This is a genomic window from Streptomyces sp. NPDC054932 (genome assembly GCF_053610205.1).
Window position 1 is genome coordinate 56,715 of the sequence record NZ_JBSGXU010000003.1, and the last position, 57,077, is coordinate 113,791.

A 57,077-nucleotide genomic window follows, 5' to 3' on the forward strand; every position below is an offset into this window, starting at 1 on the left:
GGCGCAGAGCAGGGCGACGCACGCGTTCTTGCTCGTCTTGACGTCGATGGCGCCGGACAGGCGGCGGCCGCCGACCACGCGCAGATGCATCGGGCCGGCGTAGCCCAGGGAGACGATCTCGCTGTCGAGCGCTTCACCGATTCGGGCGATCATCTCAAGGCTGATGTTCTGGTTGCCGCGTTCGATGCGGTTCACTGCGCTCTGGCTGGTGCCGAGCGCGTCGGCGAGCTGACTCTGTGTCCAGCCCCGGTGCTGCCGGGCGTCACGGATGAGCTTGCCGATGCGTACGAGGTAGTCGTCTGCCATGGGGGCACGCTATCTCAGATATGAGATGACCCTTGCGCCGGGTGTGGCAAATGGGTGAAATGGGCGGTACTTACCGGTCGTCAGGTCCCATGACGGGGTTCCCGTACGCGTGATGCTCGACGATCCGGCCCAGCAGGCGGGTGAGCTGCTCCCGTTCCCCGGTGGACAGTGGGGCGAGGAGTTCCTCCTGGGCGGCGTCGAGGATCTGCTCCAGCTTGCGCAGCCGCCGTCTGCCGGGTGCCGTGAGGGTGATGACGTTGCGCCTGCGGTCCTCGGGGTCGGGGGCCCGTTCGACCAGTTCGCGTGCGGCGAGTTCGTTGATGACGGAGACCAGGTCGCTGCGGTGGATGCCGGTGCGGGCGCTGAGGGTGGCCTGGCTCGCCGGGCCGGATTCCTCCAGGGCGACCAGGGCCGCGTAATGCCATTTGCGGGCATCTGCCCCACTCAGTCCCTCCGCCACGAGGCGCTGCGCGTGGGTGGAGGCCTGTCCGAGCAGTCGGCTGGGCAGCTCGCGCAGCCGTGCGGGGACGAGGGTCCCGTTCTCTTCCGTGGTCATGGGGCGATGCTACCCGTTGCGTTAGTGCCACTAACGATATAACTTCGTTCGTGTCACCAACGTTAGTCACCCGAACGATTTCCGAAAGGGGCCTCCCATGGCCACGATCGACGTACTCGACTCGACGATGTACTACGAGGACCGCGGCGAGGGCGCCCGCGGTGTCCCCTTCGTCTTCCTGCACGGCAACCCGACCTCCTCCCACCTCTGGCGGGGCGTCCTGCCCCTGATCGAGGGCGGGGTCCGCGTCCTGGCGCCGGACCTCATCGGCATGGGCCGCTCCGGAAAGCCGGGCGATGAGTACCGCTTCGAGGACCACGCCCGCTACCTGGACGCATGGTTCGACGCCCTCGGGCTCGACGAGGTGGTGCTGGTCGGTCAGGACTGGGGCGGGGCGCTCGCCTTCGACCGGGCCGCCCGGCATCCGGGGCGGGTCCGCGGTATCGCCTTCATGGAGACGATCGTGCGGCCGCTCGGACGGGCCCAGTACCCGCCGGCCGCACGTGTCCGGTTCGAAGCGATCCGCACCCCGGGCGTGGGGGAGGAGATGGTGCTGGACCGGAACATCTTCATCGAGGACAGCATCGGGCAGACCGTGCTGAAACCGATGAGCGAGACGGACCGCGCCGTCTACGCCGCCCCCTACCCGACCCGCGAGAGCCGGCTGCCCATGCTTCAGTGGGCCCGCTCGCTGCCGATCGACGGCGATCCGGCGGACGTGCTCGCCGTCGTGGAGAAGTACGACGCCTGGCTGGCCGACAGCCCGCAGGTGCCCAAGCTCCTGCTCACCTTCGACGGCTCGCCGGCCCTGATGGTCGGCCCCGACACCGTCGCCTGGTGCGAGGAGAACATCTCGGCGCTGGAGACCGAGTACTGCGGCCCGGCGGCGCACCTCTGCCCCGAGGACCGGCCCGCGGAGATCGCCGCCGCCGTCAACTCCTGGGCCGCCCGGCACGGCCTCGCGGGGTGAGTCCGGCAGCGGCCCCTGCGGTCACCGCTGCCGGACCCCCGGCCGTCCCTGCGGGCACCGCCGGCCCCCGCCGGCCCGCCCGCTCAGTGCTTGCAGGCGTGGTGCCGCCCCCCGGCGTGCACCGCCGCGTACGAGGCCGGGCGCGGACCCGACGCCGCGCCGGCCACCCGCGCCGAGGCCGCCCTCCCCGACGCCGAATCCGCGTCGTGCACCACGCGGCCGCCGACCAGGGTCATCCGTACGGCCGTTGCGCTGATGTCGGCCACCGGGCAGCGCGTCACGTCCCGGTCCAGCACCACCAGGTCCGCCGCCTTGCCCGGTTCCACGGTGCCCGTCAGCCCCTCCTGGCGCAGCTGCCACGCCGTCCCCGAGGTGTGCATCCGCAGCACCGTGTCCCGGCTCAGTCCCTCCAGCTCCCGGTACAGCTCGCCCGCCCCGGAGGCGCCCTGCCGGTCGATCGCCGTCCGCAGCTGGTTCCACACCTGCAGCGCGTCCACCGGCCAGTCGGAGCCGCCCGCCAGCCGCGCGCCCGCCCTCTCCAGGCTCCGCGCCGGATACATCCACCGGTGCCGCCCGGGTCCGATGTAGGGGAGCAGCGCCTCCATCGTCCAGGTGTCCTTCGCCGCCCACTGGAGCTGCATGCACGCCGTGACCCCGAGCTGGGCGAAGCGCCGCAGGTCCGCCGGGTCCACGAGCTGCAGGTGCGCCACGGCGTTGCGGGCGTCCTTGCGGCCCGTCGCCCGCCGGGCGTACGCGTACCCGTCCAGCGCGGTGCGTACCGCGCGGTCGCCGAGTCCGTGGGCGTGCATCTGCCAGCCCGCCCGGTTGAAGGCGGCGCTGAGCCGGCCGTAGTCCGCTGCCGAGGTGTAGAGCTCACCGCGGTTGCCGGTCGGCCTGCCGTTCCCGTCGAGGTACGGCTCCAGCAGGGCGGCGGTCTGCGCCGGGTATTCGATGACCCCGTCCAGGAACACCTTGATCATTCCGAACCGGAGCCCGCGCACCCCCTCGAACTCCCGCCGCAGCCCCCGTGCGTACGTCAGTGCGCCCGCCGGGTCCTTGGCCTGCCCGGCGTCAAGCCGGATCGCCGGCACGATCCGCTGCGGCAGCTTGCCCGCCGCCGACAGTGCCTGGTACAGCTCCAGTTCGTGCCGTCCCACCAGCGCGTCCATCATCGTCGTGATGCCGGACGCGGCCGCCAGCCCGAGCACCTTGGCGCAGGCCGCGACCAGGTCGGCCCGGGTGGGCTCCGGTATGTGCTGCCGTACCAGGCCCTGGGCGTCGTCCTTGAGGACGCCCGTCGGCCGGCCGTCCGCGCCCTTGACCACCTTGCCGCCGACCGGGTCGGGCGTGGCCGCCGTGATCCCGGCGATGTCCAGGGCCCGCCGGTTGGCCCACAGGTTGTGCCCGTCGCCGCCGACGAGGGCGATCGGCCGCCGGGTCGGGAGCGCGTCCAGCATCGAGTGGTGCGGATGGGTCCCCGCGGGCTGCAGGCCGACCGGGTTCCAGTCCTCGACCACCAGCCAGCGGTCGGGCTCCGCGCCCGCGCCGCCCGTCTCGGCGAGGAAGCCGGTCAGGATCTCCTGGAGCCCGGCCACGGTGGTCTCCGCGCCCTCCAGCGAGGGCGACAGCGAGCGCTCGCCCGCGCCGAGCGGGTGGACGTGGCCGTCGTGGATGCCGCTCATGACCGTGCCCCGGCGGGCGTCGACGACCTCGGTGTCCCGGCCCACGTGCCGGCGCACCGCCGCGTTCGTCCCGGTGGCCAGGATCCTGCCGTCCCGGCCGACGGCGACGGCCTCGACGGGCGCCCGGCCGCCGGTCCCGGTGAACACCGACGCGTTGTGGACCACCAGGGCCGCCGAACCGCGCCCGCCCGAGGGGGCGGCCGAGGGGGCCGGGGAGGCCGCGGCCGGAGCGGCTCCCAGCAGGCCCGCCGCCCCTGCGACCCCGGCGGCTCCGGCGACCGTGAGGAGTCCCCGGCGGGAAAGGTGAGAAGACGTCATGCTCACTCCAAACGTTGGTGTGGCCAGGACACTGTTTGATTAACCGCTTAACCAGAAGCCGCCCCCGCCGACGAAATCCGTACGATGACGGCGTGCCAGAGCCAGAGCCAGAGCCAGTGCCCCTGCCCGCGTCCGGCCCGACCCTCGCCGACATCGCGCGCGCCGCCGAAGTCTCCACCGCGACCGTCTCGCACGCGCTCAACGGCACCGGCCGCCTCGGCGGGTCCACCCGGCGGCGGGTCCGCGAGGTGGCGGGCGCGCTCGGCTACGGAGCGCGCCGGGGCCCGCGCACCCGCAGCCTCGGCCTCGCGGTGACCACGTACGCGGGGGACGCCTGGGACTTCGTGGGGATCGCCTACTTCTCCCGCTGGCTCACCGCCGCGACCTCGGCGGCGCACGCGCACGGGTACGCCCTGACCACCCTGCCGGCGGACCGGGGCGCCGAGCCGCTGTGGCACACCCTCGCCGTGGACGGGATGCTGCTGCTCGACAGCCCGGCCGGCGACCCGGTGCTGCGGGCCCTGCGGGCGCGGGGGATGCCGGTGGTCTTCGACGGGCGGCCGCCCGACCCCTGGCCGGGGGACATCTGGGTGGACAACGACCACACCGCCACCACGCGGGAGGTGCTCGACCACCTCGCGGCGTCCGGGGCCCGCCGGATCGCACTGCACTCGGGCTACGGCCGGGAGTTCTACACCGGGGCCGTCACGTCGGCCTACGAACACTGGTGCGCGGAGCACGGCACGGATCCCCTCCTGGTCCCCTTCGACCCCGACGACACGGCGGGGCGCGCCTTCGACTCCGCGTTCGCCGGGCCGGACCGGCCCGACGCCGTGTACTGCGTGTACGACCCGGGCGGCCGGCAGGTGCTGGCCGCCGCCGAGCGGCACGGCCTGCGGATACCCGGCGGACCGGGGCATGACGGGCTGCTGCTGGTCTGCGCCAGCGAGGATCCGGCGTACGACGGGACCGGACCCGCCGTGACCACCGTCACCCTGAATCCGGAGCGGATCGCCGTCTCGGCCGTGTCTGTCCTGGTCAACCTGATCGAATCCGGACATGCGGAATCGCCTGGCCAACGGACGGTCCCGGCGGCGCTACGGGTGCGCGCCTCGTCCCTCCCCCCGGACATGTACTAGAGTTATCTCGACATCGAGATATCTGCCGAAGGCGTACCGCAGCCGCCCCCGCTGGTAAGGGTTACCTAACTTAGCCCTACCTTAGCGGATTGGCCAAGGGGCGTGGCGGCAGGATTGCGGTTATACGCGCGAATTCATGCATGAAGGAGACTGTCGTGTCGGCGAACAGCTTCGACGCCCGCAGCACGCTGCAGGTGGGCGACGAGTCGTACGAGATCTTCAAGCTGGACAAGGTCGAGGGCTCCGCCCGCCTTCCCTACAGCCTGAAGGTCCTGCTGGAGAACCTGCTCCGTACCGAGGACGGCGCGAACATCACCGCCGACCACATCCGGTCGCTCGGCAACTGGGACTCGCAGGCCCAGCCCAGCGAGGAGATCCAGTTCACGCCGGCCCGCGTGATCATGCAGGACTTCACCGGCGTCCCCTGCGTGGTGGACCTCGCCACCATGCGTGAGGCCGTGAAGGCGCTCGGCGGCGACCCGGCGAAGATCAACCCGCTCTCGCCCGCCGAGATGGTCATCGACCACTCGGTCATCGCCGACAAGTTCGGCACGAAGGACGCCTTCGCGCAGAACGTCGAGCTCGAGTACGGCCGCAACAAGGAGCGCTACCAGTTCCTGCGCTGGGGCCAGACCGCCTTCGACGACTTCAAGGTCGTCCCGCCGGGCACCGGCATCGTCCACCAGGTCAACATCGAGCACCTGGCCCGCACGGTCATGGTCCGTAACGGCCAGGCGTACCCCGACACCCTCGTCGGCACCGACTCGCACACCACCATGGTCAACGGCCTCGGCGTGCTGGGCTGGGGCGTCGGCGGCATCGAGGCCGAGGCCGCGATGCTCGGCCAGCCGGTCTCCATGCTGATCCCGCGCGTCGTGGGCTTCAAGCTGACCGGCGAGCTGCCGACCGGCACCACCGCCACCGACCTCGTGCTGACCATCACCGAGATGCTGCGCAAGCACGGTGTCGTCGGCAAGTTCGTCGAGTTCTACGGTGAGGGCGTCGCCGCCACCTCCCTCGCGAACCGCGCCACCATCGGCAACATGTCGCCGGAGTTCGGCTCCACCGCCGCGATCTTCCCGATCGACGGCGAGACCCTGAAGTACCTGCGCCTGACCGGCCGCGACGCCCAGCAGGTCGCGCTCGTCGAGGCGTACGCCAAGGAGCAGGGCCTGTGGCTGGACCCGGCTGCCGAGCCGGACTTCTCCGAGAAGCTGGAGCTCGACCTCTCCACGGTCGTCCCCTCCATCGCCGGCCCGAAGCGCCCGCAGGACCGCATCGTCCTCGCCAACGCCGCCGAGCAGTTCGCCGCGGACGTGCGCAACTACGTCAGCGAGGACGAGGAGGCCGGCAAGGAGTCCTTCCCGGCGTCCGACGCCCCGGCCGCCGTCAACGGCGTGCCGACCCGCCCGACCCAGGTCACCCTGGCCGACGGCACCTCCTTCGAGATCGACCACGGTGCCGTCACCGTTGCCGCGATCACCTCCTGCACCAACACCTCGAACCCCTACGTCATGGTCGCCGCGGCGCTCGTGGCCAAGAAGGCGGTCGAGAAGGGCCTGTCCCGCAAGCCGTGGGTCAAGACCACCCTGGCCCCGGGCTCGAAGGTCGTCACCGACTACTTCGACAAGGCCGGCCTGACCCCGTACCTCGACAAGATGGGCTTCAACCTCGTCGGGTACGGCTGCACCACCTGCATCGGCAACTCCGGTCCGCTGGACGAGGAGATCTCGAAGGCGATCAACGAGCACGACCTCGCGGTCACCTCGGTCCTCTCGGGCAACCGCAACTTCGAGGGCCGCATCAACCCCGACGTCAAGATGAACTACCTGGCCTCCCCGCCGCTGGTCGTCGCGTACGCCATCGCGGGCTCCATGAAGGTGGACATCACCAAGGACGCCATCGGCATCGACACCGAGGGCAAGCCGGTCTTCCTCCAGGACATCTGGCCGTCCGAGGCCGAGGTCAACGACGTCGTGGCGAACGCCATCGGCGAGGACATGTTCAGCAAGTCCTACCAGGACGTCTTCGCGGGCGACGCCCAGTGGCAGGCGCTGTCGATCCCGACGGGCAACACCTTCGAGTGGGACCCGCAGTCCACCTACGTCCGTAAGCCCCCTTACTTCGAGGGCATGACGATGGAGACCACCCCGGTCTCCGACATCGCCGGCGCCCGCGTGCTGGCGAAGCTGGGCGACTCGGTCACCACCGACCACATCTCCCCGGCCGGTGCGATCAAGGCCGACACCCCGGCCGGCAAGTACCTCACCGAGCACGGTGTCGAGCGCCGCGACTTCAACTCGTACGGTTCCCGCCGCGGCAACCACGAGGTCATGATCCGCGGTACCTTCGCCAACATCCGCCTGCGCAACCAGATCGCGCCGGGCACCGAGGGCGGCTTCACCCGCGACTTCACGGTCGAGGGCGCGCCGGTCTCCTTCATCTACGACGCCTCGCAGAACTACCAGGCCGCCGGCATCCCGCTGGTCATCCTGGCGGGCAAGGAGTACGGCTCCGGCTCGTCCCGCGACTGGGCCGCCAAGGGCACCGCGCTGCTCGGCGTCAAGGCCGTCATCGCCGAGTCCTACGAGCGCATCCACCGCTCCAACCTGATCGGCATGGGCGTTCTGCCGCTGCAGTTCCCCGAGGGCGCCACCGCGGCCGCGCTCGGCCTCACCGGCGAGGAGACCTTCGCGTTCACCGGCGTGGAGGAGCTGAACAACGGCACCACCCCGCGCACGGTCAAGGTCACCACCGACACCGGTGTGGAGTTCGACGCGGTCGTCCGCATCGACACGCCGGGCGAGGCCGACTACTACCGCAACGGCGGCATCATGCAGTACGTGCTCCGTAACCTCATCCGGGGTTAAGGGCGCGCCAAGCGGAGCCTCGCTCCGCTCAATCGGCACCATAGGGCCGTATCCCCGTTGCGGGGGTACGGCCCTTCCGCATTTTCGTCACGGCGGTGCCAGATGACGGACAGGTCTCAACTCGGAAAAGCTGGCGGTCATCCTTGTGCACGATCTTGCTCAGGCGAGCGGAAGTGGACTATACCTGTGCGCGTCCAGGTCGCTTCACAGGAGCGGCCCCGGACCCGGGGGACAGCGGGGAACTGCGGCGTCGTCCGCATGCACGGCAACTGCCGTGATTTCCCGCGTCCTTCACACTTCTGACGAAGGCGAGGACATGAGCATGGCATCCACCGGTGAGGGCCTCGGCCGCCGTGATCTGATCAAGCGCTCTGCGGCACTCGGCCTGATCACCGTGCCGACGATGGGCTTCCTGTCCGCCTGTGCGTCCGGCGGCGGTGAGACCACCAACGGCCCGTCCAAGGCCGCGACGAGCGCGCAGAACCCCTTCGGCGTCTCGAAGGGCAGCAAGCTGGACGTCGTCGTCTTCAAGGGCGGCTTCGGCGACGACTACGCGAAGGCCTGGGAGGCCGCCTTCGACAAGAAGTGGGGCACCACCAGCTCCCACCTCGGTACCCAGGAGATCACCGGCAAGCTCCAGACGCGCTTCAACGGCGGAAACCCGCCGGACGTCGTCGACAACTCCGGCGCCCAGCGGATCAAGCTCGACGTGCTCTTCAAGAGCAACCAGCTCGCCGACCTCACCCCGGTGCTCGACGCGCCCTCGCTCGACGACCCGGGCAAGAAGGTCCGCGACCTGCTGATCGCGGGCACCGTCGAACAGGGCACGCAGGGCGGCAAGTTCGTCTCGCTCAACTACGTCTACACCGTCTTCGGCTTCTGGTACTCCGGCAAGCTCTTCAAGGAGAAGGGCTGGACCGCGCCCAAGACCTGGGACGAGTTCCTCGCGGTCTGCGCGAAGGCCAAGGAGGCCGGCATCGGGGGCCTCGCCCATCAGGGCAAGTTCCCGTACTACATCAACGTCGTCATCATGGACCTGATCGCCAAGAAGGGCGGCCTGGACGCCATGAAGGCGATCGACAACCTGGAGCCGAACGCCTTCGAGGGCAGCGCGGCGGCCCTCGCCGCCGTCGAGGCGGTCTACGAGGTGGTCGAGAAGGACCTGCTGCTCCCGGGCACCAACGGTCTGACCCACACGGAGTCCCAGACCGCCTGGAACCAGTACAAGGCGGCCTTCATCCCCTCCGGCTCCTGGCTGGAGAACGAGCAGCTCAAGCAGACGCCGGACGACTTCGACATGCAGTTCCTGCCGGTCCCGCTGCTGGCGGACAGCAAGCTGCCCTTCGAGGCCATCCGGGCCGGCGCGGGCGAGCCCTTCATCGTTCCGGAGAAGGCGGCCAACAAGGCCGGGGGTCTGGAGTTCATCCGTTCGATGCTGTCCCGCGAGTGGTCGACCATCTTCGCCCAGCAGGCCAATTCGCTCACCGTGGTCAAGGACGGCGTGGACCCGGGCGTGAAACTGCGGCCGGGCACCCAGTCGGCGGTGGCGGCCCTCAAGGCGGCGGGGGAGAACACCTTCAACTACCTTTACCCCGACTGGTACAGCGAGATGGACACGGCGATCCAGGACGCGTCCAATGAGCTGATGGCCAAGCGGATCCAGCCGAAGGAGTGGATCAAGCGGGCCCAGGCTGCGGTAAACAAGGCGGCGCAGGACCCGAACGCCAAGAACAACCGTCGCAGCTGACCACGCGCACCAACGGTCACCGGGCACTCCAGGGACGGACACCATGAGCCAAGTAGCCCAGGGCAGGGGACGGGGCGGCTTCATCGCCGGCTTCCTCCTCGCACCCCTCGCGCTGTACCTGACCTTCGTCATCTGGCCGTACGTACAGACGTTCGGCTACTCCTTCACCAACTGGACGGGCCAGTCGCCGACGTTCGATTTCGTCGGCGTGGACAACTACACGGCCCTGATGAAGGACGAGGTCTTCCGCGGCGCCCTGTGGAACAACCTGCTGCTCCTGGTGTTCGTCCCGGTGGTCACCATCCTGCTCGCCCTCTTCTTCGCCTTCATGGTGAACGCGGGCGGGCGGGGCGGCGCCGGAGGGGTGCAGGGCGTACGGGGATCGGGCTTCTACAAGATCGTCTACTTCTTCCCGCAGGTGCTGTCCCTGGCCATCCTCGCGGTGCTCTTCGGCGCCGTATACCGCACCGACGAGGGCGGCCTGCTCAACGGCGTCCTCATCCGCCTCGGCCTGGTCGACAGGCTGCACCCGATCGAATGGTTGAACGAGCCGCGACTCGTGCTTTGGTGCCTGCTCCTCGTCGTCGTCTGGCACGGCGTCGGCTTCTACCTCGTCCTGTTCTCGGCGGCCATGCAGTCCGTCCCCAAGGACATCTACGAGGCCGCCCTGCTCGACGGGGCCGGGCGCGCCCAGACCTTCTTCAAGGTCACCCTGCCCCTGCTGTGGGACTCTGTGCAGACCTCCGCGGTCTACCTGGGCATCGCCGCGATGGACATGTTCGTCCTCGTGTCGACCATGACCTCCGGCCAGTTCGGCGGCGGGCCCGACCACCACAGCGAGGTCATGGCGACGGTGCTGATGAGGAACTTCCTCTACTTCGGCAAGAGCGGCTACGCCTGCGCCATGGGCGTGGTCATGCTCGTCCTCACCATGATCCTTTCCGTCATCACGCTGCGCGCCACCCGCCGCGAGCGCATCGAGTTCTGAGCGGGAGACCATCATGACCACAGTGATCAAGGCTCCGGGCGAAGCCGCCGCGGAGCGGTCCGGAGGAGCAGGCCCGAGCGGGGAACGGGGCGGGACCCGCTCCGAGGGCATGGTCCTCAACGTCTTCTCCCACGGCTTCCTCGCCGTCTGGGCCATACTGATCGTCCTGCCCCTGATCTGGCTGGCCCTCGGCTCCTTCAAGACCGACGCGCAGATCGGCGGCTCGGCCCTCAGCTGGCCCTCCAACTGGAACGCCGACGCGTTCGGCCGGGCCTGGGACAAGGGCATCGGCGACTACTTCGCCAACACGCTGATCGTGATGGTGTTCTCGGTCCCGCTGACGATGCTGCTCGGCTCGATGGCGGCGTACGTACTGGCCCGCTACCCCTTCCCGGGGAACCGGTTCATCTACTACTTCTTCGTCAGCGGGGCGATGTTCCCCGTCTTCCTGGCGCTCGTCCCGCTCTTCTTCATGGTCAAGCGGTTCGACATGCTGAACACGTACCAGGGCCTGATCCTCGTGTACGTCGCCTACTCGATGCCCTTCACCGTCTTCTTCATGCACTCCTTCTTCCGGACGCTGCCGACGGCGGTGCACGAGGCGGCGGTGATCGACGGGGCCTCGGACACCCGGATCTTCTTCCAGGTGATGGTGCCGATGGCCAGGCCCGGCCTGATCAGCGTCGGGATATTCAACATCCTGGGCCAGTGGAACCAGTACATCCTGCCCTCCGTGCTGATGCAGCCCCAGACCGGATCGGACCCCGAGCGCTACCTGCTCACCCAGGGTCTGATCCAGCTCCAGCAGCAACAGGGGTACGAGACCGACCTGCCGGTCCTCTTCGCCGGCGTCACCATCGCGATGATCCCGATGCTGGTGGTCTACCTCTCCTTCCAGCGCCAGATCCAGGCGGGCCTGACCTCGGCGACGCTGAAGTAGCGGCTCAGGAGGCCTTGCGCAGCTTGTACAGCCGTCCGGAGCCCGGGTCGCCGATCTCCTGCTGGATCCGGGGCTGCCGGGCGGTGCCGCCGACGCTCCAGGCGGGCCAGGTGCACCCGGGGATGTCCACGCGGACCCTCTGCGTCCAGACGTCCCGGCCGCCCTCGTAGACCCAGGTCCCGGACCCCGAGCAGCTCGGCGCCGCGTTGCCGGGGTGGTCGATGGCGCTGCGCCCGCCGACGCCGGAGGCGGTGACCCGGCCGTCCGTGGTGAAGACGAGGGTGTTGCCCGTGTGGTCGATCCAGCTGCCGGTCATGGTCTGCGGCCCGATCCTCGGCGGCTCGTACGGGGGCAGCAGGCCGACGGCGAGCCCGACCGCGCCGAACAGGCCCGTCCCCGCCACCACCGCCGTGCCCCACAGGGCCACCCGCCGCAGGAGGCCCTCTCCCCGGGGCAGGGCGATCACCGCCCCGAGGGAGAGCGAGGCCGTGGCCGAGGCCCAGAAGACCAGGGTGGATCCCGTCTGCGCGTCGTTGTGCGTCGCGAAGATCAGGACGGGCGGCGCCAGCAGGGCCGCCACCGCCGGCGGGGCCGACCACCACGCCGTGCGTCCGCCGAGCCCCCGGGCGATCAGGTCGGCCAGCGCGACCGCCGGCAGTACGAAGACCAGCGACAGCAGGAACGAGATGAAGCCGACGAGCGGGACGAGAGAGACCAGGCTCCCCGCGATGGCGGCCCCGTCGGGGGCCGTGTCCGGTGGTGGCTGCGTCCGCACGTACAGCAGGACCACCACGACGGTGAGCGCGACCTCCAGGCATCCCACCAGCGTCGAGACCACCAGCACGCGGCCGTACGACCGTTTCTGACGCATGCTCAACCCCCCCTGGCGGCACGGCGGACCGACACGTCCGCCCGGCCGGCGACGTCCTGGATCCATAGTGCCAGCCGGGCTGAACGTGTTCAATTCATTCTTCGCGCCCGCCTCACGAAGGGACGACCGACCAGCTGACCGCCGACACCGACGGATCCAGGGAGAGGTTGCTGACCGCCTCCTCCAGCGCCCGGCCCTGCGTGCCCTCGGCGGTCAGCAGCGCGGACACGGTCACCCGGCCGGGTACCGGACCGTCCTGGCTGCGGATCGAGCGCAGCTGGTGGCCCGGCCGGCTCAGGGCGTCCACCAGCCGGTGGCGGACGTGGGCCTCCTCCGCCTCCAGGCACACCGCCTCGAAGTGGTACTCGGCGGCCACCTCGGCCCCGCCGCGAGGCTCGCGGTCGAGGCGTCGGCCCAGCGGGCGCAGCAGGAGATTGGCCCCCACCACGCCCGCCGTGCCGCAGACGGCCAGGACGAACAGGCCCGCGCCGGCCAGGCAGCCCACGGCCGCCGAGCACCACAGGGTGGCGGCCGTGTTCAGCCCGCGCACGCTCGGGCCGTCGCGCATGATCACGCCGGCGCCGAGGAAGCCGATCCCGGAGACGATCTGAGCGGCGACCCGGGAGCCGTCGTAATTCACCTCGGAGACCGCGCTGAGGAACCCGTACTGCGAGAGCAGCACGAAGAGCGCGGCCCCGCCCGCCACCAGGGCGTTCGTGCGCAGACCTGCGAGGCGGGCCCGCCACTGGCGCTCCAGGCCGATGACCGCTCCGAGTCCGAGCGCGGCGGCCAGGTGCAGGGCCATCTGCCATTCGGTGAGCAGCATCGGACTCTCCCCTCTCCTACAGCCAGGTGCCGAAGCGGCGGATGTACCAGGTCTTCACGAGCTGGGTGAGCGTGCAGTACGCGAGAAGTACGCCGATCAGCCAGGGGAAGTAGCTCGCCGGCAGGGCGACGAAGCCCAGCGAGGGAGCCAGCGGAGAGAAGGGCAGCCAGAGCCCGGCCAGCACCGCGAGGACCGTCATCACCATCACCGGCCAGGAGGCGCGGGACTGGAGGAAGGGGATCTTCCGGGTGCGGATCATGTGGACGATCAGGGTCTGCGAGAGCAGGCCCTCGATGAACCAGCCGGACTGGAAGAGCGACTGGCTCGCCCCGCTGTTCGCGGCGAACACGTTCCACATGATCAGGAACATCGCGATGTCGAAGATCGAGCTGATGGGGCCGATGGTGACCATGAAGCGGAAGATGCCCTTGGCGTCCCAGTTGCGGGGCTTGCGCAGGTACTCCTCGTCCATCCGGTCCCACGGGGTCGCCAGCTGCGCGATGTCGTAGACCAGGTTCTGGACCAGCAGCATGATCGCGAGCATCGGCTGGAAGGGGATGAAGGCGCTCGCCACCAGGACCGAGAAGACGTTGCCGAAGTTCGACGACGCCGTCATCTTGATGTACTTGATCGTGTTGCCGAAGGTGGTCCGGCCCTGGACGACACCCTGCTCCAGGACGGTCAGGTCCTTCTCCAGCAGGATGATGTCCGCCGACTCCCTGGCGATGTCCACGGCGGTGTCCACCGAGATGCCGACATCGGCGTCCCGGAGCGCGGCCGCGTCGTTGATGCCGTCGCCGAGGAACCCGACGGTGTGGCCGTCGGCCTGCAGGGCCCCTACGATCCGGGCCTTCTGGACCGGGTTGACCTTGGCGAAGACCGTCGTACGGGCCGCCAGCGCGCGCAGTTCGGTGTCGTCGAGGGCGTCGGTGTCGGGGCCGAGCACCACGTGGCCGACGTCGATGCCGACGTCCGCGCAGACCCGGGCGGCCACGAGCTCGTTGTCGCCGGTGACGACCTTCACGGCGATGCCCTTGTCGGCCAGGCCCGTCAGGGCCCGGGCGGCGTCGGCCTTCGGCGGGTCGAGGAAGGCGAGGAAGCCGACCAGGGTCAGCTCGTCCTCGTCCGCGACCGAGTAGGTCTCGCGCGGGGTGCCGATCGTGCGGGTGGCGACGGCCAGGACCCGCAGGCCCTGCCGGTTGTGGTCCTCGGCGATCCGGCTGACGTGCCACCGCAGCTGCTCGGTCAGCTCGACCCTCTCACCGCGGTCCGTCATGTGCGTGCAGAGGTCCAGGACCTCCTCGACGGCGCCCTTGGTGATCATGATGTGCTCGGAGTGCCCGAGGGCTCCCACGAGGGAATTGCGGCCGAGGACCACGGACATCCGCCGCCGGGCGAAGTCGAAGGGGATCTCGTCGACCATCGAGAACCGTGCGTCGACGACAACCTCCTCGGCCTCGTCCACCCGGTCGATGACCGCCTGGTCCATCAGGTTCTTCAGGCCGGTCTGGAAGCGCGCGTTGAGGTAGCCGTACTCCAGGACCTCGTCGTCCTCGTTGCCGTGCACGTCCAGGTAGCGGTCCAGGACGATCCGGTCCTCGGTGAGGGTGCCGGTCTTGTCGGTGCAGAGCACGTCCATCGCGCCCAGGTTCTGGATCGCGTTCAGCCGCTTGACGACCACCTTCCGCCTGGACATGGCGACCGCACCGCGGGCCAGGTTGGCGGAGACGACCATCGGCAGCATCTCGGGGGTCAGCCCGACGGCGACGGCGATGCCGAAGAGGAGGGCCTCGTCCCAGTCCCCCTTGGTCAGGCCGTTGATCACGAAGACGACCGGGACCATCACCAGCATGAAGCGGATCAGCAGGAAGCTGACCCTGCGCACGCCGGTGTCGAAGTTGGTCTGCGGGCGCTCGCCGACCAGCGAGCCGGCCATCGAGCCGAAGTAGGTGTCTGCGCCGGTGGCGACGACGACGCCGGTGGCCGTGCCGGAGGTGACCGAGGTCCCCATCAGGCACAGGTTGTCGGCCTCGACCGGGTCGGAGGTCTCCCGCCGTCCGAGGTCCTCGGCCCGGGTGTCGGCCTTGGCCACCGGCAGGGACTCGCCGGACAGCGCGGCCTGGGCGACGCCCAGGTCCTTGGCGGTGATGATCCGCAGGTCGGCCGGGATCAGGTCACCGGCCGCCAGCCTGACCACGTCGCCCGGGACCACCTGGTCCATGGGCACCTCGAACGTGGTGGGCGCGGAGCCGCTGCCGGCCCGGCGCTGCACCGCGCAGGTGGTGGTCACCAGCTGCTTCAGCGCGTCGGCGGCGCGGCCCGAGCGGAACTCCTGCCAGAAGCGCAGCAGCCCGCTGATCCCCACCATCACGGAGAGGATGACGACGCCCGGATCCGCGGGGTCCTGCCAGTACATGACCGCCGCCAGGAAGACCAGGACGGCGATGAAGGGGTTCCGGAAGGCCTTCGCCAGCTGGAGGTACCAGCGGGGGGCGCGCTCCTGGGCGACGACGTTGGGGCCGTGGCGCTCCAGGCGCAGCGCGGCCTCGGCATGGGTGAGGCCGGCCGGTGAGGCGTCCACCTCCTGCAGGACCTGGACGCCCGAGCGGGCGCTGATCCCGGCGAGGCGCTCGCCGGCGAGCCGGGTACGGGCCTGGAGCTCGGCGTCCCGGCGCTCGCGGCGGGACCGGCCCGGCGGTGCGAGCTTCGTCGGGGTACGGGGGGTGAGCATGGTCATGACGAATACCTCCCTCCACGGTGTCCGGGCAGCGCGAAGCCGAGCGGTCACGTGGAGTGATCATGGGTCGGCGCGGAACGGCCCCGATGGGCCGCGGGCACGCCGGCGGGCATGGATGACGCACGCCCGGCGGAGTTGGCAGGGCATGCGGAAGGAAGGGAATGTGGAGATAAGCAACGCAGGCGCGCACGGGGCAGCGGTCCGCCGCTGCCGTGGGCACTCAGGGAAAGGTCAGCCGGTCAACAGGTCAGCCGACGAGAGCGCTGCAAGGACTTCGATCGGGACTCATCCCGAACACCTCCTTGCGTAGCGCGGTCATTGCAAGGCGCCCGATCCGGCCGGAAGGACCGCAGATGATCGGCGCCTCAGCGACCGTAGCACGATCCAGGGGGCCGCTCTCTCCCCCTTTAGGTCAGTAGGAGCCGTTTCATGCCGTGTCAGCCTCTTGACGTGTGGATGCGCAAAGGCTCGACTTAAGGTTCACAAGTTGGAGAGATGCCGGGGTCGCGGAGCGTGAAGCCGCGACGGTCCCCGGCCGGGGGGCGACGGCTGGCCGTCGCTAATGGGCAGGAGTGGATGAGTCGTGCAGACTCCCGGATCGCAGTCGTCGCTGCATCGCGCGAATCTCGAACGGGTCGTGCGGGCGGTGCGGCTCGCGGGATCACTGACCCAGGCGGAGATCGCCCGTGCCACCGGACTGTCGGCGGCCACGGTCTCCAACATCGTCCGGGAGCTGAAGGAAGGCGGAACCGTCGAGGTCACCGACACCTCGGCCGGCGGCCGCCGGGCGCGCAGCGTCTCGCTCCACGGTGACGCGGGCATCGTCATCGGCGTCGACTTCGGCCACACCCACCTGCGGGTGGCGGTGGGGAACCTCGCCCACCAGGTGCTGGCCGAGGAGTCCGAGCCGCTGGACGTCGACGCCTCCTGGGCGGACGGCTTCGACCGGGCCGAAGCCCTGGTCGGACGCCTGATTGCGAACATCGGGGTGGACCTGGAGAAGGTCATCGGCGTCGGGCTCGGCGTACCCGGCCCGATCGACGTGGAGTCCGGGACACTGGGCTCGACCGCGATCCTGCCGGGCTGGGCGGGCATCAACCCCCGCCAGGAGCTCTCGCAGCGCCTCGGGGTGCCCGTGTACGTGGACAACGACGCGAACCTCGGCGCCCTCGGTGAACTCGTTTGGGGGAGCGGGCGGGGAGTAAAGGACCTGGCCTACATCAAGGTGGCCAGCGGTGTCGGTGCGGGCCTCGTGATCAACGGCCAGATCTACCGCGGACCCGGCGGCACGGCGGGCGAGATCGGGCACATCACCCTGGACGAATCGGGTCCGGTCTGCCGCTGCGGCAACCGCGGCTGCCTGGAGACCTTCGCGGCGGCCCGGTACGTCCTGCCGCTGCTCCAGGGCACGCACGGACCGGAGTTGACGATGGAGCGGGTGGTCGAACTGGCCCGCGAGGGGGACCCGGGCTGCCGCCGGGTGATCACGGACGTGGGCCGGCACATCGGCAGCGGCGTGGCCAGTCTCTGCAACCTCCTGAACCCGAGCCGGGTGGTGCTGGGCGGCTCGCTGGCGGAGGCCGGTGAACTCGTCCTCGCTCCCATCCGTGAATCGGTCGGGAGGTACGCGATCCCCAGTGCGGCACGGCAGTTGTCCGTGCTCACGGGGTCCCTGGGCGGGCGCGCCGAGGTGCTGGGCGCGCTGGCGCTCGTACTCAGCGAGATGGGCGATTCGACACTTTTGTCAGATCATGGAAGTGGAGTGCGAGCTCCAGCCGTCTTGTCTTCAGGTAGATAACGAATGGCACCGTTGTCATCTCGTTAAGAATTCACTCCTTGACGGCAAAACGCGGCCGGGGTTGACTCACATCCACCTCGGCCGCGGCGTAGCGGCCTCGTCAGGGAGGTTCAACTAATGAACACGCGTATGCGCAGAGCCGCCGTAGCTGTTGCCGCTGGTGCCATGGCCGTTTCCCTCGCCGCTTGTGGCAGTGCGAAGGAGGCCGGCGACAAGACGAAGGAATCCTCCGGCGCTGCCAAGGGCGACGCGATCAAGGTCGGTCTGCTCCTGCCGGAGAACCAGACCGCGCGTTACGAGAAGTTCGACAAGCCGCTCATCGAGAAGAAGGTCGCCGAGCTCACCGGCGGCAAGGGCGAGGTCGTCTACGCCAACGCCAAGCAGGACGCGACCACGCAGAACTCCCAGGTCGACACGATGATCACCAACAAGGTGGACGTCCTGATCATCGACGCGGTGGACTCCAAGGCCATCGCCGGCTCGGTCAAGAAGGCGAAGGACGCCGGCATCCCGGTCGTCTCCTACGACCGCCTGGCCGAGGGCCCGATCGACGCCTACACCTCCTTCGACAACGAAGAGGTCGGCAAGGTCCAGGGCAAGGCGCTGCTGGAGGCGCTGGGCGACAAGGCCAAGGACGGCCAGATCGTCATGATGAACGGTTCGGTCACCGACCCGAACGCCAAGCTCTTCAAGGCCGGCGCGCACTCCGAGCTCGACGGCAAGGTGAACGTCGGCAAGGAGTACGACACCGTCGAGTGGAAGCCGGAGAACGCCAACACCAACATGGCGGCCGCGCTCTCCGCGCTCGGCAAGGACAAGGTCATCGGCGTCTACTCCGCCAATGACGGCATGGCCGGCGGCATCATCACCGCCCTCAAGGCCGCCGGCGTCTCCCCGCTGCCCCCGGTCACCGGCCAGGACGCCGAAATCGCCGGCGTGCAGCGCATCGTCGCGGGCGAGCAGTTCATGAGCGTCTACAAGCCGTACGCCCCCGAGGCCGAGGCCGCCGCGAAGATGGCCGTCGCCCTCGCCAAGGGCGGCAAGCCCGAAGGCACCACCTCCACGGTCGACAGCCCCACCACCAAGGGCGTGCCCTCCGTGCTGATCCCGGTCGTCTCGCTGACCAAGGGCAACATCAAGGACACCGTCGTCAAGGACGGCGTCTACACGGTCGAAGAGATCTGCACCGACAAGTACGCGGCCGCCTGCGCCGCCCTCGGCCTGAAGTAGCGGCCCCCGTCGCCTCCTCGCGAGGCGGCCCCCACGCCTGACCGGCGTCCCGCCCCCTCATCCCCGCCACCCGGGCGGGGCGCCGGGCAGAAACGTTCCTCCCCCCCATTCGCCCCGCTCCTGCTCTTTTGCACGACATCCCCGCCGGTCAGGCGGCGAAGGAGATGGTTCATGTGTCCGCTGCGCCCGTGCTGGCGTTGCGAGGGGTCTCGAAGCGGTTCGGCGCCGTTCAGGCCCTGACCGACGTAGAACTCGAGATCCACTCCGGTGAAGTGGTCGCCCTGGTCGGCGACAACGGTGCCGGAAAGTCCACGCTGGTCAAGACGATTGCCGGCGTGCACCCCATCGATGAAGGCGTCATCGAGTGGGAGGGCCGTCCGGTCTCCATCGGAAAGCCCCACGACGCCCAGAACCTGGGCATCGCGACGGTCTACCAGGACCTGGCGCTGTGCGACAACATCGATGTCGTCGGCAACCTCTTCCTCGGCCGCGAGCTCAAGCGCCGCGGTGTCCTCGACGAGGTGGAGATGGAGCGGCGCGCCCGCGAGCTCCTGACCACCCTGTCCATCCGGATCCCCAGTGTCCGTATCCCCATCGCCTCGCTCTCCGGCGGTCAGCGCCAGACCGTGGCGATCGCCCGCTCCATGCTGGGCGAGCCCCAGCTCGTCATCCTCGACGAGCCCACCGCCGCCCTCGGCGTCGAGCAGACCGCACAGGTGCTCGACCTGGTGGAGCGGCTGCGCGAGCGCGGCCACGCCGTCATCCTCATCAGCCACAACATGGCCGATGTGAAGGCCGTCGCCGACAAGGTGGCGGTCCTGCGGCTCGGCCGCAACAACGGTGTCTTCAACGTCGCCGACACCTCGCAGGAAGAGATCATCTCCGCCATCACCGGTGCCACGGACAACGCCGTGACCCGCCGGGCGGCCCGCACCTCGGAGGCCGGCAAGTGAGCACCCAGAACCCTGCCACCGGTCCACTGGACAAGGGCCCCGTCGCGCAGGAGCACGTCGACCCGGTCAACCCGGCGGCCGCGCACGACGCGATCCCGGCCGTGGACCCCCGCCTGCTCGTCCGGGAGGAGGGCCTCGCCGGATACGTGGGCGAGTTCAAGCGCAAGATGAAGGCGGGCGACCTGGGTTCCCTCCCGGTCGTCATCGGCCTGATCGTCATCTGGTCGATCTTCCAGGGGCTGAACTCGAACTTCCTCTCCCCGGAGAACCTCACCAACATCGCGATCACGATGACCGGTACGGGCATGATCGCCATCGGCATCATCTTCGTGCTGCTGCTCGGTGAGATCGACCTCTCGGTCGGCTCGGTCAGCGGTGTCTCGGGTGCGATCGTCGCCGTCCTCGCCGTCACCCACGGCGTGAACGAATGGCTGGCCATCCTGGCGGCCATCGTCGGAGGCGCCCTGATCGGCTCCATCCACGGCTTCTTCTTCGCCAAGGTCGGCGCGCCGGCCTTCGCCGTCACCCTGTCGGGCCTGCTCTTCTGGCTGGGCGCGATGCTGCAGATCCTCGGCAGCAACGGCACGATCAACATCGACTCCGACGGCGTGGTCGGCCAGCTGACCACGTACTTCTTCTCGGACGTGGCCGTCGCCTACGGGCTGGCCGCGCTCGCGGTGGCCGGCTACTTCCTCGCGGCCTTCCGTGACGCGAAGCGCCGCGAGGCGGCCGGGATGCCCTCCCGGCCGCTCGCCGAGATCCTGCTGCGCACCGGTCTGCTCGCGCTGTGCACCTTCGGCCCCGCCGTGCTGTTCAACCAGTACAAGGGTCTGCCGCTCGCGGTGGTGCTCTTCCTGCTGGCCCTGGTCGTCACGGACTTCCTGCTGCGCCGCACGACCTTCGGGCGAAACGTTTTCGCACTGGGCGGCAGCGTCGAGGCATCCCGCCGCGCGGGCATCAACGTCACCCGGATCCGCATCACGGTCTTCGCGATCTCCAGCACCTTCGCCGCCATCGGCGGTCTGTTCTGGGCCTCGAAGATCGCGGCCGCGAACCAGAGCGCCGGCGCCGGCGACCTGCTGATGAACGTGATCGCCGCGGCCGTCATCGGCGGCACCAGCCTCTTCGGTGGCCGGGGCCGGACCTGGAACGCCCTCCTCGGCGTCATGGTCATCGTCTCGATCCAGTACGGTCTGGCCCTGGAGGGCATCGCCACGCCGATCCAGTACATGATCACCGGCGCGGTGCTGCTCGCGACCGTGGTGATCGACTCGGTCACGCGCAAGACCCAGAAGACGGCCGGACGCGCCTGATCGGGCGTCCGACTGCCCGCCGGAGCGGCATCCGGCGGTAAGACCGGTCACAGTGCCCGGCGCCACTTCTCGTGGCGCCGGGCATCCGTGCGTGCATGTACGGGGTACTCATGTGCGGGTATACGCCCGTATGTGAGGTGTGACCGCGCAGTCGTGCGTACATGTATGACAAAGGTGTGACTCCCCCGGGACGGCCCGATGACCGCGCCCGGGGACGGAACATTAGACTCGACAGACCAGCAAGCAACTGCAAGGAGGCACGGGTGCTGCTGACCCGCATCAAGGGACCGCGCGATCTGGACCGGCTCAGCCAGGAGGAGCTCGACCAGCTCGCGGCCGAGATCAGGTCCTTCCTCGTCGACGCCGTCTCCAAGACCGGCGGGCACCTCGGCCCCAACCTCGGGGTGGTCGAACTGACGATCGCCCTGCACCGGGTCTTCGACTCGCCCAAGGACAAGGTCCTCTTCGACACCGGCCACCAGGCATACGTTCACAAACTGCTCACGGGCCGCCAGGACTTCGCCGGGCTGCGCACCAAGAACGGCCTGTCCGGCTACCCCTCGCGCGCCGAGTCCGACCACGACGTGATCGAGAACTCGCACGCCTCCACCGTGCTCGGCTGGGCCGACGGCCTGGCCAAGGCCAACGAGGTGCTGGGCCGCGAGGACCACCACGTCGCCGCCGTCATCGGCGACGGCGCGCTGACCGGTGGCATGGCCTGGGAGGCGCTGAACAACATCGCCGCCGCCAAGGACCGCCCGCTGGTCATCGTCGTCAACGACAACGAGCGCTCCTACGGCCCCACCATCGGCGGCCTCGCCAACCACCTGGCCACCCTGCGCACCACGGACGGCTACGAGCGCTTCCTGGCCCGCGGCAAGGAGATCCTGGAGCGCACCCCGGTCGTCGGGAAGCCGCTCTTCGAGACCCTGCACGGCGCCAAGAAGGGCCTCAAGGACTTCATCGCCCCGCAGGGCATGTTCGAGGACCTCGGGCTCAAGTACATCGGGCCCATCGACGGCCACGACATCGAGGCCCTGGAGTCCGCCCTGCAGCGCGCCAAGCGCTTCAGCGGCCCGGTCATCGTGCACTGCCTCACCCAGAAGGGCCGCGGCTACACCCCGGCCCTCGAGCACGAGGCGGACCGCTTCCACGCGGTCGGCGTGATCCACCCCGACACCGGCCTGCCGGTGAAGACCGCCGCCGCCAGCTGGACCTCCGTCTTCGCCGACGAGATGGTCAAGCTCGGCCACGAGCGCGAGGACATCGTCGGCATCACCGCCGCCATGCTCCACCCGGTCGGCCTCAACAAGTTCGCCGAGGCATTCCCGAACCGGATCTACGACGTGGGCATCGCCGAGCAGCACGGCGCCACGTCGGCGGCGGGCCTGGCCACCGGCGGGGTCCACCCGGTCTTCGCGGTGTACGCGACCTTCCTCAACCGCGCCTTCGACCAGGTCCTGATGGACGTGGCCCTGCACAAGTGCGGGGTCACCTTCGTCCTGGACCGCGCCGGTGTCACCGGCGACGACGGCGCCTCCCACAACGGCATGTGGGACATGTCCATCCTCCAGGTCGTGCCCGGCCTGCGGCTCGCCGCCCCGCGCGACGCCGAGCAGCTGCGCGCGCAGCTGCGCGAGGCCGTCGAGGTCAAGGACGCCCCGACCGTCGTGCGCTACTCCAAGGGCGTCGTCGGCCCGGCCGTCCCGGCCGTCGGCCGGATCGGCGGCATGGACGTCCTGCGTGCCCCGGGCGCCGAGGTCACCCGTCCGGACGTACTGCTCGTCTCGGTCGGCGCACTCGCCCCGATGTGCCTGGAGATCGCCGACCTGCTGGACAAGCAGGGCATCTCCACGACCGTGGTCGACCCCCGCTGGGTCAAGCCCGTGGACGAGGCCCTGGCCCCGCTCGCGGACCGGCACCGCGTGGTCGTCACCGTCGAGGACAACGGCCGTACCGGTGGTGTGGGCGCCGCCGTCTCGCAGGCCCTGCGCGACGCGGGCGTCGACGTACCGCTGCGCGACTTCGGCATTCCGCAGCGCTTCCTCGACCACGCCCTCCGCAAGGAGATCATGGCCGAGATCGGCCTGACCGCACCGGACATCGCCCGGCAGGTCACCGGGCTGGTCGCCAAGCTGGACGGCCGCTACGACAGCGAGCCGGCCGCCGCGGTGGACTAGTCCGGAACCCGCCGCTCGTAGATCGAGGCGGGGTTGCACGTCACGGGCCGGGAGATCACTCTTGAAGGGTGGGCCTCCCGGCCCGTTCGTGCGTCGTCACCTCTCGGAGGCGTCGGTGAGCAAGGATCTGAACAGCCCATTCCGCACCAAGACGGTGGAGCAGTCCATCCGCGACACGGAGGAGCCGGAACACGCGCTCCGAAAGTCGCTCTCCGCCTGGGACCTCACGGTCTTCGGTGTGGGCGTCATCATCGGCACCGGCATCTTCGTCCTCACGGGCATCGCCGCCCGGAACAACGCCGGTCCCGCCACCGCCCTCGCCTTCGTGGCAGCGGGCATCGTCTGCGCCCTCGCAGCGCTCTGCTACGCCGAGTTCGCGTCCACCGTCCCGGTGGCCGGGTCGGCGTACACGTTCTCGTACGCCTCGATCGGTGAGCTGCCCGCCTGGATCATCGGCTGGGACCTGGTGCTGGAGTTCGCACTGGGCACGGCCGTCGTCGCGGTCGGCTGGTCCGGGTACGTACGCCACCTCATGGACACCAACCTCGGCTGGACCCTGCCCGAGGCGCTGTCCGGCCCCGATGCCGGCGGGCACTTCGACCTGCTGGCGTTCCTGCTGGTCCTGGTACTGACGTGGATCCTGGTCGTCGGGACGAAGCTGTCGGCCCGCATCACCGCGGTCGTCGTCGCCATCAAGGTCACGGTCGTGCTGCTGGTCATCGTCGCGGGCCTGTTCTTCATCAAGGCCGACAACTACTCGCCGTTCATCCCGCCGGCCAAGCCACAGGCCGAGGGCGAGGGCGGCTGGCACGCACCACTGGTCCAGTTGCTCTTCGGCTATGAACCCACGAACTTCGGCGTCATGGGCATCTTCACGGCGGCCTCGCTCATCTTCTTCGCCTTCATCGGCTTCGACGTGGTGGCGACGGCGGCCGAGGAGACCAAGAACCCCCAGCGGGACATGCCGCGCGGCATCCTCGGCTCGCTCCTCATCTGCACCGTGCTCTACGTGGCCGTGACCCTGGTGGTCACGGGCATGCAGAAGTACTCGGAGATGTCCCCGACCGCGCCGCTCGCCGAAGCCTTCAAATCGGTGAACCAGCCATTCTTCTCGGGCGCCATCAGCCTCGGTGCGTCCGTCGGTCTGATCACCGTGTGCATGATCCTGCTGCTCGGCCAGACCCGAGTGTTCTTCGCGATGAGCCGCGACGGACTGCTGCCGCGCGTCTTCTCCGTGACGCACCCGAAGTACCGCACCCCCTACCGGGCGACCATGCTGCTCGGCGGGATCATCGCGGTCGTCGCGGGCTTCACCAGCCTGGAGAGCCTCGCCGAACTGGTGAACATCGGCACCCTGTTCGCCTTCGTGGTGGTCGCCCTGGGCGTGATCATCCTCCGCAAGACCCGCCCCGACCTGCACCGGTCCTTCCGCACCCCGTGGGTGCCGTTCGTCCCGATCCTGTCGATCGCGGCCTCGTTCTGGCTGATGCTCAACCTGCCGGCCGAGACCTGGCTGCGCTTCGGCATCTGGATGGCCATCGGCATCGTCGTCTACTTCGCCTACGGCTACCGCAACAGCCGCCTGCACAAGCTCGGCCAGGACGCGAAGTTCTGACGTCCGGGAGCCGGCCGCGGACCGCGCACGACGCAGCGGGCCCGTACGGAGGAACCTCCCGTACGGGCCCGCTGCGTCAAGCCGTCCGGGCGGGCCTCAGCCCTTGGCGGGGGAGTTCTTCGCCGAGGCCGGGACCTTCTGGTCGTTGCGCAGGGCCTCCCACAGCTGGGTCGCCTGCGGCTCGGCCACGATCACGCGGTTCGGGTCGACCTTGTCGTAGGCGACCGGGAGCATGATCGTCTCCATCGTGTCCGGGTCGACGCCCTTCATGCTCTGCGCGAAGTCGGACAGCGCGGTGAGCGAGGCGAGGTCGGAGTCGGTGGTCAGCGACCTGGTGCCGGCGTCCGCGAGTTTGTACAGCCGCGCCGGGTTGCCGAGGGCGTCCTGCTTCTTGATCTCGGACAGCATCGCCATCATGAACTGCTGCTGCAGGCCGATGCGCCCGAGGTCGCTGCCGTCCCCGTAGCCGTAGCGGGTCCGGACGAACTTCAGCGAGTCGGTGCCGTTCAGCCGGTGCGTGCCGGCGTCCAGCTTCAGGCCGCCCTTGGCGCCGCTCATCGGCTTGTCCAGGGTGACGGTGACCCCGCCGAGCGCGTCCACCAGGCCCTTGAAGCCGGCGAAGTCGACCTCGACGAAGTGGTCCACGCGGACGCCGGACAGCTGCTCCACCGTGTTGACCACGCAGGCCGGACCGGCCAGCGAGTAGACGGAGTTGAACATGACCCGCTTGGCGGACGGCAGGGTCTTGCCGTTCCTGTCCTTGCACTCGGGCCGGGTGATCAGGGTGTCGCGGGGGATGCTCACCGCGGTCGCCTTGGACCGGCCCTCGGGTATGTGCACCAGCATCGCGGTGTCCGAGCGGGCGCCGCTGACATCGCCGTGGTCGAGATCGGCATTGGCCCCGGCACGCGAGTCGGAGCCGAGGACCAGGATGTTCTGCGCGTTCGCGACGACCTTCGCGGGCCGGTTGTCGCCGATCGCCCGGTCCAGGTCCACGCTGTCGATGTTCGAGTTGAGGTGACTGTACGTCCACCAGCCGGCCCCGGCCGTGCCCAGGATCAGCACGGCGACCAGCAGCAGGGTGATCCGCAGAATGCGGCGGCGGCGCCCGGGCCGCGCGTGCTTGTCCGTCATGGGGGTGAATCTTAGACAGGTATTCGAACGGCCGAAGCCCGCCCCCCGGAGGGGGCGGGCCGGGCCGTCGTACGGCCGTCAGCGACCCGGACTAGGCCGGGACGCTCGCCACGCCGGGGGCGAGGAACTTCTTGCCGTTCACGCGCTCCGAGACGCCTTCACGGTCCAGGTACGGCGTCACGCCACCCAGGTGGAAGGGCCAGCCGGCACCGGTGATGAGGCAGAGGTCGATGTCCTGGGCCTCGGCCACGACACCCTCCTCCAGCATCAGGCCGATCTCCTGCGCCACCGCGTCCAGGACGCGGTCGCGGACCTGCTCCTCGGTCAGGACGACGTCGCCCTGCACCAGGAGGGCGGCGACCTCGGGGTCCAGCTCCGGCTTGCCGGAGTCGTAGACGTAGAAGCCGCGCTTGCCGGCCTTGACCACGGCCGCCAGGTTCGGGGAGACGGTGAAGCGCTCCGGGAAGGCGCGGTTCAGGGTCTCGGAGACGTGCAGACCGATCGCCGGGCCCACGAGCTCCAGCAGCACCAGCGGGGACATCGGCAGGCCGAGCGGCTCGATGGCCTTCTCCGCCGTGACGACCGGGGTGCCCTCGTCGATGACGTTCTGGATCTCGCCCATGAAGCGGGTCAGGATGCGGTTCACGACGAACGCCGGGGCGTCCTTGGTGAGGACCGCGGTCTTCTTCAGCTTCTTGGCGACACCGAAGGCCGTGGCCAGCGAGGCGTCGTCGGTCTGCTCACCGCGGACGATCTCCAGCAGCGGGAGGATCGCGACCGGGTTGAAGAAGTGGAAGCCGACCACGCGCTCCGGGTGCTGGAGCTTCGAGGCCATCTCCGACACCGACAGCGAGGAGGTGTTGGTGGCGAGGATCGCGTGCGCCGGGGCGACCGCCTCGACCTCCGCGAACACCTTCTGCTTGACGGACATCTCCTCGAACACGGCCTCGATGATGAAGTCCGCGTCCGCGAAGCCCTCGGCCTTGTCCAGGACGCCGGTCACCAGGGCGGTCAGGCGGTTGGCCTTGTCCTGGTTGATGCGGCCCTTGCCGAGCAGCTTCTGGATCTCGGCGTGGACGTAGCCCACACCCTTGTCCACGCGCTCCTGGTCGATGTCGGTGAGGACCACCGGCACCTCCAGGCGGCGCAGGAAGAGCAGCGCCAGCTGCGAGGCCATCAGGCCCGCGCCGACGACGCCGACCTTGCTGACCGGACGGGCCAGGGACTTGTCCGGGGCACCGGCCGGGCGCTTGGCGCGCTTCTGGACCAGGTTGAAGGCGTAGATGCCCGAGCGCAGCTCGCCGCCCATGATGAGGTCGGCCAGGGCCGTGTCCTCGGCGTCGAAGCCGGCCTGGAGGTCGCCGTTCTTGGCCGCGGCGATGATGTCCAGCGCGCGGTAGGCGGCCGGAGCGGCGCCGTGCACCTTGGAGTCCGCGATGAGGCGGCCCTTGGCCACGGCCGCGTCCCAGGCCTCGCCGCGGTCGATCTCGGCGCGGACGACCTCGGTGGTGCCGTTGAGGACGTTCGCGGTCCACAGGAGCGACTGCTCCAGGAAGTCCGCGCCCTCGAACAGGGCGTCCGCGATGCCGAGGTCGAGGACCTGCTTGCCGCGCAGCTGCTTGTTCTGGTTGAGCGAGTTCTCGATGATGACCGAGACCGCGCGCTCGGCGCCGATCAGGTTCGGCAGGATGGCGCAGCCGCCCCAGCCGGGAACCAGGCCGAGGAAGACCTCGGGCAGCGAGAAGGCCGGGATGGCCTTCGAGACGGTGCGGTAGGAGCAGTGCAGACCGACCTCGACGCCGCCGCCCATGGCCGCGCCGTTGTAGTACGCGAAGGTCGGGACCGCCAGCGCCGAGAGGCGCTTGAAGACGTCGTGGCCGCCCTTGCCGATGGCGAGCGCCTCGTCGTGCTTCTTCAGCAGCTCGACACCCTTGAGGTCGGCGCCGACCGCGAAGATGAACGGCTTGCCGGTGATGCCCGCGCCGACGATGGTGCCGGCGGTGGCCTCCTGCTCGACCTGGTCGATCGCCGCGTTCAGGTTGGCGAGGGACTGCGGGCCGAAGGTGGTCGGCTTGGTGTGGTCGAAGCCGTTGTCCAGCGTGATGAGCGCGAAGCGCCCGGCGCCGAACGGCAGGTCCAGGTGGCGGACGTGCGCGGACGTGACGACCTCGTCCGGGAACAGCTCGGCCGCGCCCTTCAGGAGCTCAGCGGTGGTGCTCACTTGGAGTCTCCCTCGGCGTTGAAGTTCGGGTTCTCCCAGATGACCGTGGCGCCCATGCCGAAGCCGACGCACATGGTGGTCAGGCCGTAGCGGACGTGCGGCTGCTCCTCGAACTGACGGGCCAGCTGCGTCATCAGGCGCACGCCCGAGGAGGCGAGCGGGTGACCGAAGGCGATGGCGCCGCCGTACTGGTTCACACGGGCGTCGTCGTCGGCGATGCCGTAGTGCTCCAGGAACGCGAGGACCTGGACCGCGAAGGCCTCGTTGACCTCGAAGAGGCCGATGTCCTCGATGGTCAGGCCGGCCTGGGCCAGGGCCTTCTCGGTGGCCGGGATCGGGCCGTAGCCCATGACCTCGGGCTCGACACCCGCGAAGGAGTACGAGACCAGGCGCATCTTGACCGGGAGGTTGTTCTCCCGGGCGAAGTCCTCGGACGCGATGATCGCGGCGGTGGCACCGTCGTTGAGACCGGCGGCGTTGCCCGCGGTGACCCGGCCGTGCGTACGGAACGGGGTCTTCAGGCCGGCCAGGTTCTCCAGCGTGGTGCCCGGGCGCATCGGCTCGTCGGTGGTGACCAGGCCCCAGCCCGTCTCACCGGCCGCCTCGTTGGTGTTGCGCACCGAGATCGGGACCAGGTCCTGCTGGATCTTGCCGTCGGCGTACGCCTTGGCGGCCTTCTCCTGCGAGCGCACGGCGTACTCGTCGGCGCGGAGCTTGGTGATCGTCGGGTACCGGTCGTGCAGGTTCTCGGCGGTCATGCCCATGAACAGGGCGGACTCGTCGACCAGCTTCTCGGATACGAAGCGCGGGTTCGGGTCCACGCCCTCGCCCATGGGGTGACGGCCCATGTGCTCGACACCGCCGGCGAGGGCGACGTCGTAGGCACCGAAGGCCACACCGCCCGCGACGGCGGTCACGGCGGTCAGCGCGCCGGCGCACATGCGGTCGATGGAGTAGCCCGGGACGGACTGCGGGAGGCCCGCGAGAATGCCGGCCGTGCGGCCCAGCGTGAGGCCCTGGTCACCGATCTGCGTGGTCGCGGCGATGGCGACCTCGTCGATCTTCTTGGGGTCCAGGTCCGGGTTGCGGCGCAGCAGCTCCCGGATCGCCTTCACGACGAGGTCGTCGGCGCGGGTCTCGTGGTAGATGCCCTTCGGGCCCGCCTTGCCGAACGGGGTGCGGACGCCGTCGACGAAGACGACGTCCCTGACGGTACGAGGCACGTTGGCTCTCCTCCAGGTGCGGGGTGGCACTGCTGCGCGGGGGCGCGTTCGGCATACGTTGCTGAGCGCCCGCTCACCCGACCATGCTACTTGCGGGTAACCAATGTGCACACCCCCTCCCGGAGGAGCGGCGAAGGTCACACTCGGCCCGCGCCGCCGCACCCCCGCGCCCCGACCGATCGGACCCCTCCGGCCAACCCGTTCAGGTCACGTGCGCCCGGCCCCCGGCCGTGATGGTGGCGCCGCCCCCGGGCAGTCCCGATCCTGACCGGGCCGGAGCGTCCCCCTCCGGTCGAGCCGACGGAGGATGCGAGTCATGGCCCCCACCACGCCCACGGACCACAAGGTCCCGCACATCTCGACGGTCCCCGCCAACGCGGGACAGAACGTCAAGCTGCACGTCCGGGAGTACGACGGGACCCCGTCCGGCCCCAATGCGCAGCGCAAGGCCGTCCTGATGCTGCACGGCCGGAGCGTTCCGTCCGCCGTCGCCTTCGACCTCCAGCACGACGGCGGCAGGTACAGCTGGGCGCAGCACCTGGCCAAGGCCGGATTCGACGTGTTCCTCATGGAACTCACGGGCTCCGGCCTCTCGCCGCGTCCGGAGATGGACAAGCCCTGCAACGCCAACCCGCAGCACCAGGAGATCCTCGACCCGAACCCCCTCTCCTACACCTGCACCCCGCCCTACCCGCACGAGCTCGGCAACTCGGAGAGCGAGTGGGGCGAGGTCGACGCGGTCGTCGAGTACATCAAGGCCGAGAAGGGCGTCGCCAAGGTGGCCCTCGTCGGCCAGTCCGCCGCCGCCTTCGTCTTCGGGCCGTACGCGATCCAGCACCCGGCGAAGGTCGAGAGCCTGCTCCTCCTCGCGCCGATCTATCCGCCCGCGGGGCGGGCCAGCGCACCGCCCAAGAGCTTCGGCGCGCCGGTCCCGTCGTTCCCCGTGTCCACCCCCGCCTCCCTGTTCGGCTTCCCGATGAACCTCTCCAGCCGGACCGGCCTCGAGAGCGCCTGGGACAAGGAGGTGAGGTCCCCGAAGCAACGCGCGGCCGGCATGGTCGACGCGGTGTGGAAGGAGCTCATGGCCGTCGACCCCGTCGGGCGGACCTGGGGCGGCCCGACGGCCGGAGCGCCCGAGGGCGTCCTGCGGTTCCGCAACTCCTACTGGTGGGGCTGGAACCAGGACACGGTCCCGATCGGCGGTGTGCTCGGTGACGAGGTTCCGGTGATGATCGTCTACGGCGAGCACGACGCGACGGCGAACTCGCCCACCTTCTCGGTCCCCGCCTTCTACGACGCGATCCCCGGCGTCCGCAAGCTGATGTTCCGGGTGTCCTGCGCCGGTCACTCCATGGTCTGGGAGCGCCAGGCCAAGGTCCTGCACCGCCTGTCCAAGCAGTGGCTGAAGCACGGCAAGGTCGACGACCTGGAGAAGGGCAGCTTCTACGTGGACGAGGACGGCGCCTACGCCGACACCCTTTAGGGAGTGTCCGGTGACGCCGGGAGCCCCCGGCATCGGCCGGGGGCTCCCGCATGCGGACGGATCGGGTCCGCCGGGTCAGGCGGTGGCGGCCAGCGCCGTGACCAGGGCCGGGGTGACCAGTTCGATCTGCCAGGGGCGGGCGCCGTAGCCCGCCAGGGCCTGCGCCACCGCGTCCGCGGTCAGCCGCAGCGGCGGCTCCCAGCACAGCCGGCGGACCGTGTCGGGGGTGATCAGGTTCTCCTGCGGCAGGTTCAGCTCCTCCGCCAGCGCCGAGACGGAGGTGCGGGCCGCCGAGAGCCGGGCCGCGGCCGCCGGGTCCTTGTCCACCCAGGAGCGCGGCGGCGGCGGACCGGCCGGGGTCGCCCCGGGCTGCGGCAGCTCGCTCTCGGGCAGGGCCTTCGCCCGGTCCACGGCGGCCATCCACTGCTCCAGCTGGCGCCGGCCCATCCGCTGGCCGTAGCCGGGCAGGGCGGACAGGGTGTGCACGTTCGCGGGCAGGGCGAGAGCGGCCTCGACGATCGCGGCGTCGCCCAGCACCTTGCCCGGCGACACGTCACGCCGCTGCGCGATCCGGTCCCGGGACTCCCACAGCTCCCGTACGACCGCCATCTGCCGGCGCCGGCGCACCTTGTGCATGCCGGACGTACGGCGCCACGGGTCCTTGCGCGGCGGGGCGGGCGGAGCGGAGGCGATGGCGTCGAATTCCTGGTGGGCCCATTCGAGCTTGCCCTGCCGGTCCAGTTCCTTCTCCAGCGCGTCCCGCAGGTCCACCAGCAGCTCCACGTCCAGGGCGGCGTAGCGCAGCCACGGCTCGGGAAGCGGGCGGGTGGACCAGTCGACGGCGGAGTGGCCCTTCTCCAGCGCGAAGCCGAGCACGCTCTCGACCATCGCGCCGAGTCCGACCCGCGGGAAGCCGGCGAGGCGGCCGGCCAGCTCGGTGTCGAACAGGGAGGTGGGCACCATGCCTATTTCGCGCAGGCAGGGCAGGTCCTGGGTGGCGGCGTGCAGGATCCATTCGGTGCCGGACAGGGCCTCGCCCAGTGCGGAGAGGTCGGGGCAGCCCACCGGGTCGATCAGGGCGGACCCCGCACCCTCGCGGCGCAGCTGCACCAGGTAGGCGCGCTGGCCGTAGCGGTATCCGGAGGCCCGTTCGGCGTCGACGGCGACGGGGCCGGTGCCCGCGGCGAAGGCCGCGATCACTTCGGCGAGGGCGTCCGCGTCGGCGACCACCGGAGGAATCCCCTCACGGGGTTCCAGCAAGGGAGTCGGCAGCCCACCGGGCGGAACAACGACGTCGTCCGGGGGGCCGCCCCCGGTGGTGGTGCGCAGGTCTGCTGCGGGATCTTGGGCGTCGGTCACCGGTCAAGGGTATCCGTGTATACGACGCGCCCGTCGCCGGAACGTTCCGTCGACGGGCGCGAGCGGTATGCGGGGAGTTCTCCCGGGGTGTTGCGGGGGTCTCCCGGAGGGTTCCCCGGGACCGGTTCCGGACGGGGATATCCGGGGACTGCGGCCCGCGGTCAGTGGATGATCCCGGTACGCAGCGCCACGGCGACCATTCCGGCGCGGTCACCGGTGCCCAGCTTGCGGGCGATCCGGGCGAGGTGGGACTTGACGGTCAGGGCGGACAGGCCCATCGAGACGCCGATGGCCTTGTTGGACTGGCCCTCCGCGACGAGGCGCAGGACCTCGACCTCGCGGCCGGAGAGCTCTCGGTAGCCGCCCGGGTGGCTCGGGGCACCCGGGGGGCGGCGGTGCATGCGGGCGGCGGCAGCGCCGATGGGGGCGGCGCCGGGCCGGGTGGGGAGCCCGATGTTGGTCCGCGTACCGGTGACGACGTAGCCCTTCACGCCGCCCGCGAGGGCGTTGCGCACGGCGCCGATGTCGTCGGCGGCGGACAGGGCCAGGCCGTTGGGCCAGCCGGCGGCGCGGGTCTCGGAGAGCAGGGTGAGACCGGAACCGTCGGGCAGGTGTACGTCGGCCACGCAGATGTCGCGCGGGCTGCCGACGCGGGGGCGGGCCTCCGCGATGGACGACGCCTCGATCACGTCACGTACTCCGAGGGCCCACAGATGGCGGGTCACGGTGGAGCGGACGCGCGGGTCGGCCACGACGACCATGGCCGTCGGCTTGTTCGGGCGGTAGGCGACCAGGCTTGCGGGCTGCTCGAGAAGAACGGACACCTAGGCCTCCTGGGGGAGTGGCGGGACGTCCGGCTCGGGGAAGGAAGCCGGTGCGAACCGTGCGGATGGTCACCCACTCCTTCGGCACGTCACCCGCCCGGCTTTAGGGAATGATCACGATTTGGTGAGTAACAATTCGGGCAATTCGGACGCACGATCGATCATCGGTTGATCAGAAGCCCGCAAGGGACGCCGTCTTTCGACAATCCGCCCAGGGCTTCGATCAGTCGTTCTGTGTCCCGCGCCGTTTCCGGCGGCCGTACGGCCCTGTGGCTACGGGTGGTGCGGACCGCGACGCTGTGGCAGGGAGACCACACCCGTCGCCGAGTCCGTCGGACCCACCGGCGGCAGCCCGGCGATCTGGCACAGCAGTTCGCACCACGCCGACAGGTGCGCCGAGGTGTCCGGCACCCCGCCCACGCCCTCGCGGGGCGTCCAGGAGGCCCTGATCTCGATCTGGGTGGCGGGCCGCCGCTCCGCGAGGCCGCCGAAGTAGTGCGAGCCCGCCATGGTCACCGTGCCGCTCGCCTCCCCGTACGCCAGCCCGCGCGCCTCCAGCGCCCCGGTCAGCCAGGACCAGCACACCTCGGGCAGCAGCGGGTCCGCGGCCATCTCCGGCTCCAGCTCCGCCCGCACGAGCGTCACCAGCCGGAAGGTGCCCTGCCAGGCGTCGTGCCCGGCCGGATCGTGGAGCAGGATGAGCCGGCCGTCCGCCAGATCGTCCTCGCCGTCCACCACCGCGGCCTCCAGCGCGTAGGCGTGCGGCGCCAGTCTCTGGGGTGGTTTCGTGGGGTCGATCTCGATGCCCGGACGCAGCCTGGCCTTCTTCAAGCCGTCGACCGCCCGCCGGAACGGGAGCGGGACGGAGCTCTCCTTCGCGCTGTCCGTACCCTCGGCGCCATCTGAAAATCGTCCCTGAGCCGCAGCCATGCGGGGAAGACTAGGCGGAACGAGCGCCCCCGCGCCGCAGGGACACCCTCGCCGGGGCGGACACTTCTTCATACGTGCGAAGATTTGGGTCGTGAGCGCCAACACCCGCCCCACGGGCCAGCCGAGTCAGACGTACGATTCCGCCTTCCTGAAGGCGTGCCGGCGGGAGCCGGTGCCGCACACCCCGGTGTGGTTCATGCGGCAGGCGGGGCGCTCACTCCCGGAGTACCGCAAGCTGCGCGAGGGCACGCAGATGCTCGAGTCCTGCATGCGCCCCGACCTGGTCACCGAGATCACGCTGCAGCCGGTGCGGCGCCACAAGGTGGACGCGGCGATCTTCTTCTCGGACATCGTGGTCCCGCTGAAGGCCATCGGCGTCGACCTGGACATCAAGCCGGGCATCGGTCCGGTCGTCGCCCAGCCGATCCGCCGCCGCGAGGACCTCGCACAGCTGCGCGACCTCACCCCCGAGGACGTCTCGTACGTCACCGAGGCGATCGGCATGCTCACGGGTGAACTGGGCTCCACGCCGTTGATCGGATTCGCGGGCGCGCCTTTCACCCTCGCGAGCTACCTCGTCGAGGGCGGACCCTCCAAGAACCACGAGCACACCAAGGCCCTCATGTACGGGGACCCGGAGCTGTGGGCCGACCTCCTGGACCGCCTCGCGGAGATCACCTCCGCCTTCCTGAAGGTCCAGATCGAGGCCGGCGCCTCCGCCGTCCAGCTCTTCGACTCCTGGGTCGGCGCGCTCGCCCCGGCGGACTACCGCCGCTCGGTGATGCCGGCGTCGGCGAAGGTCCTGGAGTCCGTCGCCTCGTACGGGGTCCCGCGCATCCACTTCGGCGTGGGCACGGGCGAGCTCCTCGGCCTGATGGGCGAGGCCGGCGCGGACGTCATGGGCGTCGACTACCGGGTCCCGCTGGACGAGGCCGTGCGCCGGGTGGGTCCGGGCAAGGCGCTCCAGGGCAACCTGGACCCGGCCGTGCTCTTCTCCACCCCCGAGGCGGTCGAGGCCAAGACGGACGAGGTCCTCGCGGCCGCCGCCGGCCTGGAGGGACACGTCTTCAACCTGGGCCACGGCGTCCTCCCGACGACCGACCCGGACGCGCTGACCCGCCTGGTGGACTACGTCCACACCCGCACCGCACGCTGAGCCCGCTCCCCGGGAGCACGGCGCCGGGGTAATGACGTGGCGCACGGGTGATCCGGTCGGCAGGGTGTGTGCATGAGCCACGAATCCGACCGGACCACCACGCCCGCCACCGCGCTCGTCACCACGCCCATCACCCCGGACCTCCTGCGCGGCGCCCTGGACCTCGAGCGCACCGAGCACGGGCTGCTGCCGCACCGGCTGCCCGCCCGGGCCCGGGCCCAGTCCGCCGACGGACAGCTGGCCCTGGTCGAGTCCCAGCCGTCGGGCGTGCGGCTGGCGTTCCGCACCCGGGCCACCGTCATCGAACTGGACGCCCTGCGCACGAAGATGGCCTACGACGGCGCTCCGCCCCGCCCCGACGGCCTGTACGACCTGCTGATCGACGGCGCGCCGGCCGGGCAGTGCGGTGTCGGCGGCGGCAACGTCCTCCAGGTGGACATGGCCACCGGCGCCGCGCGGACCCGCCCCGGCCCGCCCGGCACCGTACGCTTCGCCGGCCTTCCGGGTCGCCTCAAGGACGTCGAGGTCTGGCTGCCGCACAACGAGGTCACCCGGCTGGTCGCCCTGCGCACGGACGCCCCCGTCGAGCCGCTGCCGGACACGGGCCGCCGCGGGTGGCTGCACCACGGCAGCTCCATCAGCCACGGCTCCGACGCCGCGAGCCCCAGCACCACCTGGCCCGCGGTGGCCGCCTCGCTCGGTGGCGTGGAGCTGACCAACCTGGGCCTGAGCGGCAACGCACTGCTCGACCCGTTCACCGCCCGCGCCCTGCGCGACACGCCCGCGGACCTGATCAGCGTCAAGATCGGCATCAACCTCGTCAACCACGACCTGATGCGCCTGCGGGCCTTCGGCCCCGCGGTGCACGGCTTCCTCGACACCGTGCGCGAGGGCCACCCCACGACCCCGCTCCTGGTCGTCTCGCCCATCCTGTGCCCCATCCACGAGGACACCCCCGGCCCCAGCACACCGGACTTCGGCGAGCTCGCCGAGGGGCGGCTCCGCTTCCGGGCCGCGGGCGACCCCGCCGAACGCGCCGCCGGGAAGCTGACCCTGGGCGTCATCCGCGGCGAGCTGGCCCGGATCGTGGAGCAGCGGGCGGCCGACGACCCGAACCTGCACCTCCTCGACGGCCGCGCCCTCTACGGCGAGCAGGACAGCGCGGAGCTGCCGCTGCCCGACAACCTCCACCCGGACGCGGCCACGCACCGCCGCATGGGCGAACGCTTCGCCGCCCTCGCCTTCGCCGCCGACGGCCCGTTCGCATGACCCTGAGCCCTCGTCCAGCGGGTGTCGCCCCCTGGCCCCCAGCCCCCTAGACCCCCGCCGACCGGACCGCCGCGACCGCCTTGCGGGCCGCCACCAGGACCGGGTCCCAGACGGGGGAGAACGGCGGGGCGTAGCCCAGGTCCAGGGACACCACCTGTTCCACGGTCATGCCCGCCGTGAGCGCCACCGCCGCGATGTCCACCCGCTTCGCGGCCCCCGCGCCACCGACGATCTGGACCCCGAGGAGGCGGCCCGTACGGCGTTCCGCCAGCATCTTCACCGTCATCTCCGCCGCCCCCGGGTAGTAGCCCGCCGTGTTGGTGGAGGTGATGGTGGCCGTCACGAACCGCAGGCCCGCCTCCAGCGCGTCCCGCTCGCGCAGCCCCGTACGGGCGATCTCCAGGTCGCAGACCTTGCTGACCGCCGTCCCGACCACCCCGGGGAAGGTCGCGTAGCCGCCGCCCACGCCCGAGCCGATGACCTGGCCGTGCTTGTTGGCGTGCGTGCCCAGCGGGATGTGCCGGGTGCGGCCCGCGACCAGGTCCAGGACCTCCACGCAGTCGCCGCCCGACCAGATGTTCTCGTGACCGCGGACCCGCATCGACAGGTCGGTGAGGATGCCGCCCGACGGGCCGAGCGGGAGACCGGCGGCGCGGGCGAGCGCGGTGCGGGGCTCCACGCCGATGCCGAGCACGACCACGTCCGCCCCGTACTCCTCGCCCGTCGCCGTGGCGACCGCACGGGCCCGGCCCTGCTCGTCCGTGAGGATCTTCGTCACTTCGGCGCGGGAGACCGTGCGGATCCCCATGCGGTTCATCGCGCCGTGCACCAGGCCGCCCATGTCCGGGTCCAGCGTGGCCATCGGCTGCTCGCCCCGGTGCAGGACGGTGACCTCGTAGCCCCTCCCCACCAGGGCTTCCGCCATCTCCACACCGATGTAGCCCGCGCCCACCACGACGGCTCGCCGGCCCTCGGTGCGCCGCAGCGTGTCCATCAGGCGCTGGCCGTCGTCCAGGCTCTGGACGCCGTGGACCCCGTGCGCGCCGATGCCGGGGAGCCGGGGGCGGATCGGGCGGGCGCCCGTCGCCAGGACGAGCTTGTCGTACCCCGTCCAGGATTCGGCCCCGGTGTCCAGATCTCGGGCGCGGACCCGGGAACCGGGGAGGTCGAGCTCCACCACCTCCGTGCGCGTGCGCACGTCGATGTCCCGGGCGCGGTGCTCCTCGGGGGTGCGGGCGATCAGCTCGTCGCGCTCGGCGACCTGCCCGCCGACCCAGTACGGGATCCCGCACGCGGAGTAGGAGGTGAAGTGCCCGCGCTCGAAGGCGACGATCTCCAGCTCCTCCGGGCCCCTGAGCCTGCGGGCCTGTGACGCGGCGGACATCCCCGCCGCGTCACCGCCGACCACCACCAGTCTTTCCGTCGCCATCGTCCGTACCGCCCCTTCACCACCGTCGGATGGTGAACACGCTACGGCCGAACGGACGTTCAGTCCTGTACGCCGGCCTCGGTGTCCGGAGCCTTCCGGGCCGCCGGTACCGTCGTCCGCCACGGCGCCGGTGCCGTCTTCGGCGGCGCCGGACGCCACCGCCGGTACAGCCGGAACAGCAGCAGCCCCACCAGGGCCGTCAGCGCGAACGGCAGCACCGCACCCACCGCCACCGTCAGGTAGCGCACGACCCTGGTGAAGACGTCCCAGCCCCCGCCCAGGGCCCCCAGGAAGGTGGGCTCCTTCTTCTCCTTCTTCCCGGCCTCCGGCTTCGCGGCCGGCTCCGAGACCTCCAGCGTGATCGTGCCCAGCGAGGTCTGGTCCTTCAGCGCCGTCTGCTGTGCCAGCAGCGACTCCAGGTCCGACTGGCGGCGCGACAGCTCGCTCTCCAGCATCACCACCTCGCTCAGCGCCGAGGCCTTGCCCATCATCTCCCGCACCCGGGCCACGCTGGCCTGCTGCGAAGCGACCCGGCTGCCGATGTCGGCGACCTTCTCGGTGACGTCCTGGGCGTCGACCTTGCGGTGCAGGAGCTTCCCGCTGCCCTCCATGGCGCCGAGCACGGCGTCGTAGCGCTCGCCCGGCACCCGCAGGGTGACCGTCGAGGTCATCCGGCCGTCCTCGCCGCGCTTGGTGGACTCGTTGCCGACGTAGCCGCCCGCCTCGTCGGCGGCCGTGCGGGCCGCGGCGAGCGTCTTCTGGACGTCCGCCGTCTCGATGCCGAGCGTCGCCGTCCGGATGACGTTCGGGCGGACCACGGCCGGCGGCGCGGCGTTCTTGCTGGCGGCGGAGCCCGCGGCGCCCGCGGACCCGGCCGGCGCCGGGGCCGCCGCGGCGCCCTCCGGGGCCTTGCCGTCTGCGGCGGGCGCCACCGCCGCCTTGTCGTTCGCGGAGCCCTGGCCGCTCGCACCGCAGCCGGTGAGCGCGAGCGCCCCGGCCAGCGCGAGGGCGGCCAGGGCCGCCGCGGAACGGTGTCTGTCGAAACTGCGCATCGCTGCAAACCCCCGAGGATCGGCTGGTGTTGCCGGTTCGACGTCCAGAGTCCCGTCGTGGGTTTCGAATCCACGGTCCCGGGGTGATCCCGATGCGGTCACGGTCCGGCCTCGGAGATCGGTCTGAGACGATGTGTCCATGCACGAAGCGGACATGCGTACGGATCGGCCGGGCGGCTCCCCCCGGTCCGCCGGCTCCCAGGGCCACGCCGTCGTCATCGGCGGCGGTATCGCGGGCCTCGCGGCAGCACACCGGCTGCTCGCCGAAGGCCTCCGCGTCACCCTGCTGGAGGCCGGACCGCGGCTCGGCGGCAAGCTGTACGCCGGCGAGCTCGCCGGGGCCCCCGTCGACCTCGGCGCCGAGTCCATGCTCGCCCGCCGCCCCGAAGCCGTGGCCCTGGCCCGGGCCGTGGGCCTCGGCGAGGCCGTGCAGGCGCCCGCCACCGCCACCGCCCACCTGTGGACCCGCGGCGCGCTGCGGCCGATGCCGCGCGGCCACGTCATGGGCGTCCCCGGCGACCTGGGACCGCTCGCCGCCTCCGGGGTGCTCTCCGCCGAGGGACTGGCCCGCATCGAGGCCGAACGGACGCTGCCGCCCGCCGAGATCGGCGACGACGTCGCCGTCGGCGAGTACGTCGCGGCCCGCCTCGGCCGCGAGGTCGTCGACCGGCTGGTGGAACCGCTGCTCGGCGGGGTCTATGCGGGCGACGCCTACCGCATCTCCATGCGGGCCGCCGTCCCCCAGCTCTTCGAGGCCGCCCGCACGCACGCCCTGCTGGGCGACGGCGTACGGGAACTGCAGCGCAGGGCCGAGGCGGCGCCCCAGCAGTCCGGCCCGGTCTTCGCCGGCATCGACGGCGGCATCGGGCGGCTCCCGGTCGCCGTGGCCGAGGCCTGCCGCGCGGCCGGGGCGCGCCTGGTCACCGACGCCCCCGTCCGCGAGGTCGTCCGTACGGCCGGGGGCTGGCGGGTGGTGACCGGCGCCGAGGTCATCGAGGCCGACGCCGTGATCCTGGCCACCCCGGCCGGGGCCGCCGCCCGCCTGCTGGACGGGCTCGCGCCCACCGCCGCCGCCGAGCTGCGCGGTGTCGAATACGCCTCGATGGCCCTGATCACGATGGCCTTCCGCCGCTGCGACCTGCCGGCGGCCGTCTCCGGCGGCGGCGCCAGCGGATTCCTCGTACCGCCCGTCGACGGCCGGACCATCAAGGCATCCACCTTCTCCAGCAACAAGTGGGCCTGGGCCGGAGCGGATCCCGACCTCTTCCTGCTGCGCACCTCGGTCGGCCGCTACGCCGACGAGGCGGATCTGCAGCGCGAGGACGGCGAGCTCGTCGAGGTCTCCCTCGCCGATCTCGGCGAGGCCGTGGGCCTGACCGCCCGGCCGGTCGCCTCCACCGTCACCCGCTGGGACGGCGGACTGCCCCAGTACCCGGTCGGTCACCTCGACCGGATCGCCCGGATCCGCGGCGCGGTCGAGGCCCTGCCGGGCCTCGCGGTGTGCGGTGCGGTCTACGACGGGGTGGGCATTCCGGCCTGCATCGCGAGCGCGGGCAGGGCCGCGGACGCGGTGATCGCCGCGCTCGGTGCGCGTACGGCACCCCTGGCACCGACCACTGATCAGCGCACGGGACAATAGGCACATGACTGCACCAGAGAAGATTCCCAACGCGGGGAAGAAGGCGAAGGACCTCAATGAGGTCATCCGCTACACCCTGTGGTCCGTCTTCAAGCTGAAGGACGTTCTTCCCGAGGACCGCACCGGCTACGCCGACGAGGTCCAGGAGCTCTTCGACCAGCTGGGCGCCAAGGACATCACCGTCCGCGGCACCTACGACGTCTCCGGCCTGCGCGCCGACGCCGACGTCATGATCTGGTGGCACGCCGAGACGGCGGACGAGCTGCAGACCGCCTACAACCTGTTCCGCCGCACCAGGCTGGGCCGCGCCCTGGAGCCGGTGTGGTCGAACATGGCCCTGCACCGCCCGGCCGAGTTCAACAAGTCGCACATCCCGGCCTTCCTGGCCGACGAGGTCGCGCGCGAGTACGTCAGCGTGTACCCCTTCGTGCGCAGTTACGACTGGTACCTGCTGCCCGACGAGGACCGCCGCCGCATGCTCGCCGACCACGGCAAGATGGCCCGTGGTTACCCGGACGTGCGCGCCAACACCGTCGCCTCCTTCTCGCTGGGCGACTACGAGTGGCTGCTGGCCTTCGAGGCGGACGAGCTGTACCGCATCGTGGACCTGATGCGTCACCTGCGCGCCTCCGAGGCCCGTATGCACGTCCGTGAAGAGGTGCCCTTCTACACCGGGCGCCGCAAGTCCGTCGCCGATCTGGTGGCCGGGCTCGCCTGAGACCTCCCCTGGGGGGAAGGACCGGAGGACGACCACACCGTCAGGTGAGTTCCTCCGGTGGATCGGGAGGCTGGTCCGGAAGACGGCCCCTGCCCCCGAAACGACGCAGCCGGAGATCCCGCCCGGAAGTTCAGACGACTGGCGGCAGCAGTGCCCTGCGGGCATGTGCTGCCCGGTCGTCCAGCGACACCGGTGCGGGCTCCGGATGCGGCGCACACGTGACACGCCACCCGGGGGTGGCGCCCGTCAGCAGATACCGCTCCACGTGACGGTCCACGCAGTCGTTGCGTCCGCCGACCACTCCGTGCGAGCCGGCCCCCGTCTCCGTCACCAGCGAAGCCCCGGCGCCGAGCCGCCGCTGGAGCTCCAGCGCACCCGGGTACGGGGTCGCCCCGTCCCGCTCCGCCGCGACCACCAGGGTCCGGGGCAGCCGCTCGGGCTGCGCCCCGACCGCCACCGGCCGCTGCCGCTCGCGCACCGGCCAGAAGGCGCACGGCAGGTTCAGGAAGGCGTTGGCCCAGGTCTCGAAGGGGGCCCTGCGGGCCAGCTCGGTGTTGTCGCGGTCCCAGGTCCCCCAGTCCGCGGGCCAGGAGGCGTCGTTGCAGAGCACCGCCGTGTACACCGCCGTCGCGTTCTCCGCCTCGGCCGCCGCCTGCGGGTCCGGGGCGGCCTGGGCGGTCAGCCGCGCCGGATCGCCGCGCAGGAAGGCCGCGAGGGCCGCCGCCCGGTCCGGCCACACGTCGTCGTAGTACGCGGCCTGGAGGTAGGCGGCCCGCAGTTCCCCGGTGCCGACGACCCCGCCCGCGGGCGCACGGGCCACCGCGTCCCGGACGCGCTCGTAGCTCGCCTGCACGGCCGCCGGGGTGGCCCCGAGTCCGTACGTGTCGTGGTGCCGGGCCGCCCAGGCGCGGAAGTCGTACCAGCGGCGCTCGAAGCCGGGTGACTGGTCGAGCTGGTTGCGGTACCAGACGCGGCGCGGGTCGGGATCGACCGCCGAGTCGAGGACCATCCGGCGGACGCGGCCCGGGTACAGGGTGGCGTAGACGGCGCCGAGGTAGGTGCCGTACGAGGCGCCCATGAAGCTCAGCTTCGGCTCGCCGAGCGCGGCCCGCAGGACGTCCAGGTCACGGGCGTTGTTGAGGGTCGTGTAGTGCGGCAGGGCCGCGCCGGCCCGCCGCGCGCAGCCGCCGGCGTAGGCCCGGGCGGCCGCGAGGCGCTGCCTCTTGTACGCGGGGGAGGGGTCGGCCGGGACCTGCGTGGGGCCCCCGGCCCGGGTGGCGGGGTCCTGGCAGAACAGCGGGGCGGAGCGGCCGACACCGCGCGGGGCGTAACCGACGAGGTCGTAGGCGGCGGCGGTCCGCGCCCAGCCGGGGAGGTCCGCCACGAGCGGGAAGTGCATGCCGGAGGCTCCGGGGCCGCCGGGGTTGTGGACCAGCGCGCCCCGGCGGACGGCGCCGCGGGCTCCGGAGGCGGCGACCCGGCTGACGGTGAGCGGGATCTGCGGGCCGTCGGGGCGGGCGTAGTCGAGCGGTACGCGCAGGGTGGCGCACCGGACCGGGGCGGGGAGCTCCTCGGCCTCGGGGCAGGGGCGGAAGTCGAGGCCGCCGCTGCCCCCGGCCGCGGTCGGGGCCGCCCGGCGGGCGGCGAGGGCGGCGCCGGCGGCCTCGGCCGCCGTCCCGCCGAGGGGGGCCGGCCGGGCGGCCCGTGCGGCGTGGGCCGGGAGGTGGGCCGCGGCGCAGAGGGTGAGGGAGAGGGCCGCCACGGCGGCTCCGTGGCGAGCGAGTTCCGTCCGCATGGCGACCCCTGCCTCTCATCCGATGAACCGATGAGAGGCCCGCGCCGCGCGCTTGTAAAGGATCACCGACGGGTGTCGGTGCCGATGGCCCCGTTGCCGCGGATTCCGCCCCCGGTTGCCGTATCCCCGGTGGTCAGGAGCTGCTGCTGCCGCAGCTGGAGCCGGACGAACTGCTGCAGCTCGACGAACTGCCACAGCTGGAACTGCTGCTCCCACAACTGGAACTGCTGCCGCCGCAGCTGGATCCGCCGCCGGAGGAACCGCAGCCGGACCCGCCGCCACAGCCGGACCCGCCGCCGCTGCCGCCGTCGCTCGCGGCGCACCAGACGATCGGCAGCACCTCCGCCGAGGACCACTGCGAGGAGCTGCCGCCCGTGCCGTGGGTGCGCGTGTGCGACTGGGCCGCGGCCAGCCGGGTCCCGCGCACGGCGGGCACCAACTGCTGGCGCAGATACGGGTCCCGCAGACCGCGCAGCCCGAACAGCGCGGTCTGCACGTGCGGGGTCCGGTCGTTCAGGTGGGCGGAGCGGATCGCGCGCAGGGCCCGCGCCCCCGCCGACGTGACCCGGCTCTTCGCCCGGGCCGCGCAGACCAGTCCGACGATGACGCCGCCCACCAGGGCGAACAGCACCTTCACGATGAACGGCACCCCGGAGCCGGAATCGAGGGCGAGCGACACGAAGGTCAGCACCAGCGACACCGGGAACAGGACCGCGCACACGGCCGCCTGGATCAGCCCCCAGCGACGGAACCGCCGCCGTCCCGATCCGGGCGGGGTGATCAGCCCGCGGGCGGCCAGCGCGTCCCCGATCTCCTGGACGGCCGGGTCGCACATGGCGGCGTAGCGCACCTGGTAGAGCCAGCCCGAGGGCGCCCCCCGGTGGGCCTGCAGGACGGCCCGCTCGGCGGGGTCGGCGGCCCGCGCCCCGGGGCGGACCTGGACGATGCCCGGACCGCCGGCCACCAGTCGGCCGTCGCCCAGCATCGAGACGAGCGCGGCGTCCACGACGGTGCCGGGCCCGCCCACCACGAAGGCGGCCTCGGAGAGGTCGTGCAGGCCGGACGCGGGTCCGGCGGCCCCGGAACGGGACCTGCGCAGCCCGGTCACCAGCAGGACGCTGGAGAGGACGACGGCGATCCAGATCGCCAGGGCGAGGAGGTTCATGCCGCTCTCCCGGCCAGCGTCCGGGCCCAGCGCACGATCCGGCGGGGCGGCCTGATCCCGGCCCGGTCACGCCACCAGGCGGTGAGCCGGCGCCGCGCGGCCGGATCGGCCGGCAGGTCGCGGATCAGCAGGTCCTCGGCGAAGTCCAGTGCGTCCCGGCGGTACCCGGCGGTCATGGGGCGGCCCTTGGCGTAGGAGAGGAATGCCTCGCGGTACGGGTCCGGGCCGCCCAGGATCGCGGGCAGCTCGGGAGCCAGCCTGGCCACCACGTCCGCCCGCTTGGCGGCCAGCGCCCGGGCCTGCACCCGGATCCGCCGGCGGTCGAAGCCCTCGGGCACCGGGGTTCCGGCCACCAGCGCCGACAGCAGTGCGGCCTGTCCGAGCGCCACCCGGGTCCGGGCCGGCTCCCCGACCGGACGGGGCTCGCCGGCCACCGGAGCGGGTACGGCGACGGCCGGCGCCCCGGGCGCGGCCGGTCCTGCCGTCACCACGGCACGGATCGCGGCCAGTTCCCCCGCGAGCTCCGCCTCCGCCGGGAAGTCGTCGTCCCGCTCCAGCAGGACGCCCGGCGGATCGACCCGCGAGCGCAGCGCGGCCAGCAGGTCGAGCACCACCGGCGGGACCGGGTGCGCGTGGGTGTCGTGCCAGACGCCGCCCCGCTCGATGCCGCCCGCGACGTGCACGTACGCCAGCGCCTCCAGCGGGATGGCGTCCAGTACGGCGGCCGGGTCCTCGCCCCGGTTGACCCGGTTGGTGTGCAGGTTGGCCACGTCGATGAGGAGCCGGACACCGGTCCGCTCGACCAGTTCCGTGAGGAACTGCCCTTCGGTCAGCTCCTCGCCCGGCCACGAGAACAGCGCGGCGATGTTCTCCAGGGCCAGCGGCACGGGCAGGGCGGCCTGCGCGATCCGCACGTTCTCGCAGAGCACGTCCAGCGCGTCGCGGGTGCGCGGCACCGGCAGCAGGTGCCCGGCCTCCAGCACCGGCGAGGAGGTCCGTACGAAGGCGATGTGCTCGGTGACGAGCGGCGCCCCCAGCGCCACCGCCCGCTCGCCGAGCGCGGCCAGCTTCGCCGGATCGGGGCGGTCCGCCCCGCCGAGGCCCAGCGAGACCCCGTGCGGCACGACACGCGTGCCCCGCTCGCGCAGCCGCAGCAGGGACTCGGGCAGGTGGCCCGGGCATACGTTCTCGGCCACCACCTCGACCCAGTCCAGGCCGGGCAGCCGCTCGACGGCGTCCGCGATCTCCGGCCGCCAGCCGATGCCCACCCCCAGGTGTGCCATGGCTTCCATGTCCCCTCGCCCCCTCTCGTCGCACCGTGTGCCGGTGTCATGGCCCCGACGGAGTCGCGCCAACCGCAGGAGGGGACGTTCAGAGCAACATTTGAGGTTCCCGCGGACCGGGCAACCCGTTCAGAGCCGCGCCCGCACCGCCGGATGGTCGGCGACCACCGTCGCGCTGCCCGGCGCGATCTCGGTGAATCCGGCGTCCCGGACCACCGGCAGCCCGCTCCCGCTCAGCTCCGCCCACCGCTCGCGCGGGGCCGTCCGTACCGCCAGCCGGAAACCCGAATCCTGCCAGGCGGTCCGCTCCGGCCCCGTCAGCTCCCACCACGCCAGCTGGGCGGCGTGGCCGGCCTGGGCCATGGCCTTGCCGGCCGACATGTCGAGGCCGGGGTTGAGCCACAGCACGGGCAGCCCCGGCTCCGGCGCCGCGGTGACCGGCTCGGGGTCGTCCAGGTCGGTGCCCGACACCTGGAGCTTGGCCAGCTCCTTGGGCCAGCCGTCGAGGGGCACCGGCGGGAAGACCCGTACCTGCGCACCGTCCCCGTCCACCGTCACGCCCGGCAGGCCATGCGTCTTGCGCCACTCAGCCCCGCGGGCCCGCCGGACCACCTTGCGGATCCGGGCGTCCTGCCAGTCGCTGACCGCCTGCGCCCACTCGCCCTCGCCCCGCGCCCGCTCGTCGGTGAGCAGGACCAGCACCGCGCGGGCCGCCGTCTGGAGGGCGTCGGTCCGGGCGGGCGGCGCCGCCTTCTCGATGCGCACCACCAGCGGCAGGACGAACTGCGGGGCCTCGTCACGCAGTACGTGCTCCTGCCGGAAGGCGCTGTCTGCCCCGACCGCGGGTACGCCGGAGGTGTCGTTGGTGTGCTGGCTGCTCATCCCGCCAAGGATGCCAGGCTCCGCCTTCAGGATGATGTCCCGGGTGGCAGGCCCGGGTGAGGATCGGAGCCATGAAGAGTGATCTTTTCGCGTCCGAGAACCTGGCCCACGCCGCCGTCACCCCCGGCATGAGCCTGCAGAACGCCAAGTCCGTGAAGTACAACGTCAACGGCGAGATGCTGGCCCGCCAGGGCTCGATGGTCGCCTTCCGCGGCAACCTCCAGTTCGAGCGCAAGGGACAGGGCATAGGTGGCATGCTCAAGCGCGCCGTCACGGGCGAGGGCCTCGCGCTCATGGCCGTACGCGGCCAGGGCGAGGCATGGTTCGCCCATCGGGCGGGCAACTGCTTCATCATCGAATTCGAGCCGGGTGACGCCCTCACCGTCAACGGCCGCAACGTCCTGTGCTTCGACCCGACGCTGTCCTACGAGATCAAGATGGTGAAGGGCGCCGGCATGGCCGGCGGCGGCCTGTTCAACAGCGTCTTCACCGGCACCGGCAAGCTCGCCGTCGTCTGCGACGGACACCCGATCATCATCCCGGTCACCGCCCAGGCCCCCGTCCACGTGGACACGGACGCGGTGGTCGGCTGGAGCGCCCAGCTGGAAACCGGCCTGCACCGCTCCCAGTCGGTCGGCTCGATGATCCGCGGCGGCTCCGGCGAGGCCGTCCAGCTGAAGCTGAGCGGCGAGGGCTTCGTCATCGTCCGCCCGAGCGAGGCCATCGAGACGGCGGCCGCGCACTGAACCTCACCGGTGTGGGCCGCCGCTACGGACGGCGCCGGCCCTGGGTGCTGCGCGGGGTCTCGCTGGAGCTGCCGCGCGGAGCCCTGGTACGGATCGAGGGCGGCAACGGCGGCGGCAAGTCCACCCTGCTGCGGCTCGTCGCGGGCATCGACACCCCGACCGAGGGGCGCATCGGCGGCCGCCCGCGCGGCACGGGCTACGTACCCGAACGCTTCCCGGCGGCGCTGCCGCTCACGGCCGTCTCCTACCTGACCCACCTGGGCCGGGTGCACGGGCTCCCGCGCGCCGAGGCGGCCCGGCGCGCGGCCGACCGGCTGGAGCGGTTCGGCGCCGCGGGGTACGCACGCACCCCACTGGCCGAACTGTCCAAGGGGACCAGCCAGAAGGTGGCCGTCGCCCAGGCCCTGCTCGCCGAACCGGAGCTGCTCGTCCTCGACGAGGCATGGACCGGCCTGGACGCCGCGGCCCGGACCGAGCTGGACCTCGCCGTCGCCGAACGCACCGCCGCCGGAGCCACCGTGGTGTTCGTCGACCACGACCCGCGGCGGCTCGCGGGCGCCGCCGACGCCCACTACCGGGTCGAGGGCGCCTCCCTGGTGCCGGTGCCGGTGCCGGTGCCGGTGCCCGGCACGGCACGGGCCCGCGTACGGATCCACGCCGCCGGCCCGCCCGGCCGGGCCCTGCCCCCGGGCCTCGCGGCCGCCGTGCCCGCCGTGCCCGCCGTGCCCGCCGCCGGCGGGGGAGTGCTGCTGACCGTGGACGCCGAACACTCCGACGCGGTCCTGCGCGAACTGCTCACCGCCCGGCCGCCCTGGCACATCCGTACCGTGGAGGAACTCCCGTGACCGCCCTGCTCCGTTACCAGGGCGCCCTGCTCCTGCGCTCCCAGCGATGGCTCGCGCCCCTGATCGCGTACGCCGCCCTCGTGGCCGTCGGCATCCGGCCGGGCGACCCGGTGCTGGACTCCCTCGGCTTCGCAGCCGCCGGCCTGGTCCCGGCCACCGTCTGGCTGGTCCGGATCTGCGTGACCGGCGAACCGGACGCGGCCCGCGACTGCACGGCCGCCGCCGCGGGGCCCGTACGGGTGCACGCGGCGGCCCTGCTCACCGCTCTGGCCGGGGCACTGCTCGCCGGAGCCGCGGCAGCCGCCGTGGCGCTGCTGATCGGTGACCGGGCCGGCACCGACCCCGGCGCGGCCGCCCTCGCGGGGCCCTCGCGGTGGCGGCCTGCGCACTGACCGGCGCGGCCGTGGGCGCCCTGTGCAGCAGGCCGCTCCTGCGCCGCCGCGGGTACGGGGTGCCGGCCGGGATCCTCGGCTCCCTGCTGGCCTGGGTCCTCGCGGGCTCCCCGGCCCGCGGCGCGGTGTCCGCCCTGGTCACGGCGGGGCGCTCGGGGACGGTACCGCTGCCGCTGACGGCCCTGGCGGGCGCGCTGCTGCTGGCCGCCGGGGCGGGCTCGGCGGCCTGTCTGGTCGCCGCGCGCAGGAACTGATCCCTCAGCCCACGCCGGCGGGGGAGGAACCGCCCGGGACGAGGAGGCGGGGCGGGCCCGTGCCGTCGGCCGGGACCGACCAGATGTCGCTCGCGCGGCCGTCGCGGCCCGGCAGGGCGTAGGCGAGGGTCGAGCCGTCCAGCCAGGCGGCCTGGTCGTCGACGCTGTGGGGTTCGGCCAGGGGGTGCTCGCCCATCGTCGCCAGGTCGAGGACGTACAGCCGCCAGGGCGCCCGGAGGTCGTCGGAGACCTTCTTCTTGAAGGCGATGCGGGTGCCGTCCGGTGACAGCGAGGGGCATTCGGCGTTCTCGCGCAGCGCCCTGGCCGACCAGGCGCGCAGGTCGCCCTCGACGAGGTGGGTGGCGCCCCGGGTGGAGACGGTGGCGTAGAAGCGGTTGTCGTCGGGGGCGAAGGTCACGCCCCAGTAGTTGACGTCGGAGTCGTGGTGGCGGGCCCCGCCGAGGGTCAGCGGGATCTGCTCGATCGACTTGATCAGGTAGCCGGTCCGCAGGTCCAGGATCGCCGTCCGGGTGGAGAACGCGGTGGTGGCGTAGGAGTCGCCGGTCGTGAAGGTGGTCCAGGACAGGACCTGGCCGGAGGCCGAGACACGGGCCCGGTTGGGGATGCCGGGCACGGTCACCCTGCGCACCTCGCGCAGCTGCCGGTCGAGTACGAGGGCTTCGGTGCGGGCCGGGACGCCGGGCAGCTTGCGCAGGCACAGGGCGTGGTCCCCGGCGGTGTGGAAGCGGTCGCAGGACGGGCCGCCGGTCACGCGCGCCCCCCCGGGGCCGCCCTGGCGCGCGACCCGCCCGCCGACGGTGTCCCGGAAGTAGAGGCCTGGTTCCCCGATGCCGAAGGAGGCGTCGGCCTGCTGCCCGGGCGGCCGTTCCCGGTGCCGTGCGTGCAGGACGTAGCCCAGCGAGCCGCCCGCCAGCAGCAGGACCGCGGTGATGACGAGGGCGAGGCGGAGCCGTCGGGACGGGGGATTCACGGGGCCTCCGGGCCGGTCGGGGCAACGGCAGGGGGATCGGGAGTCGGAGCGGGAGTGGGAGCGGGAGCGGGGGTGGCGGGCATGATGCGCGCGGCGGCCACGAGCGCCCCGGCCAGCGCGAGGGCGGCGGCCCAGAGGGCGGGCCGGGGCCCCCAGAAGGTCCACGCCGCCCCGAATCCGGCGGCGCCCAGCAGCCGGGCCAGCGCCTGGCCGGTCTGCAGCACCGCGAGTCCGCCCGCCCGGCCGGCCGCGGGCAGTGCGGGCGCGGCGAGCGCCATCAGGACCCCGTCGGTGGCGGCGTAGAAGGTCCCCAGCAGGGCGAGCACCCCGACGACGGTCGGCGGGGAGACGGGGGCGAGCAGCAGGCCGTACGCGCAGAGCAGGGCGCCGTGCCCGAGCAGGAAGGCCGTCCGGCGCCCGGCCCGGTCGGCGATCCGGCCCGCGGGCACGGCGAGCAGCAGGTAGACGGCGGCGGCCCCGAGCGGCAGCAGCGTGAACAGGGCGGGCGGCAGGTCGAGGCCGCGCAGGAGCAGCAGGTAGAGGAAGGCGTCGCCGATGGTGGTGGCGCCGAGCAGGGCCGAGGCGCACAGCACGCGGCGGAAGACGGGGTCGCGCAGGGCCGGGGGCGGCCGGCGGACGGCCCCGGGCGGGGGAGGGGCGGTGACGGCGGTGGCGGACGGACGGCCGGGCCCGGCCGGGACGTACAGGACGAGCAGGAGCACACCGAGCAGGCCGGTGCAGAAGCTGACGGCGAACACCGCGTCGTAGGCGTCGGCGGTCGCCCACAGCACGGCGAACGCGGCGAGCGGTCCGAGCAGGGCGCCCGTGGTGTCCATCGCGCGGTGCACGCCGAAGGAGCGGCCGAGCGTCTCCGGGGGCCCGCTGAGCGAGATCAGGGCGTCGCGCGGGGCGGTGCGGATGCCCTTGCCCAGCCGGTCGGCGGCGAGCGCGGCGGCGATCGGGCCGGTGGCGCCCCCGGCGAGGAGCAGCCCGAGCCGGGAGAGCGCGGAGAGCAGGTAGCCGGCGCCGGCGACCCGCTTGTGGTGGCCGCGGCGGTCGGCGAGCCGGCCGCCGAGGAGCCGTACGAGGGCGGTGGCCCCGTTGAACATCCCGTCCAGGAAGCCGAACTGCAGGGGCGTCAGGCCCAGGCCCAGGACGAGGTAGAGCGGCAGCACTGCGGTGACCATCTCGGAGGAGACGTCGGTGACGAGGCTGACCGTGCCGAGCGCGAGGACGGCGGCGGGGACGCGCCGCCCGGCCCGCGGTGTGCGGGGCGGCGCGTCCGGGCGGCCGTTGGCGGCCAGGTACATCAGTGGCAGCTGTACTTCGGGCTGGTGTCCTTGACCTGGCCGTCGGTGGCGACGTAGCTCCACCCGTAGCCGGAGTCGGTGAAGTCCAGCTTCACCACGCCGTACGGTCCGCTGATCCGCTTCTGGCTGTTGGGCTGGACCTCCTCGATCGGGTAGGGCTCGGCGCCGCCCATCCCGCCGACGATCTCCACGATCCCGTCGGGGGTCGCCCGGCCCTCGGGGTCCTGCGGGGCGAACCGCTCGTAGTGGTGGTCGTGGCCGTTCAGGACCAGGTCGGCCCGGGCGGCGTAGAGGATCTTCCAGACCGGCTTGGAGACCGGGTCGTTGCCGTGCCCGCCGGACGAGTACAGCGGGTGGTGCCAGTAGGCGGCGACGCACGGCCTGGTGTTGGCGGCGAGGTCGGCCTTGAGCCAGTTGAGCTGGGCGGCCTGGTCGAAGGAGTTGGAGTCGAGGGCGACGAAGTGCCAGTTGCCCTCGTCGAAGCTGTAGTAGCTCCTGCCCTGCGGGAAGGCGATGCTGCCGAAGTACGACTTGTACCCGGCGAGCGGGCCGGCCGGGTCGTAGGTCTCGTGGTTGCCCGGGACCGGTCGGGTCCTGGCCTTGAAGGCGCCCCAGCTCTTGTCGTAGTAGGCGCGGTAGTCGGAGAGCCGGGCGTCGTCGTACTGGTTGTCGCCCATCGTCAGGTAGAACTTCGGGTCGATCCGCCGGGCGAGCGCGGCCGTCTTGGGGTGCGCGCAGCCGCTGTCGGACGCCGTGCACTGCGCGGCGATGTCACCGGCGGCAACGACCGTGAAGGCGCCGCCCGGCGGCGGACCGCCCTCGACGGTGCCGTACACCTCGGCCTCGAAGAGCGAGTAGCCGTACGAGGTACCGCGCGCGGTGCCCTGGACGCGCAGGTAGCGGCCCTTGCCGGACAGGCCGGTCCAGTCGTCGGTGCCGCCGTTGCCGGCGGTCTCGGTGGCGAGCGCGGTCCAGGCGGAGCCGTCGGCGGACATCTCGACGCGGTACGCCTTGGCGTAGGCCGCCTCCCAGGTCAGCCGTACCCGCGAGACGGTGGCCCCGGCGCCGAGGTCGACCCGGATCCACTGGGGGTCCTTGCCCTCGGCGCTGGCCCAGCGGGTGGCCGGGTCGCCGTCGAAGGCGTTCTTCGCGCCCAGCGACGAGGTCTCGGTGGAGGACGCGGTGGCGGGCTTGCCGCGGGATATGAGCGTGTCGGCGGCCCCGGCCCGGTCGGGCCAGGCCAGGAGGAGCCCGCCGGCGAGCGCGAGGGCGGTCACGCCGGCGAGGAGGAGGGTGCGGAGTCTGCCGCGTAACAGAGGGGGCCGGTCGGAGGTGTTCGGGCGCATGGCTGGAACTCCCTGCCTTGAGGGGGGCGGCGAGAGCTGGACACTGGCGCGGGCGGCGCCGGACCGGCCCGCGGGCGGGCAGGGGTCGGCACCGCGGCGGCCGGGTCAGAGCTCTCGCTGAGCGCGTCATGCCCGTGGGGGTGGGCACCGCGCCAAGCCGCCGCCCGGGACATTAACAGGAAGGAAAGTTTCCTACCAGTGCTCCGGCAGTAGTTCTCCGGGGGTGGTTCCCTCCGCGGCCGCCGTCCGCCGGTTGTCCCCCCGCCCCCGCCGGTAGGCTCGTACGCATGGACCAGCCGGACGCGACCGCGTCGTACTGCCCCGCCCCCGCCGCCCCGGCCGGCCGGGTGCCGGGACCGCCGTACGCGGACTGCCTGGAGTGCGGAAAGCCCACCGAGTACGGGGTGGCGACCCCGGGCGTGGTGCTCTGCCCCGTGTGCGAGTGGCAGGACGCGCAGCGCACCGCCTGCTCCGGCTGAGGGGCCGGGTTACTTCCCGATCAGCTCGGAGACCTTCACGAACCGGTAGCCGCGCCCCCGCAGCTCCGGAACGATCCGCTGGATGGCCTCCTCGGTCACCGGGGCGGCGCTGCGCGTGCAGTGCATGACCACCACGGAGCCGGGCTTCACCCCGGCGATCACCTGTTCGGCCACGGCGACCGGGTCCTTGGCGAAGGCGTCCCCGCTGACCACGTCCCACTGGACGGCCGTGACCCCGGCCGTGGACAGGGCCCGCAGTGCCTGGTCGTCGTAGCAGCCGCCGGGGAAGCGGAAGTACGGGACGGTGTTGACCGCGCCCGCCTTACGGAAGGCGGCGAAGGCCCGGTCCACATCGGCGCGGGCGGCCGCGCCGTCGAGCGAGGGCAGCCCGTAGCAGGGGGACTTGAAGGCGTGGTGGCTGTACGAGTGGTTCGCGATCTCGAAGTTCGGGTCGGTGCCGATCGACTTCGCCTGGTCCGGGTACTCCTCGGCCCAGCGCCCCGTCATGAAGATCGTCGAGGGCACCTTGAGGGTGCGCAGGGTCGTGATCAGCGCGGGATTGTCGAAGTGCTCCCCGTCCGCGGCGCGCGGCCCCTGGTTGGAGGTCATGTCGGCGTCGAAGGTCAGCGCCACGGTCTTGTCCGTCTGCTGCTTCGCCCGTTCGAAGACGGGGGTCAGGCCGTTCGGGCCGGGCGCCATGGTCGGGGGCTTGGCGGGCGCGCCGGCCTGCGGGGAGGCGGGGGAGCTGCCCTGCGGCGGGGCGGCGGGCGATCCCGGGGCCGCGGCCGGTGCGGAGGCGGCGGGGGTGCCCATACGGGCCTCGCGGCCGGCGTCCGGCGCGCCGGCGCCGCCCCCGCATCCCGCGAGGGCGGCGCCGAGCGCCGCCGTGGCAGCCGCGGCAGCTACTTTTCGTACGGAAATGGTCACGCACGCAAACTATATGACTAACTGATCAGAAGACTGGATGACAGGCGGTCGAAGGGGGCTCACCCCTCCAGCAGCCGCCTGCGGCACTCCTCGACGTCGAAGTCACCCTTCGGATACTGCGGATCCATCTCCTCCAGATGCTCCAGGAGCAGCGTGCTGATCGCCCAGTTGCGGTACCACTTGCGGTCCGCGGGCACGACGTACCAGGGCGCCGCAGCGGTGGAGCAGCGCTCCAGCGCCAGCTCGTACGCCTCCTGGTACGCGGGCCACACGCTGCGCTCCTCGATGTCGCCCTCGTTGAACTTCCAGTGCTTCTTGGGGTCGGCCAGCCGCTCCAGGAGGCGCTTGCGCTGCTCCTCGTAGCCGATGTGGAGGAAGACCTTCACCACGCTCACGCCGTCGTCCGCGAGGGCCTGTTCGAAGCGGTTGATCCGGGCGTACCGGCTGCGCACCCGGTTGCGCGGCACCAGCTCGCGGACGCGGGCGATGAGCACGTCCTCGTAGTGGGAACGGTCGAAGATGCCGATCTCGCCGGGCTCGGGGAGCTCCTGCTTGATGCGCCAGAGGAAGGGACGGCCCAACTCCTCCGGAGTGGGCGCCTTGAAGGCCTTGATCCGGCAGCCCGACGGGTTGAGCATGCCGATCACGTGCTTGAGGGTGCCGCCCTTGCCGCTGGTGTCCATGCCCTGGAGGACGAGCAGGACGCGGCGGCGGTCGCCGGCGGTGCTCGCCGCGTAGAGCCGTTCCTGGAGGGAGGCCAGCGGCTGCGCCAGCAGGGCGGTGGCCGTCAGCCCGGCTGCCTTGCCGGAGGGACCGCCGGGGGTCCCGGAGGAGTCGAGGTGGCGCAGGTCCGGCCGGTCGCCCGGGGGCACGCGCAACAACTCCCGCAAGAGCCGGGCCCCGGCATCGCCACCGCCCTCGGACCGCTTCCCGGCCTTCCCGGACTTCGCCGGTTTCTGCTTCCCGTGCCGCTTCCCGGCCATCGCTGACCACCCCAATCCCGTCGGTTCCGTACGATCTTCCGGCAGACCGAACGGGAGCGCGAGATCAGCGCCAGGGCCCCGTCACCGCGAAAGTGGTCCCCGGCGCGTAGGCGTTCACGTACATCGTCCGCCCGTCCGGGGAGAAGGTGACCCCGGCGAGCTCCCCCCACTCCGGCGCCCCCGGCCCCCCGATGTCCTCGGCGTTGCGGGCCATCGGGTAGACCTCGCCGCCCACCGTCACCCCGAGGACGTACTGCGCCCCGCCGCCGTCCTCGCACACCATCAGTCCGCCGTCCGGGGCCAGGCAGATGTTGTCGGGGGAGTCCCCGGGCAGCGCGATGTCGGCGGCCGGGCCGAAGAGCACGTCCAGCCGCAGCAGGGCGCGCCGCGGGTCGTAGAACCACACCTGCCCGTGGTGGTCGCGGGAGGCCCCCTCGCCGCTGCGGGCGAAGCTGGACACGAAGTGGACCCCGCCGTCGCCCCAGTAGCAGCCCTCCAGTTTCTGCGCGTGGGTGATCCCGCCCGGACCGAAGTCCTGGAGCCGGATCGGCGTCCCGGCCGCCGAGGGGTCCGGTACGGGCACCCACTGCGCCGGGAACTGCGCCCCGGGCTCGTCGACCACCGCGAGGTCCGCGATCCCCGGCACGCGCAGGGCCTCCAGGGAGCCTCCCGCCCGCAGCGAGCCCGGCCCCCCGAGCGGCCGCTCCGGCAGGAAGCGGTAGAACAGCCCGAAGGGCTTGATGAAGGCGTCCTCGGTCTCGTAGACGACCCCGCGGTACGGGTCCACGGCGACGGCCTCGTGCGCGAAGCGGCCCATCGCGGTGAGCGGGACCGCGCCCGAGCGGTGCGGGTCGGCGGGGTCCACCTCGAACACGTAGCCGTGGTCCTCGGTGTAGCCGGAGGTGCCCGCGCGGTCCTCGGTCTCCTCACAGCTCAGCCAGGTGTTCCAGGGGGTCCGGCCGCCCGCGCAGTTGACGGCGGTGCCGGCGAGGGCGACCCGCTCGCCGGTGACCCTCCCGGCCGGGTCGAGCTCCAGGGCCGTGCAGCCGCCCAGGGCCCCGGGGTCGTACGTCAGCCCCTTGACGGCGGGGACGCGCAGGGCGGCCGTGGTGCGGTTCTCGTGGTTGCGGACCAGCCGCACGCGGCCGCCGCCGGCGTCGAAGGCGGCCATGCCGTCGCAGTTGGCCGGCACGGCACCCTCGCCGGAGCGCAGCGGCTCGCCCGCCCGTGAGAGCACCCGGTACGTGAACCCGGCGGGCAGGTCGAGCAGTCCGCGCGGGTCGGGGAGCAGCGGCCCGTAACCGCGCCCGGCGCGGACGGCCGGGGCGGCGGGGGAGCCGCCGGCGAACAGCGCGCCGAGCGTCCCGCTGAAGGCGATCGCGCCGGCGGCGAGCAGGCTGCGTCGGGTGACGGACATCGGCGGCTCCCGGGCGGGGTCAGGGGCGGACGGTGCCCGGAAGGCAGGTCACCGCCGGGTTGAAGGTCTGGAACAGGCCGCCGGGGTTCTTCTTCCAGAGCCACAGCTGCAGGGCGTAGTGGACCGGCTGGCCGGGGAAGTTGCCGGGCTTGGGGCCCTTGAAGGGGACGCCGAACAGGGTGGGGCGGTCGTCGTCCGTCGTCAGCTTCTGGTCGCGGTCGTAGACCAGCCACTGGACCCCGACGAGGCGCTTGCCGCCGCGCCCGTCGTCCTCGTAGTACAGCGCGGCGGGCTTCGCGGGATCGAGGGAGTTGTCGTACGCGTGGTTGAAGTGCGGGTAGCCGAGCGCGCCCGTTCCCCCCGCCTTGTCGACGACGCAGTACTTGTCCGGCTTGTAGCCGGCCGCCACCCCGTTCGCGTGCACCTGGTACGGGGCGGTCGCCCGGTACACGACGGCCCGGTCGGCCACGGCCCGGCCGACGCCGCCGTCGGCGCCGTGACGGGGCGAACCGCTGGAGGAGGCGGGGGGCGCGGCGACGGCCGCGAGGGTGAGCGAGGCGGCTGCGGTGAGGGCCAGGGCGAGACTGCGGGCCATGCGCGGGCTCCTTGCGACGGGCTGCTGGTGCATTTGGTGCCGTGACCGGAAGGGTTCGCCGGCCTGCGAGGCGGGGCGAACCCTTCCGGCCACAGCACTACCAGCCCTGCCCCCGGGCCGTCGTACCCGCCACACCCCCGGCCCCCCGGACGGCCGACCGCCGATCGGCCGCGGACGGTCCGGAGCCCGCA

At 71.9% G+C, this 57,077-nt stretch carries 47 protein-coding genes (1 of these 47 only partly in view); 22 read left to right on the forward strand and 25 right to left on the reverse strand.

Annotated elements, in window-relative coordinates:
• Positions 1–306, reverse strand: the 5' end (the start) of a protein-coding gene (locus ACWGE1_RS01610; RefSeq protein ID WP_453418539.1) for a helix-turn-helix domain-containing protein. 1,224 nt of this gene lie to the left of the window's left edge; the window shows 306 of its 1,530 coding nt (coding positions 1–306); the start codon lies at positions 304–306; the stop codon falls past the left edge of the window.
• A gap of 70 nt (positions 307–376) precedes the next feature.
• The gene (locus ACWGE1_RS01615) at positions 377–862 is read right to left on the reverse strand and encodes a MarR family winged helix-turn-helix transcriptional regulator (RefSeq protein ID WP_453418540.1); all 486 of its coding nucleotides are present in this window, start codon (positions 860–862) and stop codon (positions 377–379) included.
• Positions 863–959: 97 nt separating this feature from the next.
• Between ACWGE1_RS01615 and ACWGE1_RS01620 the strand changes: the two genes are divergently transcribed.
• Complete coding sequence (locus tag ACWGE1_RS01620) at positions 960–1,832, forward strand: haloalkane dehalogenase (protein ID WP_453418541.1); 873 nt, start codon at positions 960–962, stop codon at positions 1,830–1,832.
• 83 nt (positions 1,833–1,915) lie between these two features.
• Here ACWGE1_RS01620 and ACWGE1_RS01625 read toward each other — a convergent pair whose 3' ends face one another.
• On the reverse strand, positions 1,916–3,832 hold the full coding sequence (locus ACWGE1_RS01625; protein ID WP_453418542.1) for an amidohydrolase: 1,917 nt from the start codon (positions 3,830–3,832) through the stop codon (positions 1,916–1,918).
• A 92-nt stretch (positions 3,833–3,924) separates the two neighbouring features.
• Here ACWGE1_RS01625 and ACWGE1_RS01630 point away from each other — a divergent pair, with 92 nt between their 5' ends.
• The 5 genes from ACWGE1_RS01630 (at position 3,925) to ACWGE1_RS01650 (ending at position 11,516) form a co-directional block, all read left to right on the forward strand.
• Entirely contained in the window at positions 3,925–4,971 is a 1,047-nt protein-coding gene (locus ACWGE1_RS01630) for a LacI family DNA-binding transcriptional regulator (RefSeq protein WP_453418543.1), read from the forward strand.
• Positions 4,972–5,126: 155 nt separating this feature from the next.
• Complete coding sequence (gene acnA, locus ACWGE1_RS01635) at positions 5,127–7,841, forward strand: aconitate hydratase AcnA (RefSeq protein ID WP_453418587.1); 2,715 nt, start codon at positions 5,127–5,129, stop codon at positions 7,839–7,841.
• A gap of 316 nt (positions 7,842–8,157) precedes the next feature.
• A complete protein-coding gene (ngcE, locus tag ACWGE1_RS01640) occupies positions 8,158–9,588 on the forward strand; it encodes an N-acetylglucosamine/diacetylchitobiose ABC transporter substrate-binding protein (RefSeq protein ID WP_453418544.1) in 1,431 nt (476 codons plus the stop codon).
• 43 nt (positions 9,589–9,631) lie between these two features.
• Positions 9,632–10,576 carry a carbohydrate ABC transporter permease gene (locus tag ACWGE1_RS01645; RefSeq protein ID WP_453418545.1) on the forward strand — a complete coding sequence of 315 codons (945 nt, stop codon included), beginning with the start codon at positions 9,632–9,634 and terminating at the stop codon, positions 10,574–10,576.
• A 13-nt stretch (positions 10,577–10,589) separates the two neighbouring features.
• Positions 10,590–11,516 carry a carbohydrate ABC transporter permease gene (locus ACWGE1_RS01650; protein ID WP_453418546.1) on the forward strand — a complete coding sequence of 309 codons (927 nt, stop codon included), beginning with the start codon at positions 10,590–10,592 and terminating at the stop codon, positions 11,514–11,516.
• A 4-nt stretch (positions 11,517–11,520) separates the two neighbouring features.
• Here the strand turns inward: ACWGE1_RS01650 and ACWGE1_RS01655 are convergent, their stop codons facing one another.
• The 3 genes from ACWGE1_RS01655 to mgtA form a co-directional block, all read right to left on the reverse strand.
• Positions 11,521–12,387, reverse strand: a complete 867-nt coding sequence (locus ACWGE1_RS01655) for a hypothetical protein (protein ID WP_453418547.1) — start codon at positions 12,385–12,387, stop codon at positions 11,521–11,523.
• A 112-nt stretch (positions 12,388–12,499) separates the two neighbouring features.
• The gene (locus ACWGE1_RS01660) at positions 12,500–13,213 is read right to left on the reverse strand and encodes an MgtC/SapB family protein (protein WP_453418548.1); all 714 of its coding nucleotides are present in this window, start codon (positions 13,211–13,213) and stop codon (positions 12,500–12,502) included.
• 16 nt (positions 13,214–13,229) lie between these two features.
• A complete protein-coding gene (mgtA, locus tag ACWGE1_RS01665) occupies positions 13,230–15,950 on the reverse strand; it encodes a magnesium-translocating P-type ATPase (RefSeq protein WP_453418549.1) in 2,721 nt (906 codons plus the stop codon).
• A 583-nt stretch (positions 15,951–16,533) separates the two neighbouring features.
• Here mgtA and ACWGE1_RS01670 point away from each other — a divergent pair.
• From ACWGE1_RS01670 to ACWGE1_RS01695, 6 genes are all read left to right on the forward strand, one after another.
• Positions 16,534–17,748 carry an ROK family transcriptional regulator gene (locus tag ACWGE1_RS01670; RefSeq protein WP_453418550.1) on the forward strand — a complete coding sequence of 405 codons (1,215 nt, stop codon included), beginning with the start codon at positions 16,534–16,536 and terminating at the stop codon, positions 17,746–17,748.
• A gap of 117 nt (positions 17,749–17,865) precedes the next feature.
• Complete coding sequence (locus ACWGE1_RS01675) at positions 17,866–18,978, forward strand: sugar ABC transporter substrate-binding protein (RefSeq protein ID WP_453418551.1); 1,113 nt, start codon at positions 17,866–17,868, stop codon at positions 18,976–18,978.
• 164 nt (positions 18,979–19,142) lie between these two features.
• The gene (locus tag ACWGE1_RS01680; RefSeq protein ID WP_215144586.1) at positions 19,143–19,931 is read left to right on the forward strand and encodes an ATP-binding cassette domain-containing protein; all 789 of its coding nucleotides are present in this window, start codon (positions 19,143–19,145) and stop codon (positions 19,929–19,931) included.
• A gap of 26 nt (positions 19,932–19,957) precedes the next feature.
• Positions 19,958–21,244 carry a sugar ABC transporter permease gene (locus tag ACWGE1_RS01685; RefSeq protein WP_453418588.1) on the forward strand — a complete coding sequence of 429 codons (1,287 nt, stop codon included), beginning with the start codon at positions 19,958–19,960 and terminating at the stop codon, positions 21,242–21,244.
• Between the two features lie 263 nt (positions 21,245–21,507).
• Complete coding sequence (gene dxs / locus ACWGE1_RS01690; RefSeq protein ID WP_033217683.1) at positions 21,508–23,424, forward strand: 1-deoxy-D-xylulose-5-phosphate synthase; 1,917 nt, start codon at positions 21,508–21,510, stop codon at positions 23,422–23,424.
• 115 nt (positions 23,425–23,539) lie between these two features.
• On the forward strand, positions 23,540–25,039 hold the full coding sequence (locus ACWGE1_RS01695; protein ID WP_453418552.1) for an amino acid permease: 1,500 nt from the start codon (positions 23,540–23,542) through the stop codon (positions 25,037–25,039).
• Positions 25,040–25,135: 96 nt separating this feature from the next.
• On the opposite strand, the gene ACWGE1_RS01700 is transcribed toward ACWGE1_RS01695, so the two are convergent.
• The 3 genes from ACWGE1_RS01700 to ACWGE1_RS01710 form a co-directional block, all read right to left on the reverse strand.
• Positions 25,136–26,173: an LCP family protein gene (locus ACWGE1_RS01700; protein WP_453418553.1), complete on the reverse strand. Its 1,038-nt coding sequence runs from the start codon at positions 26,171–26,173 to the stop codon at positions 25,136–25,138.
• A 91-nt stretch (positions 26,174–26,264) separates the two neighbouring features.
• Positions 26,265–28,394 (reverse strand): 3-hydroxyacyl-CoA dehydrogenase NAD-binding domain-containing protein, encoded by a 2,130-nt coding sequence (locus ACWGE1_RS01705; RefSeq protein ID WP_453418554.1) that lies wholly within the window; start codon positions 28,392–28,394, stop codon positions 26,265–26,267.
• Positions 28,391–29,617: a thiolase family protein gene (locus ACWGE1_RS01710; RefSeq protein ID WP_202199161.1), complete on the reverse strand. Its 1,227-nt coding sequence runs from the start codon at positions 29,615–29,617 to the stop codon at positions 28,391–28,393. The genes ACWGE1_RS01705 and ACWGE1_RS01710 overlap by 4 nt, the downstream gene beginning before the upstream one ends.
• A 316-nt stretch (positions 29,618–29,933) precedes the next feature.
• On the opposite strand from ACWGE1_RS01710, the gene ACWGE1_RS01715 reads away from it, so the two are divergent.
• Positions 29,934–31,100 (forward strand): alpha/beta fold hydrolase, encoded by a 1,167-nt coding sequence (locus ACWGE1_RS01715; RefSeq protein ID WP_453418555.1) that lies wholly within the window; start codon positions 29,934–29,936, stop codon positions 31,098–31,100.
• Positions 31,101–31,175: 75 nt separating this feature from the next.
• Here the strand turns inward: ACWGE1_RS01715 and ACWGE1_RS01720 are convergent, their stop codons facing one another.
• The 3 genes from ACWGE1_RS01720 to ACWGE1_RS01730 form a co-directional block, all read right to left on the reverse strand.
• Positions 31,176–32,459 (reverse strand): HRDC domain-containing protein, encoded by a 1,284-nt coding sequence (locus tag ACWGE1_RS01720; RefSeq protein WP_453418556.1) that lies wholly within the window; start codon positions 32,457–32,459, stop codon positions 31,176–31,178.
• Positions 32,460–32,620: 161 nt separating this feature from the next.
• Positions 32,621–33,283, reverse strand: a complete 663-nt coding sequence (locus ACWGE1_RS01725; RefSeq protein WP_007267191.1) for a helix-turn-helix transcriptional regulator — start codon at positions 33,281–33,283, stop codon at positions 32,621–32,623.
• A 273-nt stretch (positions 33,284–33,556) separates the two neighbouring features.
• On the reverse strand, positions 33,557–34,213 hold the full coding sequence (locus ACWGE1_RS01730; protein ID WP_453418557.1) for a DUF3000 domain-containing protein: 657 nt from the start codon (positions 34,211–34,213) through the stop codon (positions 33,557–33,559).
• Between the two features lie 91 nt (positions 34,214–34,304).
• Here ACWGE1_RS01730 and hemE point away from each other — a divergent pair, with 91 nt between their 5' ends.
• Together hemE and ACWGE1_RS01740 are read left to right on the forward strand one after the other, a co-directional pair.
• Complete coding sequence (hemE, locus tag ACWGE1_RS01735) at positions 34,305–35,369, forward strand: uroporphyrinogen decarboxylase (protein WP_453418558.1); 1,065 nt, start codon at positions 34,305–34,307, stop codon at positions 35,367–35,369.
• A 72-nt stretch (positions 35,370–35,441) separates the two neighbouring features.
• Entirely contained in the window at positions 35,442–36,638 is a 1,197-nt protein-coding gene (locus ACWGE1_RS01740; RefSeq protein ID WP_453418559.1) for a GDSL-type esterase/lipase family protein, read from the forward strand.
• A gap of 46 nt (positions 36,639–36,684) precedes the next feature.
• On the opposite strand, the gene ACWGE1_RS01745 is transcribed toward ACWGE1_RS01740, so the two are convergent.
• Complete coding sequence (locus ACWGE1_RS01745; RefSeq protein ID WP_453418560.1) at positions 36,685–38,067, reverse strand: FAD-dependent oxidoreductase; 1,383 nt, start codon at positions 38,065–38,067, stop codon at positions 36,685–36,687.
• Between the two features lie 59 nt (positions 38,068–38,126).
• Complete coding sequence (locus ACWGE1_RS01750; RefSeq protein ID WP_453418561.1) at positions 38,127–39,119, reverse strand: DUF4349 domain-containing protein; 993 nt, start codon at positions 39,117–39,119, stop codon at positions 38,127–38,129.
• Between the two features lie 154 nt (positions 39,120–39,273).
• Here ACWGE1_RS01750 and hemG point away from each other — a divergent pair, with 154 nt between their 5' ends.
• Both hemG and hemQ read left to right on the forward strand, forming a co-directional pair.
• Positions 39,274–40,758 carry a protoporphyrinogen oxidase gene (gene hemG / locus ACWGE1_RS01755; protein ID WP_453418589.1) on the forward strand — a complete coding sequence of 495 codons (1,485 nt, stop codon included), beginning with the start codon at positions 39,274–39,276 and terminating at the stop codon, positions 40,756–40,758.
• Positions 40,759–40,762: 4 nt separating this feature from the next.
• Positions 40,763–41,476: a hydrogen peroxide-dependent heme synthase gene (gene hemQ, locus ACWGE1_RS01760; protein WP_202199153.1), complete on the forward strand. Its 714-nt coding sequence runs from the start codon at positions 40,763–40,765 to the stop codon at positions 41,474–41,476.
• Positions 41,477–41,606: 130 nt separating this feature from the next.
• On the opposite strand, the gene ACWGE1_RS01765 is transcribed toward hemQ, so the two are convergent.
• The 4 genes from ACWGE1_RS01765 to ACWGE1_RS01780 all read right to left on the reverse strand — a co-directional run bounded on the left by ACWGE1_RS01765 (position 41,607) and on the right by ACWGE1_RS01780 (position 46,601).
• The gene (locus ACWGE1_RS01765; RefSeq protein WP_453418562.1) at positions 41,607–43,271 is read right to left on the reverse strand and encodes an alpha/beta fold hydrolase; all 1,665 of its coding nucleotides are present in this window, start codon (positions 43,269–43,271) and stop codon (positions 41,607–41,609) included.
• A 133-nt stretch (positions 43,272–43,404) separates the two neighbouring features.
• Complete coding sequence (locus ACWGE1_RS01770; protein ID WP_453418563.1) at positions 43,405–44,436, reverse strand: TIGR04222 domain-containing membrane protein; 1,032 nt, start codon at positions 44,434–44,436, stop codon at positions 43,405–43,407.
• Entirely contained in the window at positions 44,433–45,728 is a 1,296-nt protein-coding gene (locus ACWGE1_RS01775; protein ID WP_453418564.1) for a DUF692 domain-containing protein, read from the reverse strand. The genes ACWGE1_RS01770 and ACWGE1_RS01775 overlap by 4 nt, the downstream gene beginning before the upstream one ends.
• A gap of 120 nt (positions 45,729–45,848) precedes the next feature.
• Complete coding sequence (locus tag ACWGE1_RS01780) at positions 45,849–46,601, reverse strand: aminoacyl-tRNA hydrolase (RefSeq protein WP_453418565.1); 753 nt, start codon at positions 46,599–46,601, stop codon at positions 45,849–45,851.
• Between the two features lie 71 nt (positions 46,602–46,672).
• On the opposite strand from ACWGE1_RS01780, the gene ACWGE1_RS01785 reads away from it, so the two are divergent.
• Genes ACWGE1_RS01785 through ACWGE1_RS01800 form a run of 4 tightly spaced genes read left to right on the forward strand, consistent with a single transcriptional unit; the run spans position 46,673 to position 48,838 of the window.
• Positions 46,673–47,347, forward strand: a complete 675-nt coding sequence (locus tag ACWGE1_RS01785; RefSeq protein WP_453418566.1) for an AIM24 family protein — start codon at positions 46,673–46,675, stop codon at positions 47,345–47,347.
• Positions 47,344–48,192 carry an ATP-binding cassette domain-containing protein gene (locus tag ACWGE1_RS01790; RefSeq protein WP_453418590.1) on the forward strand — a complete coding sequence of 283 codons (849 nt, stop codon included), beginning with the start codon at positions 47,344–47,346 and terminating at the stop codon, positions 48,190–48,192. The genes ACWGE1_RS01785 and ACWGE1_RS01790 overlap by 4 nt, the downstream gene beginning before the upstream one ends.
• On the forward strand, positions 48,189–48,584 hold the full coding sequence (locus ACWGE1_RS01795) for a hypothetical protein (RefSeq protein ID WP_453418567.1): 396 nt from the start codon (positions 48,189–48,191) through the stop codon (positions 48,582–48,584). The genes ACWGE1_RS01790 and ACWGE1_RS01795 overlap by 4 nt, the downstream gene beginning before the upstream one ends.
• Positions 48,566–48,838, forward strand: coding sequence for a hypothetical protein (locus ACWGE1_RS01800; protein ID WP_453418568.1), 273 nt, complete (start codon positions 48,566–48,568; stop codon positions 48,836–48,838). Before ACWGE1_RS01795 ends, ACWGE1_RS01800 begins: the two co-directional genes overlap by 19 nt.
• A 4-nt stretch (positions 48,839–48,842) precedes the next feature.
• Here the strand turns inward: ACWGE1_RS01800 and ACWGE1_RS01805 are convergent, their stop codons facing one another.
• The 3 genes from ACWGE1_RS01805 to ACWGE1_RS01815 are packed head-to-tail and all read right to left on the reverse strand — an operon-like array spanning position 48,843 to position 52,485.
• Positions 48,843–49,829, reverse strand: coding sequence for a hypothetical protein (locus ACWGE1_RS01805; RefSeq protein ID WP_453418569.1), 987 nt, complete (start codon positions 49,827–49,829; stop codon positions 48,843–48,845).
• Positions 49,826–51,139 carry an MFS transporter gene (locus tag ACWGE1_RS01810; protein WP_453418570.1) on the reverse strand — a complete coding sequence of 438 codons (1,314 nt, stop codon included), beginning with the start codon at positions 51,137–51,139 and terminating at the stop codon, positions 49,826–49,828. The genes ACWGE1_RS01805 and ACWGE1_RS01810 overlap by 4 nt, the downstream gene beginning before the upstream one ends.
• The gene (locus tag ACWGE1_RS01815; protein WP_453418571.1) at positions 51,139–52,485 is read right to left on the reverse strand and encodes a discoidin domain-containing protein; all 1,347 of its coding nucleotides are present in this window, start codon (positions 52,483–52,485) and stop codon (positions 51,139–51,141) included. The genes ACWGE1_RS01810 and ACWGE1_RS01815 overlap by 1 nt, the downstream gene beginning before the upstream one ends.
• A gap of 287 nt (positions 52,486–52,772) precedes the next feature.
• Between ACWGE1_RS01815 and ACWGE1_RS01820 the strand changes: the two genes are divergently transcribed.
• A complete protein-coding gene (locus tag ACWGE1_RS01820) occupies positions 52,773–52,964 on the forward strand; it encodes a hypothetical protein (RefSeq protein WP_453418572.1) in 192 nt (63 codons plus the stop codon).
• Positions 52,965–52,973: 9 nt separating this feature from the next.
• Here ACWGE1_RS01820 and ACWGE1_RS01825 read toward each other — a convergent pair whose 3' ends face one another.
• The 4 genes from ACWGE1_RS01825 to ACWGE1_RS01840 all read right to left on the reverse strand — a co-directional run bounded on the left by ACWGE1_RS01825 (position 52,974) and on the right by ACWGE1_RS01840 (position 56,886).
• Positions 52,974–53,891 (reverse strand): polysaccharide deacetylase family protein, encoded by a 918-nt coding sequence (locus ACWGE1_RS01825; protein ID WP_453418573.1) that lies wholly within the window; start codon positions 53,889–53,891, stop codon positions 52,974–52,976.
• A 59-nt stretch (positions 53,892–53,950) separates the two neighbouring features.
• Positions 53,951–54,874, reverse strand: a complete 924-nt coding sequence (locus ACWGE1_RS01830) for a PPK2 family polyphosphate kinase (protein WP_453418574.1) — start codon at positions 54,872–54,874, stop codon at positions 53,951–53,953.
• A 64-nt stretch (positions 54,875–54,938) separates the two neighbouring features.
• On the reverse strand, positions 54,939–56,291 hold the full coding sequence (locus tag ACWGE1_RS01835) for an alkaline phosphatase PhoX (RefSeq protein WP_453418575.1): 1,353 nt from the start codon (positions 56,289–56,291) through the stop codon (positions 54,939–54,941).
• A 19-nt stretch (positions 56,292–56,310) separates the two neighbouring features.
• Positions 56,311–56,886, reverse strand: a complete 576-nt coding sequence (locus ACWGE1_RS01840; protein WP_453418576.1) for a hypothetical protein — start codon at positions 56,884–56,886, stop codon at positions 56,311–56,313.
• Positions 56,887–57,077 lie beyond the last annotated feature (191 nt).

Coding starts and splice junctions, on each gene's coding strand:
- ACWGE1_RS01615 (WP_453418540.1), bottom strand. CDS start 862: ATGACCACGGAAGAGAACGGGACCCTCGTCCCCGCACGGCTGCGCGAG.
- ACWGE1_RS01620 (WP_453418541.1), top strand. CDS start 960: ATGGCCACGATCGACGTACTCGACTCGACGATGTACTACGAGGACCGC.
- ACWGE1_RS01625 (WP_453418542.1), bottom strand. CDS start 3,832: ATGACGTCTTCTCACCTTTCCCGCCGGGGACTCCTCACGGTCGCCGGA.
- ngcE (WP_453418544.1), top strand. CDS start 8,158: ATGAGCATGGCATCCACCGGTGAGGGCCTCGGCCGCCGTGATCTGATC.
- ACWGE1_RS01645 (WP_453418545.1), top strand. CDS start 9,632: ATGAGCCAAGTAGCCCAGGGCAGGGGACGGGGCGGCTTCATCGCCGGC.
- ACWGE1_RS01650 (WP_453418546.1), top strand. CDS start 10,590: ATGACCACAGTGATCAAGGCTCCGGGCGAAGCCGCCGCGGAGCGGTCC.
- ACWGE1_RS01655 (WP_453418547.1), bottom strand. CDS start 12,387: ATGCGTCAGAAACGGTCGTACGGCCGCGTGCTGGTGGTCTCGACGCTG.
- ACWGE1_RS01660 (WP_453418548.1), bottom strand. CDS start 13,213: ATGCTGCTCACCGAATGGCAGATGGCCCTGCACCTGGCCGCCGCGCTC.
- mgtA (WP_453418549.1), bottom strand. CDS start 15,950: ATGACCATGCTCACCCCCCGTACCCCGACGAAGCTCGCACCGCCGGGC.
- ACWGE1_RS01675 (WP_453418551.1), top strand. CDS start 17,866: ATGAACACGCGTATGCGCAGAGCCGCCGTAGCTGTTGCCGCTGGTGCC.
- ACWGE1_RS01680 (WP_215144586.1), top strand. CDS start 19,143: ATGGTTCATGTGTCCGCTGCGCCCGTGCTGGCGTTGCGAGGGGTCTCG.
- ACWGE1_RS01700 (WP_453418553.1), bottom strand. CDS start 26,173: ATGACGGACAAGCACGCGCGGCCCGGGCGCCGCCGCCGCATTCTGCGG.
- ACWGE1_RS01715 (WP_453418555.1), top strand. CDS start 29,934: ATGGCCCCCACCACGCCCACGGACCACAAGGTCCCGCACATCTCGACG.
- ACWGE1_RS01730 (WP_453418557.1), bottom strand. CDS start 34,213: ATGGCTGCGGCTCAGGGACGATTTTCAGATGGCGCCGAGGGTACGGAC.
- ACWGE1_RS01740 (WP_453418559.1), top strand. CDS start 35,442: ATGAGCCACGAATCCGACCGGACCACCACGCCCGCCACCGCGCTCGTC.
- ACWGE1_RS01745 (WP_453418560.1), bottom strand. CDS start 38,067: ATGGCGACGGAAAGACTGGTGGTGGTCGGCGGTGACGCGGCGGGGATG.
- ACWGE1_RS01750 (WP_453418561.1), bottom strand. CDS start 39,119: ATGCGCAGTTTCGACAGACACCGTTCCGCGGCGGCCCTGGCCGCCCTC.
- hemG (WP_453418589.1), top strand. CDS start 39,274: ATGCGTACGGATCGGCCGGGCGGCTCCCCCCGGTCCGCCGGCTCCCAG.
- hemQ (WP_202199153.1), top strand. CDS start 40,763: ATGACTGCACCAGAGAAGATTCCCAACGCGGGGAAGAAGGCGAAGGAC.
- ACWGE1_RS01765 (WP_453418562.1), bottom strand. CDS start 43,271: ATGCGGACGGAACTCGCTCGCCACGGAGCCGCCGTGGCGGCCCTCTCC.
- ACWGE1_RS01770 (WP_453418563.1), bottom strand. CDS start 44,436: ATGAACCTCCTCGCCCTGGCGATCTGGATCGCCGTCGTCCTCTCCAGC.
- ACWGE1_RS01775 (WP_453418564.1), bottom strand. CDS start 45,728: ATGGAAGCCATGGCACACCTGGGGGTGGGCATCGGCTGGCGGCCGGAG.
- ACWGE1_RS01780 (WP_453418565.1), bottom strand. CDS start 46,601: ATGAGCAGCCAGCACACCAACGACACCTCCGGCGTACCCGCGGTCGGG.
- ACWGE1_RS01785 (WP_453418566.1), top strand. CDS start 46,673: ATGAAGAGTGATCTTTTCGCGTCCGAGAACCTGGCCCACGCCGCCGTC.
- ACWGE1_RS01810 (WP_453418570.1), bottom strand. CDS start 51,139: ATGTACCTGGCCGCCAACGGCCGCCCGGACGCGCCGCCCCGCACACCG.
- ACWGE1_RS01815 (WP_453418571.1), bottom strand. CDS start 52,485: ATGCGCCCGAACACCTCCGACCGGCCCCCTCTGTTACGCGGCAGACTC.
- ACWGE1_RS01820 (WP_453418572.1), top strand. CDS start 52,773: ATGGACCAGCCGGACGCGACCGCGTCGTACTGCCCCGCCCCCGCCGCC.
- ACWGE1_RS01830 (WP_453418574.1), bottom strand. CDS start 54,874: ATGGCCGGGAAGCGGCACGGGAAGCAGAAACCGGCGAAGTCCGGGAAG.
- ACWGE1_RS01835 (WP_453418575.1), bottom strand. CDS start 56,291: ATGTCCGTCACCCGACGCAGCCTGCTCGCCGCCGGCGCGATCGCCTTC.
- ACWGE1_RS01840 (WP_453418576.1), bottom strand. CDS start 56,886: ATGGCCCGCAGTCTCGCCCTGGCCCTCACCGCAGCCGCCTCGCTCACC.